Source organism: Aquirufa sp., assembly GCF_044239315.1.
Lineage (GTDB): Bacteria > Bacteroidota > Bacteroidia > Cytophagales > Spirosomataceae > Aquirufa.
On the sequence record NZ_JBIIBQ010000010.1, the window covers coordinates 1 to 57,671 of the forward strand.

Consider the following 57,671-nt stretch of genomic DNA (forward strand, 5'->3'; position numbering starts at 1 on the left):
CCACTACGGATGTTAATGGAGCCTTCTCCGTTAATGTAAAGAGCGGAAATGCCGAGTTAGTAATCACCTCGGTAGGTTATGTTTCCCAATCTATCGCGGTTGGAAATCGCTCAACTATCGCAATTACACTTGATGAGGATGTAAGTCAATTAAGTGAGGTTGTGGTAACTGGTTACACTTCTCAACGTAAAAAAGACATTACAGGTGCGGTAGCGGTAGTTAGTGCAAAAGAACTTACTGCATTACCAGCAGCATCTGTAACGCAAATGTTACAAGGACGTGCATCCGGTGTTACTGTTGGTAACGATAACTCTCCAGGTGGAGGAACGATGGTTCGTGTGCGTGGATTTGGATCTACTAACAATAACTCACCATTATATGTAATTGATGGAGTGCCTACACAGGGTACGCTAAACCAAATCAACCCGAATGATATTGAGTCGATGCAGGTATTGAAAGATGCTTCTGCGGCTTCTATCTATGGTGCACGTGCGGCGAATGGTGTTGTCATCATCACAACTAAGCGTGGTGGTGAAGGCGAGCCTAAAATTAGTTTTGACATGTACACAGGTACACAGCGAGTAGGCAAGCTTTTGGATTTATTGAATACCAAAGAATTGGGACAGTATTTCTATGAGTCGTCAATTGGTCAAGGTAGAGCACCGGGTTTTTCTCCATCAGCACAATACCGTTTTGCACCTGATGGAACGCAAACAATCGCTGATTACATTTATCCGAACGTATATGGTGCATTGCCAAGTAATTTTACGTACACAAATGATATAACTAATCCAAGATTCAATATTGACGCTTTTAACATTACGAAAGCTAATAAAGAGGGAACAGATTGGCAGAATGTAATCTTTGGCCCAGCTAAAATCTCTAACTATCAGATAGGAGCGACAGGTGGTTCTAAATATGGTAAGTATGCCATTTCTGCAAATTACTTTGATCAGGAAGGTATCTTAAGATACACAGGATATAAGCGTTACTCTGTTCGTGCTAATACAGAATTCAAGAAAGGTGCTATTACTTTCGGAGAGAATGTAACTGTTTCCATCGATGAGCGTAGAGGTGTTCCTAATGGTAACAATAGTGAATCGAATCCAATCATGTTTGCGATTCGTGTTCAGCCAATCATTCCTGTTTTTGATATAACTGGTGGACCTAAAGCTTTAGGTGGATCGAATTTATCAGATCTAAATGGTTTTGGAGGTTCACGTGGTTCGAATTTAGGTAATGCACCTAATCCACTAGCTCGTCAATGGAGAGAGAAAGATAATCCAGTAACTTCAACACGTATCTTCGGTAATGTGTTTGCTGAAGTTGAAATTTTGAAAGATTTAAAGGCTCGTACTAGCCTTGGTTTTGAATACAATAACTTTAATCAATCAGCTTATTTCAACCGTGATATTGAAGCAGTTGAAGCGCGTAATGCGAACAGCTTAACAGTTTCAAATAGCTTTGACCGTGCTATTACTTGGTACAATACCTTGAATTACGCTAAAAAGTGGGGAGATCATGATTTCAACATATTAGTTGGAACAGAATCAGTATCAACGTATGCATTTGGATTTAATGCAGCTAGATCAAATTTTGCTTTTGATGATTTATCGTATCGTTATTTGAACAACGGTTTCCCTGCAGGTCTTTCGAATGGAGGAGCAGGTGCTACCATCACAGCCTTATTTTCACAATTTGGGAAAGCAAATTATTCATACAAGGATTTCTTATTAGCTGACTTTACTTTACGTCGTGATGGCTCTTCAAGATTCGGTCCATCTTACCGTTATGGTGTGTTCCCTGCATTCTCTGTGGGAGCTCGTTTATCGGAATTAGCCTTCATGAAAGACATAACAGTCATTAACGACTTAAAAGTACGTGGAGGTTGGGGTAAAACGGGTAACCAGTTGATCCCATCAGTATACAATGCTTCCACATTGTTTACTCCAGATCCAAACAATAACATGTATGATATTACAGGTTCAGGAACTTCTCTAGCAGCTGGATTTGACTTAACTCAATTCGGTAATGGAAATGGTCGTTGGGAAACAAACACTTCCACTAACATTGGTTTAGATGCAAGTTTGTTTAATAATAAATTAGATGTTGCTTTTGACTGGTATACTCGTACTACATCCGATATGTTAACGCAAGTACCTATTCCAAGAACATCAGGAACAGGTAGTGTTGATTTTGTGAATATTGGAGAAGTTAATAATACGGGTGTAGATTTAAACATATCTTATAGAGATCAAATTGGTCAATTAAGATATGCTATTTCGGGACAAATTAGCCGCTACAAAAACAACGTAGTGAAGTTGAATGATGACCCTAAGGCTTCGATCTTTGGATTCACGACACGTCTACCGGCAATATCGTTAACAAGAGCTGGATTACCGATTGCTAGTTTCTTCGGTTATGTTATTGAAGGAGTTCTTAAGAATGATGCAGAGGCTGCTGCAGCCACGCAAATTCCAGGCTATACTCGCGCTGGTGTCTTCAAGTTCAAAGATGTCAGTGGTCCAGATGGTGTTCCTGATGGCAAAATTAATGCATCTGATAGAACGGTTATTGGTAATCCTCACCCAGACTTTACGTATGGTTTAAATCTTAATTTAGGTTATAAAAATTGGGATTTCACTGTTTTTGCTCAAGGTGTTCAAGGTAATGAAATCTTCAATTACTTGAAGTATTGGACAGACTTCAACACATTCCAAGGAAACCGATCAAAGGATATGTTGTATAATTCATGGAAGAAACAAGGAGATGTGGCTTTATTACCTCGTTTAAATGCGGGTGACACCTTTAGCCAGCAAATTTCAACTTACTTCGTTGAGGATGGTTCCTACATGCGTATCAAGAACGTTCAGTTAACCTACACGGTACCTACTAGTGTGTTAAAGAAAATCAAGTTAAGTTCGATGCAAATTTATGTTCAAGGACAAAACTTATTGACTTTAACTAAATACAAAGGTTTAGATCCTGATATCAACATTAGAAATTCAGGAGCTGATAATCAAGATACGCACATGGGTATTGATGAGGGAGCATTCCCGGTAGCTAAATCTTACAACATAGGATTAAGAGTAGGATTTTAATTAATTTAAAATAAATCAGATAAAAAAATGAAAAAGTTAATCATATTCGCATTAGTTGCGACAGTTGGAATAAACTTTTCTTGTTCAGAGTCGTTTCTCGAGGTAGAACCTCAAGGAGCTGCCTCTCTAAACTCGCTGGCTAATAAAAACGGAGTAAATGCCTTATTAATAGGTTCGTATTCTTTATTAGATGGAGTAGGTGCAGGAAACGTAGGACGGACATCTGCCGTCTCAAACTATGTATTTGGTGGAATTACATCCGGTGATGCAGTAAAAGGTACTGACGCTGGTGACCAGCCAGAGCAAAGTTTCATTGAGCAATACACTTGGTTTGCAGAGAACACCTATTTCCTAGGTAAGTGGCAACATACTTATGATGGCATTGCGCGAGCGAATGAGGCTATATTATTAGCTAAAAGCCAAGATGTTAAGGATATGTCCGATGCGGAGAGATTGCAAGTAACTGCTGAAGCTCGTTTCTTACGTGGTCATTACCATTTCGAAGGAAAGAAAATGTGGAACATGATTCCTTACATTGATGAAAACACGTACAAGCGTGATGATCGTAACTCTACAAAAGTGCCTAATGACAAAGATATTTGGCCAAACATAGAGGCAGATTTCGATTTTGCAATGAAAAATCTACCAGCAACGCAATCTCAAAAAGGTAGAGCAACCAAGTGGGCTGCTATGGCCTATCTTGCGAAAGCATATATGTTTCAAAAGAAATTTAGCTTAGCTAAGCCTCTCTTGGAAGATATCTTAAATAACTCTGGTAAAAAGCTTGTAAATGATTACCATGACAACTACAAAACTACGACTAACAATAACGCTGAATCGCTTTTTGAAGTACAATTCTCTGTTAACGATGGATCAACAGGAGGTAGTGGTAATCAAGGTGACAACTTGAACTGGCCATACACTACCGCTTCTCCAGGTCGTGGATGTTGTGGATTTTACCTACCTTCACAAAACCTAGTGAATGCATTTAAAACTACAGCTGAAGGACTTCCTATGATTGGTAAAAATAAAGCAGGATTGGAGGATACGTACAATAATGTAGATTTACCGAACGATCAAGGTATTGGTACTGCTGCAGCTTTCACGTTAGATGTTTCTCAAACGGTGGATCCTCGTTTAGATTGGACCGTAGGTCGTCGTGGTGTAAACTTCTTAGATTGGGGTAAAATGCCAGGTGCTTCTTGGATTCGTGACCAAAACTATTCTGGTCCGTATACAGGTAAAAAATGGATGTATTATTTAGCTGAAGAAGGAAGTACGACACACTCAACGAGCCGTCGTTCGGTTAATAACAACTACCGTCTTTTGAAGTTATCTATGGTTATTTTATGGTTGGCTGAGGTAGAGGCAGAAGCTGGTAATCTAGCGAAAGCTGAAGAATATGTAAATATGATTCGTAATCGTGCTAAGGGTAGTAAAGTACAAGATGCTTCAATAAAGAACGTTGTAAATCCATATCCTACAGGTACATTCGCAGCAAATGGTAAAGACTATGCACTAAATGCAGTATATATGGAAAACCGTTTGGAATTTGCTATGGAAGGCCATCGTTTCTTCGATTTAGTTCGTTGGGGAATTGCGGCTGACTTCTTGAACAGGATGTATATCCCTAAAGAGTCTGTATCAGGTACAGACTTAACTGGAAGAACATATAGCAAAAGAAGTTATTTGGCTGGTAAATCATTTGACCCGGCTAAGAATAATTACTTCCCTCTTCCTATTGATGAGATTTTAAACTCACAAAAAGATGGAAAACCTACCCTTAAGCAAAATAATGGATATTAATAGCTAGGGTTATTTTGAAAAAGTCAGGATCGCAAGGTCCTGACTTTTTTGTTTTAGCGGTTTTTTATCCGTGGTTGATTATCTTAGTGTTATTGTATGAATAGGGTAAGGATAAGTCTTTTAGTGTGGATAGTATGCTGCTCATGTACTAGTACGAGCCAGTTAGCTATTCCTTTTTCTGTGGATGCTTATCATTCTTCATCAGCCTATTTGCGTACTGTATCTCATGGTGAAAGTGAAAGTGAAAATGTAGCAGAACGAATGGCCATTCATACAGCTCAAATTGAATTAACTTCCCTCATTCAGACTTTAGTAAAAAATGTAAGTACTGAGTTTAATTCGGCCTTTCAGTCGGCTGAATTAGAAGGATGGAAAACCTATTTTCAGAAAGAGGAAATGTCGATAGCACAACAAACAATGACCCGATTAAGGGTGGTAGAAAAAAAAGTAATTTTGCGATCAGATCAGCGGTATGAAATTTGGGTGATAGTGGAATTGCCTAAAAAGGATTTCGTAGATGGATTTGAACGTATTTTTTCTGCTTCGAAAGCAAGTAGCCTAGTAGACAAAAAGAATCGTTTTCGGCAAGTTTTTGATAGGGAATGGGCTAAATTAGTACATTAAGTGGAAAGAATGAGAAAGTTAATAATCTTACTGTTTTTATTAAGTATTGGTCATTGGGCTTTTAGTCAGGTGAGTTTTGATTTGACTAAGTCAAAAGAAGTAGAATCGACTTTAGCTGAATCACACTATTTTCATTTAGCAAGTAGGCCTTATGTTCTTGGTGTGACGAATCTAGAAGAATTGAAGACTCAGTTGGAAGTAGACTTAAAAGCTTCTTTAGCTAAAAATATTATTTCTAAGGTTCGGTTAGAGGACAAATCTAAATCTGTTTCCTTAAGTGTCAAAGATCAAGGAAATAGGAAAAATAATAGTCTGCGCGAGGTTACAAATTTTGAATTTAACAGTAATATAGAATCGGAAATAACCTTTAGTGACTTGAAGCCTCTGTTTCAGGAGGATATGAGAAACAGACGATTATATGGTTTGATTTATATCAATAAGGAGAAGTTTTTAGTTCAAAATTTAGCAAAAATTCAATATGCCTTGAATAAATTATTGGAAGAAGTTTCCTCTTTTTCGGTTCAAAATGCAGCACATGCTCGGGTTATTCAGTTGAAATACAACGAATATTTGAAGCAGAAAAATGACATTTATTCTCTAATTGAAGTGCAGAATATGCTAGATCCTGGTCGATTAGCGAAAGAGGAAGCTATGTTAGGTCAGGTGGCTTCTTTGGAAAAGTATTTAACTGAATTGATGACCTTAGTGGAGTCTGGCGAGTTTCAGACAGATTTAGTTGCTGTAAAAGAGAAATTGCATGCAGAGGATTTTAAAGGAGCACTTTTGGATTTCGAAAAGATGGCAATAAAATATCCAGGTAATCCCACCTTGTTAACGGAGAAAGTAGCGGCACTAGATTTGATCGAAGATTATTTTCAACCTAAAGTTGCCTCTAATGATTATTTATTTGCGCTTCAAACAATAAAATATGTAGAGGGATTAGATCGAAGTTTTTCTACCCGTTATTTTGAGGTCAAAAAGATTTTAATCAAAAAGGCATTTGATTCCTATATCTCTAAAGTTGAATCAAGCGTGTCCAATAGGGATTACATCGATGCTAAACTATTATTAGGAAAAATTAGGGAATTCCGCTATTTCGATAGTGACCGATTCGATCAGTTAGAAAAACTAATTGAAGACTCTATGTATAGAGATAAGATTACGGAGATTGACCAAAAAGTAGCTGTTGGCAACCTAATGGATGCTTACATACTAATCGTATCAACGAAGCGGGCCTATCCATTGCGAAATATGAATGAAATCATATACCGGGAACAGGCGGTTATCGAAGGGTTGACAGAACAAAAGGTGAAAGAAATTAAGGCTCAACGCCCCATGACCTGGCAATTACAAGTAGGAGGGGGCCTTATTTCAAATTTCTATAGTTTACCTGCAGCCGATATTTCAAATTATACGATAGCTACCGCGTCCAGTGTAGGAGAGATAGGTTTGTATAAAAAGACTGGGATTAAAAGATTTGAAGGGTTTGATGGAGCTGCACCGATGTATACGGCAAATGCTGTAGGTTTTAGACTTGCTGTTTGGTATCCCAATAAAGTGTATAAATCCCCGATACCAGGTGCAGCGCAATACGATGCTGGTTTGTTTTTAAAATCAACCGTATTCGAGCCTCAGTTATCGTTCTATGTTTTACGGTTTTGTAATTTAAACGTCGGTAAAATGCTAGGTGAAATAGTTGATGCTAAATCAAATTCAGTTGTTAATACAAATTCAGATTATTATACCTTCACCCTTGGAATTAGACCTAGAATAGCTAATTTGATGTTGAACATCAACGGCAAATTAATTTCCGACATGGTTAGTAAAAATTATATTACCGTTCAAGCGACGTTAAATATAGCTTTGGATTTTGTTCGTCGATTTAAGGAATCGGAGAGATCTGATATTCGAAATGGAATTATTAAGTTAAAGGAAAAAATGTAAATAACTGATGATGCGGCCACTACGCTATTTAACGCCTTATTTCTTGTTTGTATTAGCTTTTCTAGCTTTTACTAAGAGTGGTTTTTATTGTTGGGGACCCTTAGCGTATCTGTTCTTTTTGATACCTATTTGTGAATTATTTATAGCCCCTAATTCGGATAATTTATCGGAGGAGCAAGAGCAGGCGGCTAAATCAAATATATTATTTGATTTGGTCTTATGGTTAACCGTGCCTATGCAATTAGTCGCCTTGTATTTGTTTTTAACTAGTTTAAATCAAGGACTTTCTATTTTTGATACGGCTGGTCGAGTGGTCACTATGGGATTGTTGTGTGGAACTTTTGGAATTAATGCGGCACATGAATTAGGTCATCGGGTGAATAAATTTGAGCAGTTTCTTGCCAAAATTCTTCTACTTACCAGCCTCTACATGCATTTCTTTATTGAGCATAATAAAGGACATCACAGGCATGTAGCAACTTCAGAGGATCCTAGTACGGCCTTTTATAAGCAGAACTTATATGCTTTTTGGATTCAGACTTTTGTAGGGACACAACAAAAGGCTTGGCAGATTGCGATTTCGGAATCAAAAAATAAAGTATTCAATGAAATGGCTTTATTTCAGCTGATTCAATTTAGCCTGTTAGGTTTGATTTATTATTTTTTCGGAGGCTTTGTGCTTGTCTGCTTCCTTGTCGCTGCTTTCATTGGAGCAGCCCTATTAGAAACGGTGAATTACATTGAACATTATGGATTGCAACGAAAACAAGCGAAGACTTCCTATGAGCGTGTGAAGCCAGCTCATAGCTGGAACAGTAACCATGCTCTAGGGCGATTAACTTTGTTCGAATTGAGCAGACATAGTGATCATCATTATTTGGCCTCTAGAAAATACCAAATTCTTCGTCATATGGACGATGCACCCCAAATGCCGACTGGATACCCCGGAATGATTTTACTCGCTCTAATTCCCCCGCTTTGGTTTAAGGTGATGCATAAACAAATGGAAGTTTATGCCATCATCCCTTAAATTTGAAAATTACTTTTTATTCATTTCTTGAATAAGAGCTTTCAACTCGTTCATTTCCTTGAAATTTACCTTCTGTGACTTGATAAAAGCAATCGCCTTTTCTGCGTCGGCACCAAAAGCCTCTTTCAGCACTTTTTCTTTATTTTTCAATAGATAAACTTTCCCATCAACTGCCACGAAAATATCTTGTTCGTCTTGAAAAACCTTTGCTGCTTGCGCACCATAGGTAGCGGATGGATCATCAGTCATCACCTTATACGGATGAAATAGCAAGGAATATTTCCCCTTTTCTAAAACTTGAACAAATCGCTTTTTCTTGACTGTAGGCACCTCATATTCTGAGGTAAATTCGATCAATTCTCCTGAGGAGGAGGTGTAAGTAAATTTAGATAACTTATCTGGTCCATAGGAAAATTGACCACCGTCTAATTTATACTCTAAATTATTTGAATAAGCATTCAATGCAATATTTAGACCCTCTACTTTTAGACCATTATTGAGATATAAAACTCCCTTTTTAAAGTCTTCTAAATAGGCAGAACCTTTAACTCCGATATACGGATTTGCAGTAATGGGCATTCCTGTTCCATTATCACGCAGAATGGCCAATTGTCCATTAGACACTATAGGAGATACTCCTAGAAGAATAAAGAAGAATATTTTTTTCATCATTTGTAGAAGATAAAAAGACCGGATAAATCCGGTCTTTTTACTAGTTGAAGTTTAACAAAACAAAATTATCGAGTAATTCTAAGTTGAACTTTGTTGTAATTAGTGTTGTAGCCGATCTCATCGTTTCCATCAATCTGGAGTAAAAGATCAACAGAACCACCAATTCTACCTGTGTTGACAACATTCACAGTTAATGTACCAAAACTACTGCCTTTAGGGATCGTTAATTTCCCAGTCATGGTGTAGTCTTTACCACTTACAGCTGTGGTAGCAGCACCAGTCACGGAAGAGTACATGATTATTTCATCAGATGCTCTATGTGCGCCTACAAGATTTACACGAAAGCTAACTGTACCTACAGTATTAGCTACTGTAATTCTAGGATATGTCTCACCTGCTAAAGGCGTACGTTCTACGGCGTCTTGAAACTCTAATACACTTCCTTCCCATTTAGGGTAGTTTTGCTCAATGCAAGAAGAGGATACAAGGACTAAGGCCATTAAGTATAATAAATATATTTTTTTCATGATTTCAAATTTTAGTAGCCTCTGTTTTGTTTAATATTAGGATTACCATCCACCTCACGTTGAGGAATTGGAGGCAGAATCTTGAAATCTTCAAACGATAAGTTTACCGCTGGGACTGTCTTCACGATTGCTCTTCCATAACGCTTTAAGTCAAAGAAACGGTGACCTTCAAAAGCAAATTCTTTGAATCTTTCTAAAAGAATTTCTTCTAAAAGCGCATTTCCTGATAAGTCTACCGCAGGTAAACCTCTTAAACCTTTGAATGCATTTAATTCCGTAAGGGCAGCAGATTCATTCTTTAATTGGTAATTAGCTTCTGCTCTATTCAAGTGCATCTCTGACTTACGAATCACAGGTACGTTGTCAGCATAGGCGAAACCAGATTTAGCCATAAACTTGGTACATTCGATTTGGCGACCTGCACCTCTAACCGTATTACCAGTAGTGTACAATTGTGCTCTAATGTCAGCATTTCTAGTTACATCCCAGTTGTTATTGTCTGAAGCTACTGTTCCAGCAGCCTGCAATGGAGCCAAACCAAAGAATCCTCTAACAGTAGCATTTGGAATGAAATCACCCCATCCACCTTGAGAGTTTTTATTTGCTAGGCTCAAGATAGCGGTGTAAGTTGATTGTAAAGACTCATTCACCCCAATCGATTCTTCTGCCAAGGCAAAACGTACCTCGAACATCGATTCAGGGTTTATAGCAGCTCGCCATCCACTCACATAGGCCGCACCAGAGGTAACAGCACCTACGTTACTTGCTAAGGCAAGAGTAGATTCTGAAACTACTTTAGTCCAGTCTCCTCTATATAACGCTACGCGAGATAACAAAGCTGAAGCAGCTGGTCCAGAACCGTATTGAACGCCTCTTCCTGCAGGTACTAATTTTTTAACATCCTCCAGATCTTTATATATTTGCTCATATACCGCATCAATTGTTGATCGTGGTGTTTTACGAGTTAAGGCTTCTCCAGAGGTGATTACACCTTCTAATACGACTGGTATACCTCCTTGACCAATTACACCAGGTTGGAATACAGCAGTAGGAATGTAAGAGTAGACTTTTATTAAGTCGAAATAGTATAAAGCTCTTAAGAACTTAGCTTCTCCTTCCCAACGAGCCTTTTGAGCATCCGTTGCACCTTGAACTTTGCTGATACCAGCTAAGATTAGGTTAGCCTCATTGATAGCAAAGTAACTATTTTGCCATGTACCGAAATGAGCTCCTGGTTGGTTATTGTTTTCACCAATCAAACGACCAGAGTTACTAGTTGTTTGACCTACATCTGCTAATGCATCGGATACGGCTAACAAATCACGGCCGTAGTTACGTGCAGATCTTAATTTAGAATATACTGAATTAAGTGCTGCATTCATCGCGTCAGGCGTATTTAAAGCTCCATTTGCATCAATTGATTGTTTAGGATCTACCTGAAGTAAACTATCACAAGAACTTAATAGGAGGGAACCTACTAAGGCAAGAGATAAGTAAAATTTAGTATGTAATTTCATATTTTTTTCCTTTTATAGATTAGAATCCGATTTGAACTCCTAGTGTATAGCTCTTAGTCAAAGGAATAGCACCTGTACCTGCTCCTGTAAACTCTGGATCATATCCAGGGTAATCTGCGTAGGTCCATAAGTTAACTCCTTGAAGGTAAATGCGTGCACGCGTCAGACCGATTTTATTGACTAAGCTAGGCTGGAAGCTGTAGGCTAATGTCAATTGTGAAAGTCGAATAAAGTCAGTCTTTAATATGGCTGCATCACCTGAGTTTCTGCTTGCACCTCTCACTTCATTACCGCCATTAGTTGTTAAATTTCTTGGAATATCCGTGATTTGACCTGGTGTTTTCCAAGATCTATCAACTACATCACGAAGCGCATTTAAAGTTAATCTAGTTCCGTTTTCTCTTAAGAAACCGTACTGTCCATCAGTCGTAAACCCACCATATTCATAGACAAAGAAGGTAGTTAATTCTAAACCTTTATAAGTGAAAGTATTGTTCATACCTCCAAATATCGTAGCAAGGGTAGAACCTCGGTAAACTCTATCTGCTGCTAATGGTAAATAAGTAATTCTACGATTGATATCATACCACATCGGACGGCCAGTAGCCGGGTTAACTCCTGCATATTGCGCTGCAAAGAAAGCCCCTTCACCACTTCTTCCTACTGGCTGACCTACTGCGATACCTGGGTTAGCAGGTAGGAATGATAAGCCATCATACAATTTTACAATCTGGTTCTTGATTTGGGAGAAGTTGAAACTACTATTCCAACGGAAACCAGCATTATCTACGTTAACTGTAGAGATTTCAACTTCGATTCCTTTGTTTTGAAGCTCACCTACGTTATTTGAAATACCACTGAAACCATTTGTCCAAAGGATAGGCTGGCTCAATAATAATTCTTTCGTTCTACGATCAAATAGGTCTACCGAACCTGTAATTCTATTATCAAAGAACCCGAAGTCTACACCAACGTTTGTGGTATTATTCGTTTCCCATCCAAGATTTAAGTTAGCTAGTGAGGAAGGTAAGATACCTGCACTTCCTGAATAGTTACCTCCACCACCGTAAAGGCCTCTTGCATCAAAGTTTCCGATTTGATCATTACCAGTCAAACCATAAGAAGCTCTTAACTTCATTTCTGAAATTAGTTTTGAATCCTTAAGGAAATTTTCTTCTGCCACACTCCATCCTACACGAATAGATGGAAATAAACCATATTGGTTGTTCGCTCCAAAACGGGAGGATCCATCATAACGAGCTGTGATAGTTGCTAAGTATTTCTTCTTGTAATCGTAATTAACAGAAGTAAATGCAGAAGCTCTTCTGTATCCAGTCCAGAAGCCAGTAATTGATTCCGGAGTAGCAGCCGATTGAATGGTTCTAAATTGGAAGGTAGGGAAACCAATACCTGCACCAGAAATACCTTCTCTCACTTCAGATAAATATTCTACACCTAATAGGGCAGAAACATTGTGAACTGCATTGAAAGATTTATTCCAGTTTAATGTTTGCGTTGTAATAAAACGAGTTCTCCAGTCAGACTGAACCGAACTTCTACCTATCACACCTGCTCCATCTGGAGTACGTGGATCACGGTAATTATCACCTTGAAGTAAACGATAATCTAAACCAAACAAAGAACGGAACGTTAAGTTGTTCGCAACTTTGTAGTTCGTAATTAAATTACCTACTACTGTATTTGTACGCTGTAAACCTGTATTATAGGCATTAACTAACACCACATTTTGTCCTAATACTCCGGCAATGGCTGTATTGTAAGTTCCATCCGCGTTGTAAATGGCATTGTGTGGTAATACAGCAGATGCAGAGAACGCTGGGTTACCTAAGAAAGAACCTTCCACTGCAAATGGGACATTTTGCGTAAATGTTGAAAGATTAATGTTAGTCTCTATATTCAAACGTTTTGTTGCTTGATGCGTCAAAGCAACTCTTACTGTTCCTCTTTCAAAGTCAACAGGCTTAAATGAGGACTCCTGGTAGTTATATGAACCAGATAATAAGAAGGTAGTTTTGTCATCTCCTCCAGAAACGTTCATCTCGTAGTTATTAAGTCTACCTGTTCCCATCACTGCACGTTGCCAGTCGTAATTAGGTAAAGCCAAGCCTATAGCGTCTAATGCCGGTCTTGTTTGAGAAGCCCAGTTAGATGGAAGACGACCCATATTGCTCAATGCATTTGCTTCAGGATTCGAAACGCCAGAATTAATAAATGCATCTCTACGCATTCCATACCATTCAGAACCCGAAAGTATATCTAGGTACTTCATTGGCTGAGTTTCTCCAGAAAAGGCATTTAATTCAAACTTAGCCTTTCCTTTCTTTCCTTTTTTAGTAGTGATGATAACAACACCATTAGCCGCTTGAGAACCATAGATGGCAGCAGAAGCAGCATCTTTTAAGATCTCCATTGACTCGATATCATTCGGGTTCAAGAAGGCAAGTGGGTTAGATTGGGTAAATGATGCGTTAGATGTATTGTTTAACTGTACACCATCTACGATAAATAAGGGTTCATTACCTGCAGTAATAGAGCCCACACCACGAATACGGATATTTACCGAACCACCTGGAAGACCGTTAGACGATCTAACTTGTACCCCTGACGCACGTCCTTGTAGGGCACGGTCAAAAGATTGTAATGGTAAGTTTTGAATAGAAGATCCTTTAACAGAAGATACTGCACCCGTCACTTCACGTTTCGTTTGCGTACCATAACCTGTTACGACCACCTCATTCAAGGCTGTGTTATCAGTTTCCAAACCTAGGTTTATGATGGTTCTGTTTCCAACATTCACCTCTTGAGCAACTAGTCCCACAGATCTGAATACTAACACACTTTTTCCAGTAGGAACGTTAATGGAATATTTACCATTCAAATCGGTGGTAGTACCCACAGTCGTACCTTTAACAAGAACTGATGCACCTGGTACACCCATTCGATTTTCTACAGAAGTAACTGTACCGGTAATCACACGCCCTTGGGCAAATGCTATCGCATTAACCATAAGCATTGTGAGACCTAGGAGTAAAATTTTCCTCATATTAGTTATTTGTTTGTTTATGGCCCGTTAAATACGAAATCTTGAAACACTTAACTCTCTAAACTTCGAGTCATTCATCTCAAATACACTAACTTGTTGAAGGATAATGCATTTAAATCGATACAACGGACTGTTGATTCAGTGCAAGTTAATTTTTTTTTTCTTTGATTTCTACAAAAATGTATAATTTTTTTATCAAAATTTAACTTATGCTTAACAGAGGTTATTGAGGTTAAACCATTAGATTAAAATTTCCATTTCTGAGTTTTTTTAAAAAAAAATAAAAAAAAAGGGCCATCCAAAATGCTTGGAAGGCCCTTTAATGGAAACTTTTATTGCTAATTAGTTCAAGAACTCATCAAAAGTTAAGCTCACATAGTACATGGAACCTACAGTAGGGTTACCCCATGCTTGTCTGTATCCATCACTGAACATGTTATTTCCACCAATTTTCAGGTTAGACTTCAATGACTTCATTTTTAAACTTACTTGAGCATCGAAAGTTCCGAATGCAGGCATCTTAGATAATTGGAAGGTAGATACATCTGCATTTACGAATGAAGACTGCCAAACAAATTCATCCTGCCATCTGTAAGACATAGAGAAACCAATGTTCTTTACAATCTCACGATTCGCGAAATTCAATACATAGCGGAACTCAGGAGTATTGAAAGAAGGCTGGAATCCAGATGCTCTCAATTTCTCTAAGTCCTGAAGTTTATTGTAAGATACGTTACCTCCAATAGTGTAGTTTTTAGGTAAACGGTAATCCAATCCTACTGCCCAACCATAAGATTTGATGATCTCTTTTCTATTAACAGGCAATGAATAGACACTTCTTGTACTAGAATTCAATAGGTTAAGACCTAAAGTTGATGCAGGGCTAGTAGCAACGTAGTTTCTGTCCTGAACCAATACTTGTCCTCCAATGAAGTTTTCAAAGTTATTGTAGTAACCATAAGCATCAACTAACAATTTGTTAGCAAACAATCCCTTGTAACCTAACTCATAAGATTGAACAATTTCTGGCTTGAATTCCTCCGCTTTGAATGGCACCAATAAAGCTTGATTAGCTGTTGCTGCATTAACAGGAACTAATTGAGCAGCAATTGTAGGTACGATAGTAGGTACCAAAGCTGCGATAGCTGCAGGAGCCTGAGCTGCAGGAAGTGTACCAGCTTGTACTTGTGCAGTTACGATGGCTGTAGCTTGAGTAATCGCTAGCTGAGTTGCCTGCTGAATTGAAGCTTGATAAACAGGTGAAGAAGGCTGAGTAGCAGATAAAACTGCTCCACCAAATTGCGTTACCGTAGCTAGTGTATAGGCTGGGTTAGTAGCGAACTTGTAACGATCTCTAAAGAAAGGTAAACCACCGATTAAACGTGCCTGAGGAGTTACCAAGTCGATGAACAGATCTTGTGTCGTAGGCATACGGAATCCAGTTTGGAAAGATGCTCTAAAGTTGTGCGTTCCTTCAGTATAAACTGCAGATACACGTGGAGATACTTGACCTTTAAATCTTTCTTTCTTATCGTAACGAGCAGAAGCCGTCAATCTAAGTTTATCATCGAATAAAGACTTGGCACCTTGAATGTAAGCACCATGCTCGTTGTTAGTAAACTCTTTGCCGTTATCATCAGTAGCAAATAGCGTCTTGTCAGAATTTAATTCAAAAACTCTAAAGTTAGCGCCGATTACAAAATCAGCCCATTTAATTTCTTTAAATTGATAAGAACCCTCTAGGTGATATAAGTTTGTTTTATCCACAAATTTAGCACCTACGCCAGAAGCATTCCCTGGAATTGGAAGATTTACAACATTATTTTTGGCAGCTTCAAATTCTGGAGTTCCAGGTATCAATCTACCTTGGTCAGCAAATTTTCTCGCTGCATCGTGAGCTAAAACCTCGCTCAACCCACCCGCTCTAGCTTGAGCAAATGCTCCTACGTACTGAGGGAACCAAAGAGTACTCGGTTTCCATGCTTCGTTGATACCTTGTGCGGCAATACCTACAGCAAACGCATCACCTGAACGCTCTTGTGTGGTGTAAGCTCTTAAGAACCAGTTAGCACCTTTCAATTCAGCTTTGAGTTGACTTAACTGGAAGTTAGCAATGGAGTAGCGATCAGCACCCGTGTAAACCGTAGTTCCGAAACCATAGTTACCTTGAATGATTGCCTCTACACGGTCATTAATACGGTAATGAAGGGCTGCATTGAATTTTAATGATTTCGTACCATAATCGGCTAAATCAGATTCTCTATAACCTGTTCTAGAAATAGATGTTTGTGGAATCAAAGGAAGGACTGCAGCAGGTAAAGCGCCTGCGGAAATCATACTTTGAGCAGTAGAGAACATATTAACGTTGGTTTCATCACCATATACGTTTACTCCGTTATACCCTGGATTGGTATCACGTCTACCATTTGAGATTCTAAAACCATTTAATAAGGACTGATCTCTGAAATCGTTTGCTTGCCAATCATCTGCTTTTAAATAAGAAAAGTTTACTTTAAAGGCAACCTTGTTGCTGAATGCCTTAGCGAATCTAGCACTGAAGTCATAGAAACCTGTTTGTGCAGTAGTTCTATCTTGTTGATCCATCAAACCTGATCTTACATTCACAGAAAGACCTTGGTATAAGAATGGACTTTTAGAGTTCATTAATAGGATACCATTGATTGCGTTAGGGCCATAAAGTGCTGAAGCTGCTCCTGGAAGCAATTCAACGCTTTCCAAATCCAATTCAGGAATACCAACAATGTTACCTACAGAGAAGTTTAAACCGGGAGCCTGGTTATCCATACCGTCGATCAGCTGAACCGTTCTCACGTTACCGTTAGCATTAAAGCCTCTTGTATTAAATGATTTAAAGGTCAAGGACTGTGTGCTCATTTCTACTCCCTTTAAATTATTTAAAGCATCATAGAAACTAGCTTGAGGGACATTGCGAATGGCAAGGATATTCATTTTTTCAACAGATACTGGAGATCTAAGGATACTTTCTTCCACTCTTGAGGCTGAAACTACTACATCTTGTCCTAAAACAGATGTTTCAGTTAATTCAACCGAAAGGGTAGACATTCCTCTATTGATTTCGACTTCTTTCGTTCCGAAACCAACCATAGAGAAAACCAAAGTAAATGGAGCCTCTTGATTGACTTTCAAGGAATACTTACCGGATAGGTCAGAAATTGTTCCAGTTACTTTTCCTTTAACCTGGATGTTCACCCCTAGCAAAGTTTCCTTCGTGTTTGCATCCGTGACTGTACCTGAGATGGTAGTCTGAGCAAGTGAAACAGTGGATCCTAATAAAAGGAATACAACCACCGAAAGCACTGAACTCCAGATTTTTCTGGTAAAATTTTTCATATTCTTAAATTTTGTAAAGAGTTAATATGTTGTTAATAAAGTTGAATACAACCCAATTTTTTCGAAATTTAAAGGAAAAAGACAACTTTCTATACTTTTTATGAAAAAATTCTCAAAAATTGAACTTTTACGAGGTAGGGTGATTTAGGCTAGTGGTTGTAAGACATAACCCCTGAGTAAGGGATTCTAAACCAGAAAAAACTAATATGAATAGTAAAAAGAAATCTAAATCCTAGATTATTTCAATCAAAAGAAGGTATAACTAAAGCTAGAATTTGGACCCACTAGTGAAATAAATTAAAAAAAAATATAAAAAATCCGTAGTAGCTATGTTATGTTTTCATTAAAAATTATAAAATTTGTTGTTTGAAAAATAATTTGACATTAAAGTATACCTATTAAAACATGTATACCTTTGGAAATTGTTTTTTAACTATAAATCAAACTTTATCAAATCAAAAATTATGAAGCTAAATTTACTAAAGAATTTGCTTGCCCTGTTTGTACTCTTAATGAGTGTAAGTACAGCGATGTCTCAGGGAGTTACAACCTCCGGTATCACCGGATCCATAACTGAAGCTAATGGACAACCACTTCTAGGTGCTAGTGTGGTCGTTACTCACCTTCCTTCAGGAACGCGCTATGGTGCGGTATCAAATTCAGAAGGGAAGTATTCAATTCCAGGTATGCGTGTGGGAGGGCCTTACAAGGTATCTGCTTCCTTCATCGGATTTTCTACAAAAGAAATCGACGGATTGAACCTTTCTCTTGGAACGTTCGCTAACCTGAACATTACACTTAAGGAGGATGGAAAAGTGCTTTCTGAAGTGGTAGTAAGTGCTAATCAAAACAGCCTATTCTCTAGTGAGCGTACGGGTGCGAGCACATCTATCGATAACAGAACGCTAAATAAGCTTCCAACGATCTCCAGAAGTATTAATGATTTCACGAGATTGTCTCCACAATCGAATGGCCAGTCTTTTGCAGGTCAGGATTCTAGATTGAACAATATCACTGTTGACGGTTCTTATTTCAACAACTCATTCGGATTAGGTTCTGGTTCTAACCCAGGTGGTAGAACAGGTGTTTCTCCTATCTCTTTAGATGCTATCGAGCAAATCTCTGTTAACGTGGCTCCATATGATGTGAGACAAGGTAACTTTACCGGTGCAGGTGTTAACACGGTAACTCGTTCTGGTACGAATGAATTCTCGGGATCTGCTTATTATTTCACAAGAAATAACGATAACGTAGGTAAAATTGCTGGTAACAATCGTTTTGATCCAGGTACGTTTAATTACAATCAAGTAGGATTCCGTGTAGGTGGTCCCATCATTAAAAACAAGTTATTCTTCTTTGCTTCATTCGAAGATGAGAAGGAAGCAAGACCAGGTACAACTTGGAAAGCGAATTCAGGATCGGATCCAATCACTGGTAACGTAACACGTGTTTTAGCTTCTGACCTGGATGGATTGAGCTCTTATCTAAGAAGTAAGTTTAATTATGAAACGGGTCCTTACCAAGGATATGACAACCTAACAGTAGGTACCAAGTTTTTGGTTAAGTTAGACTATAATATTAATGACAAGAACAAGTTAAGTTTGAGATACAATCACTTAAATTCTTCTACTGATGTGTTGATGTCTGGTTCTTCTTCTTTAGGTTTTGGTAATCGTAACTTTAGACCTGAAGCATTGAACTTCCAAAACTCCAACTACAGCATCATGGAGAACATCCGTTCTTTAGTGGCAGAATTAAATTCACGTATTGGTAATAACGTATCAAATAATTTAATTGTTGGTTATACTTACCAAGACGAAAGCCGTGGTGAGAAGGGAACTTTCTTCCCGATGGTGGATATCTTGAACGCTGGTTCTACATATACTTCTTTCGGATTTGAGCCTTTCACTCCTAACAACGAGTTGAGATACAAGACGTTCCAAATCCAAGATAACTTACAAATCTTCAAAGGAAACCATACGTTCACGGCAGGATTTAGCTATGAAAACTACCAGTCTGAGAACATTTTCTTCCCTGGTTCACAATCCGTATATGTATACAACTCTTTGGCTGATTTCTACAAGGATGCGGATAATTTCCTAGCTAATGGCAACAAAGTAGCTTCTGGCGTAACACAGAGAAGATTTCAGGTTCGTTGGAATAATATCCCAGGATCTGAAAAGCCAGTACAGCCTTTAGAAGTAAACTATGGTGGAGTATTCATCCAAGATGAGTGGCAAGCTAGACCTAATTTAAAGTTAACAGCAGGTTTAAGAGTAGATGTTCCTATCTTCGAACAGACTGCACTTAGAAATACAGAAATGGAGAGCATGTACTTCAGAAATCCAGCCGGAGCTTATGTAAACTTCAGAACAGATGCACTTCCAGAAGCTAATCTATTGTGGTCTCCACGTGTAGGCTTTAACTGGGATGTATTTAATAATCAAATGACACAAGTTAGAGGTGGTTCAGGAGTATTCACTGGTCGCCCTGCTTATGTTTGGATTTCTAACCAAGTGGGAAATAATGGTATCTTGACTGGTTTTGAACAACTTGACAACACGACCACTCGACCTTTCAACCCAGATCCTAATACGTACAAGCCTTCTGTAGTGACTGGTGCACCAGCAGCTTCTTACGAGCTTGCCTTGACTGAGACTGACTTTAAGTTTCCTCAAGTATGGAGATCTAATATCGCTATTGATCAGAAATTACCTGGTGGAATTATCGCAACAGGTGAATTTATCTACAACCAAGATGTGAACGGAGTAGCTTACTACAACGCTAACTTGCCGGTTGCATTCTCCCAATTTACTGGAAATGACAACCGTTACAGATGGAATGCGGCTACTAACCCTAACCGTATTAACGGCAAGATCCCGAATGCAGTGACTTTATCTAATCAAGCGGTTGGTAACTCATGGGTAGCTTCATTCTCTTTAGAAAGACCATTTACAAATGGATTATTCTTGAAGACTGCTTACAGTTATGGTGAATCTAAAAACACTGTGGATCCAGGATCTATTGCTGCAGGTACTTGGTTCGGAAACCCAATTTCGAATGATCCGAACAATCCAGCTTTAGCTAATTCAGCTAATTTCATGGGACACAGAGTTTTTGCTATTGCTTCTTACTCTAAAGACGTGTTTAAGATTGGAAATACATCGGTATCTCTTTTCTGGGAAGGTAGAACTCTGGGTAACGCTAGTTACGTAGTTGGAGGAGATTTGAATGGTGACGGTGGTACTTCTAATGATTTGATCTACATTCCAAAAACTAAAGCGGAAATGAACTTCCAATCATTTACGGCAAGTGGAAGAACTTTCACAGCTGCAGAGCAAGCGGATGCATGGGAAAGATATATTCTACAAGATGAGTACTTGAGCGCTAATAGAGGTAAATATGCCGAAAGAGGTGGAGTGATTATGCCGATGGTATTCCGTGCAGATCTTTCATTTGCTCAGCAATTGTTTACAAACATTGGTGGTAAGAGAAATACCTTAGAATTCCGTATGGATATTCTAAATGTAGGAAATCTAATAGATGCTGACTACGGTGTAGGTAAGACTTTCAATTCAACACAGCCTCTTGTAACTGGAACACCTTCTGTTAGTGCAGATGGTAGACCTCAATACAGATTCAGAAACCTTGGTTCAAGCTTGATTTCTGAAACGTACAGAGCTACAGCCGGTGTTGCTGACGTGTGGAGAATGCAGTTTGGCTTAAGATATATCTTCAACTAAGCTGAAGGTATTGAATAAAAAAGCGTCTCGGTGATTACCGAGACGCTTTTTTTATGTGCAGTAAGATATAAAACTTAACCGTTCCAAACTACTCTACGGTTACACTCTTCGCTAAATTTCTTGGCTTATCCACATCTAATCCTCTCATGACTCCGATATAGTACGAAAGGATCTGCGTTGGAATCACAGAGATTAGTGGAGCTAATAACTCGTCCACTTCTGGAACTACCATTACGTGATCAGCCATATCGCGGATCTGGGTATCGCCTTCAGAAATAACGGCAATCACCATTCCTTTGCGGGCTTTAATCTCTTGAATATTTGAAACTATTTTCTCGTAATAAGCATCTTTAGTAGCGATGAATAAAACCGGTAGGTTTTCGTCTACTAACGCGATAGGTCCGTGCTTCATTTCTGCCGCTGGGTAACCTTCCGCGTGGATATACGAGATTTCCTTTAGTTTTAGAGCGCCTTCAAGAGCCACTGGGAAATTGTATCCGCGACCTAAGAATAAGAAGTCACGTGCTTCTGCATAGTGCTTCGCTACTTCTTTGATGGACTCGTGTGTTTCTAATACAGCCTTTACTTTTTCTGGGATTAAGGCTAATTCAGCTAAATAGCGATTGTATTCGGATTCCGTAACAGTCTTTTTCTCACGACCAATTTTGATGGCCATCATCGCCAGGACGGTTAATTGTGCCGTAAATGCTTTTGTACTTGCTACGCCGATTTCTGGACCAGCGTGTGTGTAAGCACCTGAATGAGATAAACGAGCAATGGATGAGCCTACGGCGTTCACTACCCCAAAAATAAAGGCTCCCGCTTCTTTCGCTTTTTCGATCGCAACGAGGGTGTCGGCTGTTTCACCACTTTGGGAAATAGCAATTAATACATCTCCTTCGCCTACAACTGGATTTCTATAACGGAATTCTGATGCATATTCTACTTCCACCGGAATGCGGCAAAGAGTTTCAATCATGTATTCCGCGACTAAACCCGCATGCCAGCTCGTTCCGCACGCCACGATGATAATTCGTTTTGCCTGAGAGAACACGGACATGTGCTCCTCTACGCCAGCTAGTGTTAAGGTTAAGTTTTCCATGTCCAAACGGCCACGTAAACAATCCGTTAAACTGCCTGGTTGGTCAAAAATTTCTTTCAACATGAAATGGTCGAAACCGCCCTTTTCGATTTGGGCTAATTCCATGTCTAATTGTTGTATATAGGGTGTAATGTTTTCGTTACCTAAGTTCTTCAAGATGATTTCATCTGGAGAAATGATGGCTAATTCGTAGTCGTTTACGTAGATTACTTTCTTCGTGTATTCGATAATAGGGGAGGCGTCAGAGGCTAAGAAATGCTCGCCATCGCCTACACCGATTACTAAAGGAGAACCTTTACGGGCTGCGATTAAGCGATTCGGGAAGCCTTCTTCCATCACGATGATGACGTAAGCACCTACGACGCGCTTTAATGCGATGCGCATGGCTTCTTCCAGCGAAGAATTATTGTTGATTTGGATGTCTTCGATGAAGTTGACCAAAACCTCTGTATCCGTCTCACTCTTGAATGTATAGCCCTTCTGAACTAATTCTTGCTTTAATGAACCATAGTTTTCGATGATGCCATTATGCACCAAAGTCAAACGTCCACTGTTCGAGCTGTGTGGGTGCGCATTCGCATCAGAAGGTTCTCCGTGGGTTGCCCAACGCGTGTGACCGATACCCACTGTCGCCTCAGAAATGATTTCCTCATCCCAAGCTTCCAGCTCCGCTACGCGGCCTTTTTTCTTGAATGTGTTCACCATATCGCCGAATAATGCAATACCTGAACTATCATATCCACGGTATTCTAAACGCTTCAGACCCTTTAAAATAACGGGGTATGCTGCTTGTTTTCCGATGTACGCTACGATTCCACACATAAAAGAGGTAATTTATATTTGTATTATTTGAATAATTAGTAGTTTGGGATACTGAGGCTCATTTTCCTAGCAAATATCTCATATTTGAATAATAATACCAAATTTATCGGGCATATTTTACTTATCGGCGCATCTATTTTATAGGATTCTTCCGAGAATGTTCCTTCATTTCACTATTTTTTTCTATTTTCGTGATAGGTATATCAAAACCATTCAATCATTCACTATCAAATTATTTTATGAAAAAAGTCCTTTTCCTAGGCCTCCTTTTTTGTGCCTCATTCTCCCTTGTCTCTCAAGATTTACGTGTCGAACCATTGAATTGGTGGGTGGGAATGAAGAACCCGAATTTACAGTTATTGATTAAAGCCAAAGACTTAAAGGGTGGTGCAGTAACATCCACTAAAGCTGGTTTAACCGTTAAGAAAGTAACCAACGGCGACAGCCCCAACTATTTATTCGTTGATTTAGTAGTTGCACCTAATGCGCAAGCTGGAACGTATCCTTTGGTCATTAAAAAGAATGGTGCAGTGATTCACACCATCAATTATTCTTTAGAAGCTCGTGCTAAGAATTCAGCTAATCGTTCTTCATATTCCACGAAAGATGTGATTTACTTAATTACACCTGATCGCTTTGCAAACGGTAATCCGGCAAATGATAAAGCAGCCGGAATGCGGGACATGTCATTGAATCGCGGTGCACTATATGATCGCCATGGAGGTGATTTAAAAGGAATTATCGATCATTTGGACTACATTAAAAATATGGGATTCACCGCTATCTGGAATATGCCGGTGTTAGAGAATGATCAAACCTTAGAAAGTTACCATGGATACGGGATTACGGATCATTATAAGATTGACCGTCGTTTTGGGACAAATGAAGAATACCGTGAGTTAGGGAGAAAAATGGAGGCGAATGGGATGTATTTGATCAAGGATGTTGTTTTGAATCACTCTGGAAATGGCCACTGGTGGATGGATGATAAGCCATTTACCGATTGGATTAATTATGGAGGTAAATTTGTTTCCACTACACATCGCCGTGAAACAGTTCAAGATCCGCACGTGTCTAAGTACGATGCAAAATTACAGTCTGAAGGCTGGTTCGTGCCAGCGATGCCAGATTTGAATCAGAAGAATCCATTTATGCAGCAGTACATTATTCAAAATACGATTTGGTGGATTGAATATGCACATTTAGGCGGTATTCGAATCGATACATATCCCTACTCTACGAAGGAGTTTGCGACAATGTGGTCAGACGCAGTTCTAGATGAATACCCAAATCTGAACTTAGTAGGAGAGGAATGGTCGTCTAATCCGATCATCACATCCTATTGGCAACGTGGAAAAGTAAATCGCGATGGCTATAAATCATCGCTTCCAGCCTTAATGGATTTTCCGTTACAAAACGCGATTTCAGAGGCGATGAATGAAAATGATAAGGACTGGGGTAAAGGGTTGAACAAAATCTACAGCGTTATCTCAAGTGATTTAGTATATGCGAATCCAGATAATTTAGTCGTGTTTATGGATAACCATGATATGTCGCGTGTTTTTACACAGATGAAACATGATCAATCCTTATTGAAGATGGCCATGACCTATATTTTCACCACGCGCGGAATCCCACAGGTGTTTTATGGCACAGAAATTTTAATGGCTAATCCGAAGTCGTCTGAGCACGGCGAAATTCGCGGGGACTTCCCGGGCGGCTGGGCAGACGATGCGAAAAATGCATTTACAGGTGCGAACATGACAGCAGATGAGAAAGCGACTCAAGAGTTCTTCAAAAAGATTTTGACTTGGAGAAAAGGATCAGAGGCGATTCACAAGGGTAAATTGTTGCATTTTGGCCCGGAGAATGCTGGTGAAGGTAATGGCATTTATGTCTATTTCCGTTACACGGATAAGGCCAAAGTAATGGTGGTTCTAAATAAAAACGCAGAGTCTCGTAACCTTGATTTGAGTCATTACGAAGAGATTCTTCCAGCTGGTGCGAAGGCGCACAATGTGATGGAATCGACCGATGTTCTTTTCGGGAAAACTTTAAATGTCCCAGCAAAATCAGCTCAAATTTTTGAAATCCGATGAGGTATCTATTTTTCTTACTTTTATCATTTTCTACTTACGCCCAAGTTTCAACTGTTGAAATTTTCCCAACTGGAGATAAAGAGATTACCTTGATTTTTGATTTGAAGCTCGCGAAAGATTCGCGAGCTTCAGGTCTTTTAGGGAAAACAAACGATGTTTTTTTATGGTCAGGTGCAGGGGATTTAGCGACGGGGGATGCATTTAAATACCAGCCCGCAGGTCAAACTAATTTTAGTGTCCCCTTTGAAAAAGGACGGATGACCTCCTTAGGCAATGACAAATGGTCGATTAAACTTACCCCACGTACCTACTTTAATGTACCAGCTGCAAATCCGATTGTTAAATTAGGATTACTATTAAAAAGTGGGGATGGTAAAGCGCAAACGGAAGATTTTATTTTTCCGCTCTTTACAGGTTCGTATTCTTTGAAATGGTTATCCCCTACGGAGCCCTTTACTCTAGCGGATGCGGGGACATCTGTTTCCATCAGGGCTAAGTTTTCGGCCTCCTCATCGATTAGTTTAAAATCTGCAGGAACAGTGCTAGCCACCGCCTCAGCCTCCGATTCCATCAATTATACGTATGCATTAGGAACAGAAAAGGGCAAATTACATACGCTGATTTTAGAGGGAATAGCTGGGTCTTCGACAATAAAAGATTCCGTGCGTATTTTAACTAAGCCAACGGTTGTTACAGAAGCCTTGCCTGCAGGAATTAAAGATGGTATAAATTATGTTGGGAATCGAGTGATCCTCTGTTTTTATGCTCCATCTACCTCTTTCGTTTATGCGATAGGCGAGTTTTCTAATTGGTCTGCCTTACCCGGCTACTTAATGAAGCGTACTGCCGATGGCTTGCGTTATTGGATTGATTTAGGAGTTCAAGTGCCTGGCAAAGAGGTGGCCTATCAGTATTGGGTGGACGGCAATTTAGCGGTAGCGGACCCATTAACTGAAAAGATTTTGGACCCTAACAATGATAAATTCATCACATCTACCACCTACCCTGGCCTTAAAAGTTATCCAGTAGGGGCCAAGGGGATTGTGTCGGTTTTTGAGCCGGGATCCACACCATACGTTTGGAAATCGACTAATTTTACGCGTCCATCTCCTTCTAATTTACATGTTTACGAATTATTAGTTCGTGATTTCGTAGCTGATCGCCGTTATAAAACGGTGGCTGATTCTATCGGTTATTTGAAGAAGTTAGGGATTAATGCCTTGGAATTAATGCCGGTGGCAGAGTTTTCAGGAAATGATTCTTGGGGATATAATCCCATCTTTTATACGGCGCCAGATAAGGCTTATGGGACAAAGAATGACTTGAAATACTTGATTGATAAATGCCATGAAAATGGGATTGCGGTCATTATGGATATCGTTTTGAACCAGGCAGATTTTGAGAATCCTTATGTAAAGATGTACTGGGATGGGGCTAAACCTACGGCATCGAGTCCTTTCTTCAATCCTACTGCGACGCATCCCTTTAGTGTCTTCTTTGATTTTAATCATGAGAGCCTACATACGCAATGGCTGGTTGATCTGGTAACTAAGTTTTGGATAGAGGAATATAAGATAGACGGGTATCGTTTTGATTTGTCCAAAGGTTTCACACAAACGCCATCAGGTAGCAATGTAGGTCAATGGGGCCAATATGATGGATCACGTGTGCGCAATTGGAAACGAATTTATGATAAAATTCGTAGCTATGATGCGTCCGCATATGTCATATTAGAGCATTTTGCCGCAAATAATGAAGAGAATGAATTAGGAAATTATGGCATGCTTTTGTGGGGCAATAGCAAGTTTGACATGACGCGTGTAGTTCAAGGTTATACACAGGATTTAAGCCAAATATCTTACAAGACAAGAGGTTTTACGAACCCTAGCGTCATGAGTTACATCGAATCGCATGACGAGGAGCGATTGATGGTGGAAATAGCTTCTGGGGCTAAAAAGACATTTACAGCCCAAGAAAGAATAGAGCGAATGAAAATGGCAGCAGCCACTTTTTTCACCATTCCAGGGCCTAAACTGATATGGCAATTTGGCGAGTTGGGTTATGATGTGTCAATCAATGAGAATGGTCGAACTGGGGTAAAGCCCTTGAAGTGGAACTATGCTCAGGATTCTGAGCGTGCAAAATTATTAAAAGTATATCAACAGTTGGGAGCCTTAAAAACGTCGAAACCAATTTTTACAACGACTGATTTTACCGTAGGTTCGCTTTCTGTAGTGAAGCGAAATTTATTAACAAGAGGATCAGAACACTTGTTGGTCATCGCTAACCCGGATATCAATCCGCAAGTTATCTCTGCTAGCTTTCCTAAAACAGGTACATGGTACGATTATTTTAGTGGAAAATCGTTTGAAGTAAATGATGCGGAGGCAAAGATGAGTTTATTGCCAGGAGAGTTTCATTTACTGACTAATGTGGCATGGAATACAACAAATCTGGGTTTAGTACCTTGGTCCACTCCCGATTTTAATATCCTGGGCGTGGAGCAGGAATCTCAAAGTCTGAAGCTTTATCCAAACCCTGCTCGTGATTTAGTAAAACTAGACTGGGATTCCGCAGCAGCAGGTGAAACAATACTCAAATTGATGGATTCGATGGGTCGTGAGGTATTTCAGAAAAATTTACCTCAAACCAAGGGATTAAATTCAACGACTATTTCAGTAGAGCATATGTCCAAAGGGAATTATTTCATTCAAATAAATAAACAGCGTGCTAAACTATTTATCCAGTAATATGAAAAAAATCGCCTTCTTGCTGCTTTTTTCTAGCCCATTATTCTCACAGACAAAATCGGATTTATCTGGGGCTGCGTCCTTGTTTGATATTCAATTCACTACCCAGGAATTAGATACGCTGTATTCAGATGTGGTGGATAATCTAGCGAACTATAAGGCGATGCATGCGTTGTCATTAAATAACAATGTGCCCTTGAGTCTTTGGCAAAATCCAAAGCTTCCAGGAATGAAATTTGATCAGACGCAGCGACCGGTGGTTTGGCCTGCTGTTGGCTCAATCCTGCCGAAAAATCGCAATGATTTAGCTTTTTATTCCATCGATCAGCTCGCGCATTTAATCAAGTCAAAACAAATCACTTCGGTCGAATTAACGCAGTTCTTTATTGAACGAATCAAGAAACACGGAGAGACTTTGCAATGCGTCATTAGTATTCAGGAGGATTTGGCATTAGCACAGGCACGTCAGGCTGACAAGGAAATAGCGAGTGGTAAATACCGAGGTTTATTACATGGAATACCCTATGGTTTGAAGGATTTGTTCGCGGTGAAAGGCACAAAGACGACCTGGGGAGCTGCTCCTTATAAGGATCAGGTGATCGACGAGGATGCCTATGTTTATTCGAAATTGAAAGAATCAGGGGCCGTTTTAGTCGCCAAATTCACGTTAGGCGCTTTAGCGATGGGTGATTACTGGTATGGCGGTAGGACAAAAAATCCTTGGAACCTAAGCTATGGTTCTTCTGGTTCCTCGGCAGGTTCTGCCTCGGCTACGGTCGCCGGATTAGTTCCCTTTGCGATAGGTACCGAGACCTGGGGCAGCATCGTTTCGCCTTCTACCACTTGTGGTGCTACTGGTTTGCGACCTACCTTCGGAAGTATTAGTCGCTCGGGTGCGATGGCATTGAGTTATAGTTTAGATAAAGTAGGACCTATTTGCCGTTCCGCAAACGATGCGGCGATTGTGTTTCATTATTTACATGGGACGGATGGAAAGGATCTTGCGGCAGTTAATATGCCTTTTAATTACGTATCGAATAGGCCTCTGAAAGCGATGAAAATCGGATATGCGAAGAATTATTTTGACAAAATAAAAGACACCACACGCAGCGAATGGAAAGTCTTAGCTGATCTTAGAAAACAGGGTGTGGAACTAATTCCAGTAGAATTTCCAGATGAAAAAGCCTATACGTTTAACATCATGGATGTGGTGATCGGAGCAGAATGTGCCGCACAATTTGATGAGATGACGCGTAAAAATATCGATGATCAACTTACCCGCCAAACCAAATACGATTGGCCTAATCAATTCAGAACGGCTCGATTTGTGCCAGCTGTCGAGTACATTAATGCACAACGTCACCGGTATTTACTTATGCAAGAAGTAAACAAAGTTGTGTCACAATATGATGCGATTATCTGTCCTTCTCGCGGTGGCGGAAATCAATCAGCAATCACGAATTTAACCGGACATCCCGTTGTGTGTGTGCCCACTGGATTAGACGCTAAAAATAATTTGCCTACTGGTATTTCTTTTGTAGGAAAACTATACGATGAGGGTACTTTATTGCGTATTGCTCAGTTTTACCAAGATCACACCAAACACGAGGAGACTCATCCAGAAAAATTCTTGAATTGATTGATTTATAGTAGTTTATAAGTTTATTTTTTCTAATTTGGAACAAATAAACCTATAAAACGATTGAATCATGAGCATCTCCAGACGTGGCTTTTTGGAAAAAAGCGCCTTAGCATCCAGTTTTTTTATTGTTCCTCGCCACGTATTGGGCGGAAAAGGATTTTTAGCTCCCAGTGACAAATTACTCGTAGCGGGTATAGGTGTAGGAGGAAAGGGAAAGTCGGATTTGAAAAAATTCTATGAAAGCGGAAAGGCAGAAATTGCTTTTTTATGCGACGTAGATGACCGTCAAGCAAAGGATTCAGTAGCGGCTTATCCTAAAGCAAAATATTACAAGGATTGGAGAAAAATGATGGAGGTCGAGTCGAAAAATTTCGATGCGGTTTCTGTTTCAACTCCAGATCATAACCACGCCGTTCAGGCGATGGCTGCTATGCAATTAGGCAAGCACGTATATGTTCAAAAACCGATGACTCACGATATTTATGAGGCGCGCATGTTAACGGCGGCGGCTGATAAATACAAAGTCGTGACTCAAATGGGAAACCAAGGGTCTTCCGGAGATGGAGTTAGGCAGTTAGTTGAATGGTTTGATGCGGGAATTATTGGGGATGTGCATACGGTCCAAATTTGGACGAATCGACCTATTTGGCCACAAGGAATTCCTTGGTCTACTGCGAAGCCACCCGTTCCGGCAGGATTGGATTGGGATTTATGGTTAGGAACTGCACCTTATAAAGACTATGTGGACAATTTAATTCCGGGTTCTTGGAGAGGCTGGTGGGATTACGGTACAGGTGCTCTAGGTGATTTAGGTTGCCATTTAATGGAGGCTCCTTTCCGTGTTTTAGGACTTAAATATGCCTCTGATGTGCAGGCGAGTGTGGGTAGTGTGTTTACGGCTTTTGGCCAAAGAGGTGTATTCCCAGACAGCTGCCCTCCATCAAGTCACGCCACCTTAACCTTCCCTAAAACGTCGAAGACGAAGGGACCAGTGACCATGCATTGGATGGACGGTGGAATTAAGCCAGAACGTCCGGAGGAATTAGGACCTGACGAACTATTTGGCGATGGTAACTCAGGTATCTTGTTCATCGGTACAAAAGGAAAAATGATGGCCAGTGAATACGCTGCTAATCCGCGATTATTGCCTTTGACGCGAAATCAAGAAGTAAAAGTAAAGCAAAAATTAGAGCGCGTTCCGGGCAGCGCTGATGGACACTACGCTCAATGGGTGGAAGGTGCGATTGCCGGTTATGGCAACAAGCAATTAAGCTCTCCATTCGAATTAGCAGGGCCATTAACGGAAGCCATCTTGATGGCAAACTTAGCCATTCGAGTGGCAGATATGCCATTCCCTCGTCCGACCGGCAAAGGAAATCACTATCCAGGTTCGAACACGAAATTATTGTGGGATAATGAAAATATGCGCGTGACGAATTTTGACGCCGCGAATCAGTTCGTTAAGCGTACGTATCGCGAGGGCTGGAGTTTAGGCGTTTAAAAGTAAATAGATAAGGTCTCATAGAATTTGATTAATTTCAGGTTCTATGAGACTTCTTATTTTATTATTGATAAGCACTAGCTTATTCGCTCAAAAATCGGTGTCCGATTTAATTGCGTCATCTGAATCTATCAAGGGGAGCGCGGCCTATTTAGCTACTCCTTTCGTCACTGCTGGCGATAAATTATATCTCGTGGGTCACCAGGACGGGACATTTCCCCCTTTAGGATGGCATGTGAAGGATGAGATGGGAGGGATTTGGGCGCACCCAATAAAATTACTAGACGGATTCGAAGCATCTTATCTGGATCGAGGCAAGCTAATTCAACTTGATCAGGCCTCGCAGTTTATTAATTATCCGTTTGCAAATCAGCAAGTTTACGCGGGCTCAGAAATTCAAGTTAGACGATTTCAATTTGTTCCTGATGGTAAGCAGGCAGTCTATGTAGAATATGTTTTTACCAATAAAACACCAGTCAAAAAGTCCATTAAGTTTTCTTTAGTGACACGTTCGAACTTGAGACCTGTGTGGATAGGGGAAAGAACTGGAATGGTAGATTCGAAGGATGTAGCGCGATTTGTTAAAGGTAAAACGGTGGTGAAGGACTCTGCAAATAATTGGTTCACCGTGGTGGGTAGCTCCTTTTCTGCTACATCTGTGGCCTTACCTCGAAACCCATCAAAACCGAACGCCGCCGTTTCTAAATCCACTTATTCGTTGGAAATTCCAGCGAATGGAAGTTTATCGATTCCATTTGTCATTGCTGGTTCTGTCACTTCTGAGGCAGAAGCTTTAGCTACTTTTTCGAATGTATTGGAAAATGGCGCTCAACTAGCCCTCGCAAAAAAACAACGCTATCAAAAAATAGCCTCAAAATCTGAAATTCAACTATCAGATGCACGGTTAACCCAGGCGATGCGTTGGTTAAAGTACAATGCGGATTGGCTCACTACTGATGTAGATGGCATAGGTCGTGGAATAACGGCAGGCATGCCTGATTATCCTTGGTTTTTTGGTGGGGATATGACTTATTCATTGCAAGGATTAATTTCCTCTGGCAGAAAGGATATTGCTTACAGCACGATTGATTTGATAGCGAAACTATCTGAAAAAACGAATGGAAACGGTCGCATTGTGCATGAAGTCAGTACAAATGGAGCAGTCTATAATCCAGGAAATGTGAATGAGACACCGCAATTTGCCTCCTTGATTTACAAGGTGTATTGTTGGACGGGCGATCGGTCATTTTTAGCGAAGTATTTTCCCCTGGTTGAAAAAGGCTTCGAATGGCTAATGCAGCAGGATAAGGATCAAAACAGTATACCGGATGGGAATGGAATGATGGAGATTCACGGATTAGATTCTGAGATGATTGATGTGGCTGCTTACTCTGCTAAGGCCTTTTTAGATGCTTCCAAAATGGCTCTTGAACTAGGTCGCACAGACTTATCTCGTGATTATTATGCCAAATACGAAGCTATTCGATTAAAAATTAATAGCGATTTTTGGGTACCCTCCTCTAATTCGTATGCAGATTTCAGGGGCACTAAAGTCCAAGCATTGCAATTAACGAAAGATGCTATCGAACGGGCGAAAGGATTAAATAATAATTGGGCAGTCGAAGAATTACAGGCTTTGCAAAAACAGATCAGCGCGAACCCAGATACAACAAAACGGGGTTTTGTGCTTCACCATAATTGGGTAGTGAATACGCCCATGGAGACGGGATTGGCTGATGCTGAAAAAGCCTCTGAAGCCTTGAAAACCGCGGAGAAGTTTCGCAATAAATTTGGGATGTATGTAACCGGAATTGATCGTTCTGAGAATTCAGATAAAGCGGAATCGTATGCTGCCAAAGTAGGGAAATCCGAATTTACTTACACCGGAACCGTAATGACTTTGCCCACTGGAGTACAGGCGATTTCAGAGAATAAGTATGGTCATCCGAATGCTGCTTATGATTTAGTCCAAAGCATGTTGCGGACCTTCTCTTTTGCCTTACCTGGTTCCATCTATGAAGTTTCTCCCGATTATGGGATGATGACTCAGGCCTGGAACAGCTTTGCATTCGAAGTGCCCGTGATTCAACAATTTTTCGGGATTCAACCTTTGGCCTATAAAAAAGAAATACATTTACAGCCCTCCTGGCCGGATTCCTTACCTTCTGGGGTTATTAAAAACGTGGAAATAGGTGATAACCTAGTGACTGTTTCGTATGCTCGTTCAGCAAAAAGAAGTACCTATGATTTAAAGCAATCAAAACCTTGGACGATGCATTTTAGTCCCAGAACTGGTAGCTACAAACGTTGGTTATTAGATGGAAAACGAGTAGAGCCCACATTAGTGAATGGCTGGCCTACAGTTAAATTAAAGGGCTTGCGACACCATCTGGTTTTAATGGATTAGCTTACAAAATTCGGCGTATTGTTTGGGCGGTTACCCAGTTTGCGTCGATTTGATTCATAGCTACAAGCTATCAATTTTCGACTAGTATCCTATCTCTCCCGCACCCTTAAGTTCTAAATTGATAAATGACTGAATAACTCGAGTTCTTTCCGTCGGAAGATTTAACCCTAAAAAAGTACACCTTTCCAGTTTGTACTGGAACATCCATGCTGGTGGCTGTGATATTGGTGAACTGTGCGATAGGTGTTTGTTTTCCATCCACTAAGTCGACGAATAGGGTGTAGGTCAAAGGATCAGATTCCGGATCACTCCCTTTCCAACTGATCGTTACTTTACCATTGGTGATCGTGGCGAAAATAGAAGAGATGGGAGCTGTAATTTCAGCTGGGAAGGGAGCATAATTTACGATGGAAGAACCCGCTAAATAGAAATTCCAAGATTCACTCGTGGCCGTTGTTGTGGTTTTAGTAGTTTTTGAAATCACTCTCCAGGAATATGGAGTGGCTTTATTCAAGGTGACTTTCCGACTAGGGGCAGTTATGTTCGAAAAAGTCTGTACCGCGTTCGTGTTTAAATCCGTCACCAGTAAATCATAGCTTTCAGTATTTGTACCGGCGGCCCAAGTGAAGGTAACTTCCGATTGGTTTGTAGAGACAGAGACTCCTGTCTCACAGATTTTGTTTTTTTCTGGTAAAGATAAGCTCGCTGCCGTAGGAGGATTCACGGTAGGAGTAGGAGGAGTAGGCGGCGTGGGTGCAGGGGCAGGATCCCCTCCACCACCTGCACATGCAGCTAATCCCCATACTAATACCAAAGCAATGTATCGATTGAAGTTTGACATAATATTATTGCTTACTAATTTTTAGAGTCTTGTTAACATGTGATCCCGAAACCTGAATAACATAGGTGCCCGAATCCATTTTAGATAAATCATAAGTGATGGTTCTCGAATTATCGAGATCGCGCGACTCATCTAAGATTGTTTTTTCCAATGAATAAATCAATACTCGAACCGATGGATCAGAACCTGGAACATAAATGGATACCTTACCTGAAGTTGGATTCGGGTATGCTTGTGCTTGTTCAGAGATAAAGATCTCTTGGTCGAGCCTGCCTTGGCATCCTAAATCAGTAGATACGCTGATTTTATTCAATCCAGTCGAAAGAACTTTTGAATATGTAGCCCCAGTTACTTTTTCTGTAACCCCGTTAACTGAAATAGAATAGGATTCAGAACCTGATAAATTCAATACTAAGGTATTTGAACTCGGATTGAATACACTATTGGTTTTCAGCGCCGCAGGCTCTGTAATAATCACATCAAAACATTGTTCGTAGCCTTCTTTTCCTAATACTTGAATACAAACTGAATAGGTATCTTTTGCTAAACCAGTGATGTTTAAGGCTGCCGTTTCTGTCGTATTGTAAGTAAATTGTTTTGAGTAGCCAGAAGAGACTCCTACCGCTTTAATTAAGTAGTTGTAGTTTTTGTTTGCGAAGGCTATTTGGATAGATCCATTATTTGAACCTACGCAGGTAGCAGATCCCATCCCTATCGTATAATTCTTCGCAGGTAGATTAAAGATTTCGCAACCATTCGCATCGATGATGGCCCCAGCAGTAGTATTATTACATTTGTCTGCGTTATCCTTAATTCCATCCCCATCTGTATCAGCTAGCTCGTATTTCACTACTAAAGCAGATGAATTAGCGATACACCCGAACGGACTGACTACGTTCACGGTATAACTTCCATCGTTTTGTGGAATGTATTCAGCAGTTGTAGCCCCTGTAATGACAGTACCATCCTTAGACCATTGGTATTTCGCTCCTGTCACCACTGGTACCTTCAAAGTATAGGTTTTCGTGTCCGTCAGATTGAATACGAAAGTAGATCCCGTAGTCGTAATGGTTACGTCAGGTGAAGGATTCATGGTAACGGTAGTTGATTCAGAAGTCGAGATATCACCTATCGGATAGGTAACGGTAACGTTATAATTACCGCTAGTATTAACCGTGATAGATTGAGTCTTCGCCCCCGTTGACCACGTATAAGACAGTCCACCATCAGAGGCAGTTAACACCACACTTCCACCTGGACAGAATACTTTTTTGCCTGTATTTACAATCTCAACGATCGGCTTTGCTAAAGTAGGGGTGTAATAGTAGGCTTTACTATCTCCTAATTCTCCGAATACGTTTAAGCCCCATGACCAGAGAGAGCCATCTGTTTTCAAGGCTAAAGAATGGTTGCCCCCTGTTGAAATTTCCTTCCAATCGGTTTCAGTGCCTATCCTAGTAGGTGTATTTTTATCAATAATACTACCATCGCCAAGCTGACCATAGTAATTGCTTCCCCAAGCCCACATACTACCATCTGTTTTTAGAAGCATTTTATGATAGGATAAACCAGAAAGTGATAATTTATTGATGCTATTTATGTTAATTAGGGTAGGAATATTTTTATTTGTGTTTGTTCCATCTCCTAGTTGACCTCTTAAATTATAGCCCCATCCCCATAAAGTTCCATCTTTTTTAAGCGCATAGGATTGATCGCTTCCTGTTTCAATAGACACCCAATCGTTAGCATTACCTATTTGAATCGGAATAGTAGTATTTGTAGTGTTTCCACTTCCTAATTGGCCATTAAAATTGTACCCCCATGCCCAAATAGTGCCATTGGATTTTAATCCAATGGCATGACCCCAACCAGCAGAGATCGAAACCCAATCAGTATTATTTCCAATTTGAATCGGTATGCTAGAATTTGCGGTATTTCCATTTCCTAATTGACCATAAAAATTTGCTCCCCAAGCCCAAAGCGTCCCATTTTTCTTGATGCCGTATGAAGTTTGTTCAGCGGCATGCACATATGCCCAGTCCGATGTAGTTCCTATTTGTATGTGAATGTTTTTAGAAGTAGTAGTACCATCTCCTAATTGTCCAACATTATTTGCTCCCCATGCCCATAAAGTTCCATCCTTTTTTAAAGCAATTGAATGATTATAACCTAAAGACAAAGTTTGCCAATTAGCACTTGTGCCTATTTGAACGGGTACATCTAAATTTCTATCTGATCCATTTCCTAGCTGACCTTCGCTATTATTGCCCCATGCCCACAATGTTCCATCTTTTTTAATCGCTGCAGATCGGTAGGTAGTTGTATATATTTTATCCCAGGTCAAGTCAGTGCCTACTTGTCTAACATTGGTACTATAAGAAAAATTACCTTTTCCTAGTTGTCCTGAAAGATTATAACCCCATGAAAAGACATTATTTTGCTTATCAAGAGCCAAAACATGGTTAGAACCAACGGCGCCAGATCTCCAATTAGTGGCATTTCCAATTTGTGTCAAACCACTATAGTTTCCTGAATTACCCTGACCTAGCTGACCATAAGCATTGAATCCAATTGCCCATAGCGTTCCATTCGATTTGATAGCTAAACTTACAGATCCTGAAGGTGGAATATATAAATTAGACCAATTGGTTTCGGCACCTACTTGAGTAGGATTTAAAACAGTACTCGATGTTGTACTACCAAATCTATTATAAGAATTATTTCCCCAGCCCCAAAGTGTTCCATCCGTTCTTAAAGCGAAAACATAATTATTTCCACTATCGATTATTGCCCAGTCTGTTGAATTACCTATTTGAGTTGGAGTATTTTTATTGATAGTTGATCCATCTCCTAATTGGCTTTGGTTATTTTGACCCCAGGCAAAAAGTTGTCCATTGGATTTGATTGCATAAGAACTATTTCCACCGGCTGATATGGAAACCCAATCGGTATCTGTACCAATTTGTGTAGGAGATAGTAAGGTCGAAGAATTTCCATTACCTAATTGTCCGTTTAAATTATACCCCCATGCCCAAATGGTACCATTTGTTTTAAGCGCAACACTGTGGTTAAATCCGACAGATATGGATTCCCAATCAGTAGCGACTCCAATTCGAATTGGGACCAAGGATTCAGCTATAGTCGCATCTCCAAGACCTAAGTATCCATTGGATCCATTTTGTCCCCAACCCCATAAGCTGCCATCTTTTTTAAGAGCAATGGTGAAACTACTCGTTGTAGCCACCATTTTCCAATCATTCGCTGTTCCCACTTGAACGGCAATACTTTGATTTATTTTATTGCCTATTCCTAGTTGTCCTAAGCTATTATTTCCCCAGGCCCATAAGGTACCATTTGGTTTAATTAAGAAACTGCTATTAGATCCGGCGAAAACTTTTGCAGGCGTGAGCGTATCTGATAAGGCATAGGTAATCGTTTGCGAAACAGATGAAGAAACGCAGCCAAACGTATTTGTGACATTTACCGAATAAACGCCATTCTTTTTAGGCACGTAATTATTTATGATAGCACCAGGAATGGCAACCCCATTGTTCAGCCATTGGTAAGAAACACCTGTTGCAGAAGGCACCGTTAGCTTATAGGTTTTTAAATCCTCTAAACGATTAACTGTCATCGAACCAGTGGTGCTTATAGTCGTGCTAGGTAAGACTGGAACAATATAAGGATCAGAAGTGCTGACATCACCAATAGGGTAGGTAACTGTGACACTATAAGAACCACCCGTAGTAACGGTGATGGATCGTGTAGTGGCACCAGTAGACCAGGTATAAGAAAGTCCACCCCCTGAAGCTGTTAATATACCACCAGTGCTACCAGGACAGAATGTTTTTCTTTCCGAGGAAGTGATATCGACGATAGGTTTTGCCAAAGTAGGGGAGTAGAAAATTGATTTACCATCCCCAAGTTGTGCATAGTATTTATCACCCCAAGCCCAAAGACTTCCATCTGATTTGATTGCAAGCGAATGATCTCTCCCCGCAGCTATATCTGTCCAGTCTGAATCTGTTCCTAATCTTTGAGGTATATTTTTATTAGTTGTAGAACCATCACCTAGTTGTCCATTTGCATTATTTCCCCATAGCCACAGGCTACCATCTGACTTTAAGGTCATCAAATGATTTGAAAGTGTTGAAGCCGGCCATTTAATCGAATTATTTAGGGCTAGTAATTGAGTGGGCGCATTTTTGTTAGTATTTGTCCCGTCACCAAGTCCACCCTCAACATTATTTCCCCAAAGCCAAACAGTTCCATTTTTTTTGACAGCCAGTGAGCTATTATATCCAGCTTGAATATAGTCCCAGTCAGTAGCAGTTCCCACTTGAGTAGGCGTACTCATATTTGTTGTGTTTCCTAATCCTAGTTGACTAAAATTATTTAATCCCCATGCCCATAGGGTTCCATTCGATTTTAATGCTAAAACATGGTTTGAACCTGCAGATATGGCAGTCCAATCAGAAGCGGATCCTATTTGAATTGGAATTGATGAAGTAATCGAGAATGTACCAGAGGCAATATTTCCCCAATACCAGATAGTTCCATTTGTTTTCACTCCAACAGAATGAGTTAGTGCGGTTGAAACCGTTTTCCAATCGGTAGCAGTACCTATTTGTACAGGAGTAGTCCGTTGGATAATTGTACCATCACCTAGTTGTCCGGAAGAATTAAATCCCCAACCCCATAGACTTCCATTGGCTTTTATGGCAAGAGTCTGGTATCCACCTAAGGATACATATTTCCAATCTTTTCCTGTTCCCACTTGTTTGGGAATATCAACATTGGTTGCAGATAAACCATCTCCTAATTGCCCATATCTATTCCTTCCCCACATCCAAAGGCTTCCATCTTTTTTGATTGCGGCTGAATGAACAAGTCCAGCAAATACTTTTTCCCAGCTAAAATCATTACCGACTTGTCTAGGAACGGCAATGTAAGTATTCCCTTTTCCTAGTTGTCCACTAAAATTATCACCCCAAGAATATAGGTTGTTTAGATTGTCTAGTGCTAAAGAATAGGTAGTTCCTAAAGCTAAAGAATTGGAAGTTCCTAGAGCTAAAGATCTCCAAGAATTACTGGTTCCTATTTGCGTGAATGAAGTAGAGTTATTTGTATTTCCTTGTCCAAGTTGACCTGAAAAGTTGTTTCCAGAAGACCAAATGGTACCATTTGCCTTCAGGGCAAATCCATGATTAATTGATAAGCCAATGTTAGTCCAATTTAAATCTGTACCTATTTGTGTAGGTTCTGAAATATTTTCTAAGGTCCCATTCCCTAATTGGCCATCGGAATTTAATCCCCAAGCCCATAAACTTCCATTTGTTTTAAGTGCAAGAACACTATAATTACTGCCTTTAATCATCCCCCAGTCAGTTGAATTACCAATTAAAGTAGGGATGTTTTTTGAAACAGTAGTTCCATCCCCTAGCTGCCTCGATGAATTTTGCCCCCAAGCGTATAGACTTCCATTATTTTTAATGGCATAGGAACTATATCCTCCTGCTGAAATAGAAGCCCAATCTGTATCTGTACCAATTTGTGTAGGACTTAATAAGGTTGTGGAATTTCCATTACCAAGTTGTCCATCAAAATTATATCCCCAAGACCAAATAGTTCCATTTGTTTTGAGCGCAATGATATGGTTAAATCCCACAGAAATAGATTCCCAATCAGTTGCCACCCCAATTCGTATCGGAACTAATGATTCTGCTATAGTAGCATCTCCTAATCCTAAATATCCAGAGCTTCCATTAAAACCCCAAGCCCATAAACTACCATCTTTTTTGATAGCGATAGTGTATAAATTTGAAGAAGCTACCATTTTCCAATCACTCGCTGTTCCCACTTGAACCGCAATGCTTTGGTTGATTTTATTTCCTATTCCTAGTTGGCCATTGATATTGCTACCCCATGCCCATAAGGTCCCATTTGGTTTAATTATGAAACTGCTATTTCCTCCAGCGAAAACAGCAGAAGGCGTGAGCGTTTCCGATAAGGCATAGGTAACGGTTTGTGAAACAGATGAAGAAACGCAGCCAAAAGTATTCGTGATATTTACCGAATAAGTGCCATTCTTTTTAGGGACGTAATTATTCGAGATAGCTCCAGGAATGGCAACCCCATTGTTAAGCCATTGGTAAGAAACACCTGTTGCAGAAGGCACGGTTAGCTTATAGGTTTTTAGATCTTCTAAACGATTAACCTTCATCGAACCAGTGGTACTTAGCGTCGTGCTAGGTATAGCTGGAATAACTACGGTTTCAGTAGAAGTGCTAACATCACCAATTGGGTAGGTGACTGTGACACTGTAAGATCCACTCGTCGTAATGGTGATGGATCGTGTAGTGGCACCAGTGGACCAGGTATAAGATAGTCCTCCTTCGGTAGCGGTAAGCACTATGGTGCCACTTGTACAGTAGGTTGATTTACTTGATTGGGTAATTTCTACGATTGGTTTTGCAAGAGTGGGAGTGTAGAATTGTGAATTAGAATTCCCTAATTGGCCATAGATATTACTCCCCCAAGACCATAAACTACCATCGGATTTTGTCGCAAGTGTATGGCTGGCTCCTACCGCAAATTCTTTCCAGTCAGTATCTATACTAATTTTAGTGGGTGTAGGATTTGGATTATTTGAAGCCGTTCCATTACCTAATTGTCCAGCAATATTAGCACCCCATGACCAAAGAGTACCATCTGATTTTTGTATTAAGTTATGGTCTGCTGCTGATGAATTTGAAAACTTAGTTACATTGTTTAAACTAATTTGAGTAGGTGATGTTTTGTTTATTGTCGTACCATCAGCTAATTCACCATCAATATTGGATCCCCACGTCCAGATTGTCCCATCTCTTTTTTGAGCAATAGAATATTCACCACCTGCTTGGATAGCAATCCAATCAGCACTAGTACCTATTTGAATGGGCGTATTTATTTGTGTTAAAGTCCCATTTCCCAATTGGCCTAATTGATTTCTTCCCCAAGCCCATAGTGTTCCATTGGATTTTAATCCTAAAGTGTGAGTATTCCCAGCAGATATTGAAACCCAATCCGAATTATTGCCTATTTGGATCGGAATATTTGAACTTGTGTTATTCCCATTTCCTAATTGTCCATTCGCATTATTTCCCCAAGCCCATAAAGTACCATTATTTTTTAAAGCGAAGGAACTTGAACCTCCTGCAGCAGTCAATTTCCAGTCAGTCGATATTCCTAATTGGATAGGGCTATTTTTTTGAATAGTTGTCCCATCCCCTAATTGGCCACTAGAATTTAATCCCCAAGCCCAAAGTGTACCATCTGTTTTTAAGGCTAATCCATGATAAAAGCCAAGTGAAACCGATTTCCAATTAGTAGAATTAGTAATTAAAGTTGGATTCTCTTTATTTATGACCGTACCATCACCTAACTGACCAAATTGATTTCTTCCCCAATTCCAAAGAGTGCCATCTTTTTTTATGGCCCCTGAAAATGAAATACTAGCATAAGCTTTATCCCAGACTAAATCAGTGCCCACTTGTTTAATATTAGTGTTAAAATATGTCTTTTTTCCTAATTGAGAATAGCCATTATATCCCCAAGAATAAAGTTTATTTTGATTATCTAATGCTAATGTATGCTCTGATCCCATTGCGACAGATGACCAATTCGTACTATTACCTACCTGGGTAAACAAACTGTTATCTGTGGCATTTCCTAATCCTAATTGACCAAAGGTATTCAATCCTGCCGACCACAAGGTTCCATTAGCCTTTAATGCAAAGCTGAAAGATCCTTGTGCTGACAAAGAAATATCTATCCAATCTGTATCAGTTCCAATTTGTATAGGATTGACATATGTGGTAGAGTTACCTAATTGACCATATTGACTATATCCCCAACCCCATAAAGTTCCATTTGCTTTTAACGCCATGGCATATGCATATCCACTCGCTATTTTTATCCAATCGTTCGAGGAGCCTACTCTAGTCGGTGAATTTCTGTTATTTCCACTAGTTCCATCACCTATCTCTCCCGAGAAGTTATTACCCCAAGCAAATAAATTTCCATTGTTTTTTATTGCATATGAGGTACTATTACTACTTGCTATTTCGGACCAATCTGAATCTGATCCAATTTGAACTGGAGAAATTCTCGTAGTGCTTGTCCCATCGCCTAATTGTCCATTACCATTAAATCCCCATGCCCATATGGTACCATTAGACTTAAGTGCAATACTGTGGTTCCCACCAACAGAAATTGATTTCCAATCATTTGATGTTCCAATTCGTATGGGGACTAATGATTCAGTTGTATTGGCATCGGCGATTCCTAATAAACCATTGACTCCATTTTGCCCCCATCCCCAAAGGGTACCATCTTTCTTTAGACCAATAGTAAATGTACTTGCTGTTGCAACCATTAACCAATCTGTTGATGTACCAACTTGTGTGGCATAAGTTTGATTAATCTTGTTGCCAATTCCTAATTGTCCTCGATCGTTTCTACCCCAAGCCCACAGAGTTCCGTCTGCTTTAATTTGAAAACTAGAATTTGCACTGGCAAAAATCTTAGGTTTAGGGGTAGTAGTTGCGGCAAATAATTGGGTAGGGGTTGATATATATCCAAATTCTCCAATGCCTAAGTCGCCATCCAAGTTATTTCCCCATGACCATAGGCTGCCATCTGATTTAATTGCAAAAGTACTGGATGAGGGTCCGACATAAATTTTATCCCAATTGGTTTCTGTTCCTACTCTGGTCCCAGTAAAATTATTGGTAACAGTCCCGTTCCCTAAATTTCCAAAATCATTTTTTCCCCAAGTATAAAGTGAACCATCTGTTTTGATAGCACCAGAATGGTTATATGATGATGCAACAGTCCTTATATTGTTTAAACTTGAAATTTGAGTAGGCAACAAAATTTGCCTTGTTGTCGATGGGTCAAAACCTAGATTTCCTTGGGAATTTGTCCCCCATGACAATAGATTCCCACTCGAATTTAAGGCAATTGTTCCCTCATAGCTAGTTGAGATTGCTGTCCAGTTTGACAGATTCCCTATTCTTTGAGGAGTACTGTAATTTGTGTAGGAGTTCAAACCTAATTGGCCGGCCCAATTTTCTCCCCAGCTCCATAATGTTCCATCTGTTTTTAAACCAATTGTGTTAATAAAATTGGCTCCAATGCTTTTCCAATTTAAATCAGTTCCAATTTGGATTGGTGAAAGAATATTATCAGTTGTAGTATTAGAAATTGAATTACCCCAATTGGCTCCCCAGGCCCATAAACTGCCATTGGTTTTAATTGCATAAACATTACTAGCAATAGCAAAAATTTTATCCCAGTCGGTAGCAATTCCAGTTTGAGCGATGGTCAACCTTGAAATAGTGTTTCCCGTACCTAAATAGCCATTTGTATTATCTCCCCAAGTCCAGAGCGTACCATCTGTTTTTATGGCAGCAAAGCTACCCCAGGTAGCTACTATCGATTTCCAATTTGTTCCAGTGCCGATTTGAATAGGTGTGTTAGTGCTTGCCTTTGTGTTATTCCCAAAAATCCCGGAACTATTATTGCCCCAGGCCCACAAGGTTCCATCTAACTTTATTCCGAAAGTGGTCCCATTACTGTTAGGGCATATCTCTTTCCATCCAATAGTACTTTCAACTCTTACTGGTGTTTTTTTGAAAGAATCAATTCCCAAACCAAGGAGCCCACTTTGATTTGATCCCCAAATCCAAATGCTTTTGTCTGATTTTATACCAATAGAGGAATTAAAACCAAGATAAATATTTTCCCAGTTAAGTTCATTGCCGATTTGAGTCGGTACCGTTGTAATTTCCCCCGGTAGTCTCCCACTTACACCTTGATTGTTGATACCCCATGACCAAATGGAACCATTAGATTTAATTGCCATTGAGCTTAGATACCCTGCTGAAATTCTTTTCCAATTATTGTCAGTTCCAATTCTTAGAGGCGTAAGTTGGGAAGATATGTTATACGTACCTATTCCAATTATTGTTATGTTAATACCTCCCCAAGTCCATAAGCTTCCATCTTGTTTGATTGCTAAAACATGGTTGCTACCAGCCTCTACTATTTTCCAATTTGTATCTGAATTAACTTGAATGGGTACATTAGAATTGTTTGTAGAATTATTTCCAAAAGTACCACCATTAAAACCCCAAGCCCATAGAGTTCCATTTTGTTTGATAGCGATAGTAGAATTATTTGATAATGTTACGCTAGACCAATTAGATTCAGTTCCGAGTTTAGTAGGAACACCTTTATTCACAGTCGTACCATCTCCTAATTCTCCGTTTCCATTGCTGCCCCAATTCCAAAGTGTCCCGTCTGTTTTTAACCCAACAACAATATTTCCATTAGTGGTGATAAATTTCCAATTATTGTCAGTGCCTACTTGCCCAGGCACTAATCTTTGTATCTCTGATGAATTATTATTCCCGAATTTATTTGAATTGTTTAGTCCCCAAGCCCATAAGGTTCCATCTCTTTTAATCCCAAATGATGTATTATTACTTGTTGCTACAGAAATCCATTGTGAGTTAGGCACTATATTTACCGGAATATTCCGATTTGTTGTAGTTCCATCTCCTAATTGTCCACTCGAATTATTTCCCCATGCCCAAAGGCTACCATCTTCTTTAATAAACAAGGTGGTATTACTCTCTGAGGAAGCAATTTGGCCGTTGGAAAGGTAGCTCAGAAATAATATTATGTTTATTAAAAGGAATAAAGCTTTTTTCATAGTCAAGCAGAATAGGTTTTGACTTTCAAAATAAGAATATCATATATAAAGGAAAAGAATTATTTATTTAACGGTAATTTTGTTAAGCGCTGAAAGCTTGATAGTTACCAAATAAAAAAGGCTTCCTATCACTAGAAAGCCTTTGATTTTAATGGAGTAGCCCCGGAAGGAATCGAACCTTCATCTTAGGTACCGGAAACCTACATTCTATCCATTGAACTACGGAGCCAGGGCTGTAAAATTACGAATACTTCTCTAAAGTCTTGACCAGCACATTGAAATCTTTTGGATACGGCGCCTCTACAGTGATAGGGTCGCCATTCAGCAGATTAAAAGATAAGCTATGAGCATGAAGCGCTACGCGGCGCATCACAGACAGTTCTTCGGTGTCCTTTTTTAAGTGGAAATTGCGTTTTAAATCAGATAGGTAGATCTCGGGTCCTCCATACATCGCGTCTGAAACGATGGGCGCTTTGAGGCAGGTGAGGTGAATGCGGATTTGGTGCATACGTCCAGTGATAGGCATGCATTCGACCAAAGTATAGCCACGGAATACTTTCAATGTGCGGAACCAGGTTTCGGCGTGCTTTCCTTTGGCCCGATCAATCACCACCTTTCCATCTTTCAATGGAAGTATGGGCAAATTCACTAAAAATCCATCCCAATCCTGCATTCCCTCTACGACCGCATGGTAGCGCTTTGCCGTTTCGCGGTGCTCGAATTGCATGGATATGTGGCGGTATGCCTCTGGGTTTTTGGCAATCACCAAAGCCCCGGAAGTCTCCTTATCTAAACGGTGACCCACCTGTGCATCCGACGAATATTCCTTTGCTAAACGCAGTATCGCCGGTGCCAAATCATCCTTCCGCTCATCCAGCGTCGAAATGCCAGAGGGCTTGTTAATCACGATAAAATCAGCATCCTCGAAAAGGATGGAATCGGTAAATTTGTATTTCATATGTTTCGCCGCTGTGCGGCGCAGTAATCAGTATCCGGTAATCAGTAGTCAGTAGTCGGTAGTCAGTGGTCAGTAGCCAGTGGTCAGTCACTAGTCGAAAGTACGGAGGACAATATTTACCATTCACCAGTTATCATTTAAATTCATTCATCATTCACCACTTACCATTCACCATTTTATAAAAATCTCCGATTTTTATAAAGAAATTTTTCCAAAATTTACCCACGGCGAATCCCCCAACCTCTCCGAACTTGGCGAATCCGCTAACGTCTCATTTGCTAATAAAGCAAATAAAACAGCCTCCTTCGCTGCCGAAGGCATGCCTAACTCATCACTTTCGCAAACGCGGAAGGGAAGAAGCTCGGCTAAACGCGCCATGATGACCGGGTTTTTGCTTCCGCCACCACTCACATAAACCGTACCCTCCACAGAAGAGGGAATGTAAGTTTTCATAGCGAGGGCGATGCTTTGGGCGGTGAATTCAGTCAAGGTCGCGATTAAATCAGCTGGGCTGATGGAGCCGTGGACGATGTCTAAATTAAAATATTCTGGGCCGGTGCTTTTTGGGAAAGAATCCTTGAAAAAGCTCAGGCTCATGAGTTCTGCTAAAATGCCTGTATCGATTTTTCCGGAGCGAGCGATGGCGCCATCTTCGTCGTATGCTTGATTGAAATAGCGGCGAACGGCTGCGTCGATCAAGGTATTTCCAGGGCCGGTATCGGTTACTAAGATGCCAGCTGGATCGCCAGAGGCAGGTAAATAAGTAAAGTTACCGATGCCTCCAATGTTTAATAAGATACGGTTTGCACCTTTTTTCGAGAACAAGAAATAGTCGCCAAACATCGCTAAAGGCGCTCCTTCACCGCCGGCTGCTACGTGTTTTTGGCGGAAGTCAGAAAGGGTAATGATGCCGGTTAGGTGGGCAATATGATCTCCGTCGCCTATTTGCAAGGTCGAGTGTGGGAGTTTTCCGGTTCTATCTGGGCGATGCATGACGGTTTGACCGTGGGAGGCAACTGCGTCTACATCAGATGGATTAACACCCCAGCCAGCTAAAACCTCTAAAATAAGTGAGGCATGCAAACGTCCAATTTGGGCGTTAAGTGTGGACAGGGTGGGGAAATGAATGTTTTCTTTGGCAAAAACCGAACGAATGGACTCCTTAAAATCTGCTGGATAGGGGCGGGTGTCGTAATGCAAAATCTCGTAAGACGTGTCCAGCCCGAAACCCGTGAAACGAACCAGTGCTAAGTCCAATCCGTCCAAAGACGTACCCGACATCAAACCTAAAATGGTGCGAGTCGGGGCTTTGGCAATCTGATACAAACGTTCTATCCTGGGATTCATCCTTCAAAGCTACGAATAATTCTTTTTACCACCGTTTAGCCCTATATTTGTTCTTCAAATTTCATTTTATGGCATTAGACGTAATCATCGTAGGCGGCGGCATCGTAGGCCTCGCAACGGCGCATCGCTTATTAGAGGCACGCCCAGATCTTCACATCGCTTTGTTTGAGAAAGAAAGCATGGTTTCGATGCACCAAACAGGTAATAATTCCGGCGTTATCCACTCCGGATTGTATTATAAGCCGGGTTCGTTAAAGGCCAAAAACTGCATCGAAGGCTACCACCAATTAATTGATTATTGTACTCAGGAGAACATCCCGTTCGAATTAACGGGTAAAGTGGTAGTAGCTTCCACACAGGAGCAGCGTCCGCAATTGGACACTTTGTTCCAACGAGGTCAAGAAAATGGTTTGGCAGGTATTCGGAAATTGAATTTGGAGGAAATGCGTGAATACGAACCGCACGTGACGGGAGTAGAAGGGATGTTTGTTCCCCAAACGGGTATTGTGGATTACCGTGCCATGGCAGCAAAATTAGCTGTCGGGGCTCAAATCAAGGGTTGCGAAATTCACCTAGGAGAACAAGTACTCGATATTAAAAAAGGCTTGACTTTCTCTATCGTAGAAACGACGAAGTCAGTATATGAGGCGAAATTAATTATTAATTGCGCGGGTCTTTACTCAGATAAAGTGGCCCAAATGACGCAAAGAGATCCATTAGACGTGCGCATCATACCGTTCCGTGGGGAATATTTCAAATTAAGAAAAGACAAAGAATACTTAGTCAAGAACCTGATATATCCGGTTCCAGATCCCAACTTCCCTTTCTTAGGCGTTCACTTTACCCGCATGATGAAAGGTGGCGTGGAGGCGGGACCTAATGCGGTTTTGGCGTTCAAGAAAGAGGGTTACAAGAAATTAGGGGTTGATGCCAAGGAGCTTTGGGAAACATTAACCTGGCCAGGCTTCCAAAAAGTAGCCTTGAAATACTGGGAAACGGGTTTAGGCGAAATGTATCGCAGCTTCTCAAAAGAGGCCTTTACGAAGGCTTTGCAAGTATTAATTCCGGAGATTCAAATCAACGATTTAGTTGAAGGTGGGGCAGGTGTGAGAGCTCAGGCTTGCGACAGAGAAGGCGGATTATTAGACGATTTCTCGATTGTGGAGGACGCGAAAGTGATCAATGTGTTGAACGCGCCAAGTCCTGCGGCGACGTCCTCTTTAGCGATTGGAAAAACGATTGCGGAGATGGCTCTGTCACGATTTTAAAAAACTTACATGAAATTATTACTGAATTATTTGAGTGTGTACCGCTGGCGCGTGCTAGGGGCATTAGCCCTGGCAGCTACGAACCAGATCTTCTCTTTGATGGATCCCTATATTTTCAGGAAGATCATCGACGATGTGGCGGCGGTGTATCGCTCAGATACCCACACGATGGACCAATTCGTCGCGGCGATTTGGCCTTTAGCCTTAGCGTCCGTGGGCGTGGCGTTCGTGAGCCGGGTGGCGAAAAACTTTCAGGATTATTTCATTAACACGGTAACCCAAAAAGTAGGTGCAAACCTCTATTCCGATGGAATCCGTCATTCCTTAGAACTGCCTTACGAAACCTTTGAAGACCAAAGATCCGGCGAGACCCTAGGTAAACTCCAAAAAGTCCGTACCGACGTCGAGAAACTGATCACTTTAGGAATTAACATTTTATTCCAATCTGTCATTGCCTTGATTTTCATCTCGGTCTACGCCTTTTCCGTGCATTGGATGGTGATGCCCTTATTCTTAATCACGGGTCCACTCATCGGTTATGTATCTTCCGTATTAAGTAAGAAGATTAAAGTGATTCAGATTGAAATCGTCAAAGAATCGACCGGCCTAGCGGGATCTACCACGGAATCTTTGCGCAATATCGAGTTAGTAAAATCCCTTGGTTTGGCAGAGCAAGAAATCGCCCACTTAAATGCGACTACGGAGAAAATTCTGAAACTTGAATTGAAGAAAGTGCGTTACGTTCGCTCCATGGCCTTTGTTCAAGGAACCTGCGTGAACTTGTTGCGCATGTTGATGGTGGTCGTTTTGATTTACTTGATCTACGAAGGAAAGATTACGATCGGTCAATTCTATTCGTTAAACATCTATTCGTTCTTCCTCTTTAATCCATTGCAAGAGATTGGTAATGTGGTGAATACCTACCGCGAGGCGGAGGTTTCATTGCAGAATTTCGAGCAGGTATTAAGCATTCCATCGGAGAAGAAACCAGCGAATCCGAAAACGATTTCGTCTATTCAGGAATTGAAATTTGATCACGTTTCATTCAAACACCAGTCCGCGACGACCGAAGCATTGAATGGAATTACGTTCTCGGTTAAAGGAGGCGAGACGATTGCTTTCGTAGGTCCATCGGGTGCAGGAAAATCGACTTTGGTAAAATTATTAGTGGGTCTTTACAGACCTAAGAAGGGTCAAGTATATTATAATGGCGAGCCGAGCGATGCAATCGATTTCGATCAATTACGTAAAAAGATTGGTTTCGTGACTCAGGATACACAATTGTTCTCCGGATCGATTCGCGAGAATTTGTTATTCGTAAACCCAAATGCAACGGACGCCCAGTGCATGGAGGTGTTAGAAAAGGCCGCTTGCCAAAGCCTCTTAGCCAGAGCCGACAAAGGTCTTGATTCCCTAATCGGAGAAGGTGGAGTAAAAGTATCCGGAGGAGAGAAGCAACGTTTAAGTATTGCGCGTGCACTTTTACGTGATCCGAACTTATTGGTTTTCGATGAGGCGACGTCTGCACTAGACTCTTTAACCGAAGAAGAAATTTCCGAAACGATTCGTTCTTTATCCGTTGATACGGAACACCTTACGATCTTGATCGCCCACCGTTTATCGACAGTGATGCATGCGACGAGGATCTATGTGTTAGAAAAAGGACAGATCGTGGAAGAGGGCTCTCACGACGATTTAGTGGCGAGCAAAGGACTGTATTTTGCGATGTGGAGACAGCAGGTAGGAGAAAACAAATAATTTATTTTGCTTTTTCTATAATTGCCAAAGATTCTTTGGCATAAACTATCACTCTACAAATCGAATTGCGTATATTTAACGTTTGAAAAAATTTATTAAACCCTATGTCATTAAATAAGTATTCACGGACATTAACTCAGGAGGTTTCTAATCCCGCTGCGAAAGCGATGCTTTACGGTATCGGTTTAACCAGCGAGGATATGAACAAAGCTCAAATCGGCATCGCCAGCACAGGCTACGAAGGGAATACCTGCAATATGCACTTAAATGGACTATCAGTCCACGTGAAAAAAGGAATCCAAGAGAATGGAATGGTCGGTTTGATCTTCCACACCATCGGGGTTTCGGATGGAATGACGAATGGAAATGACGGGATGAGTTATTCATTACCTTCACGAGATATTATCGCAGATTCTATTGAAAATGTGGTAGCAGCACAGTGGTATGATGGCGTAATTGCCGTCGTAGGTTGTGATAAGAATATGCCAGGTGCTATGATAGCCATGGCTCGTTTAAATCGTCCAGGTATTTTAGTGTACGGCGGAACGATTCGTAGCGGATCTTACAAAGGCGAAAAATTAGACATTGTTTCGGCGTTCGAAGCTTTGGGAAAAAAATATGCAGGAACCATCTCTGACGAGGATTATGAAGGCGTAATACGCAATTCAATCCCGGGAGCAGGTGCTTGTGGTGGTATGTATACCGCAAACACAATGGCTTCTTCGATGGAAGCGATGGGCTTAGTACTACCTAATTCATCCTCGTATCCAGCAACCCATGAAGGGAAGAAAGAGGAGTGCTTAGCGATAGGCGCGGCGATGAAAGTGTTGTTAGAGAAAAACATTTGCACACGTGACATCATGACGCGTAAAGCGTTCGAAAATGCCATGACGGTGGTAATTGCGTTAGGTGGATCGACGAATGCAGTGCTTCATTATTTAGCCATTGCGCATGCGGCTGGCATCTCATTTACATTAAAAGACATTCAAGATATCTCGGATCGCACACCGCTGATAGCGGACTTAAAACCTAGTGGTAAATACTACATGGAAGACGTGTTAGCGATCGGGGGAATGCCTGCGATTTTGAAATATTTACTTTCTGTGGGTTTATTGCACGGAGAGTGTTTGACAGTGACAGGAAAGACAATGGCGGAGAATCTAGCGGAGGCTCCGGACTTGAATTTTGACACACAAAAAATCATTTTCCCTATCACTCAGCCGTTAAAACCGACGGGTCACTTACAAATTATCTACGGTAATTTAGCTCCAGGCGGTGCAGTGGCTAAGATTACAGGAAAAGAAGGCGAGCGTTTTGAAGGATTAGCTAAGGTGTGTAACAGTGAGGAAGAAGTGATTGAATACATTTCCAAAGGCGATATTAAGCCGGGTCACGTCATTGTAATTCGCAACGAAGGCCCTAAAGGCGGACCTGGGATGCCAGAAATGTTAAAACCAACCTCTGCCGTAATTGGTGCTGGTTTAGGAAACTCCGTAGCCATGATTACGGATGGCCGTTTCTCTGGAGGAACGCACGGTTTTGTTGTGGGTCATGTGACTCCTGAAGCATTTGAAGGAGGTCCTATCGCACTAGTAAAGGATGGAGATAAAATTACGATTGATGCCGTGAATAACACGTTGGTATTGCACGTATCGGATGAAGAATTAGCAGAACGCAAGAAGAATTGGAAGCCAATTGAGTCTCCATTTAAGCAAGGCGTTCTTCGTAAATATATTAAAAACGTTTCCTCTGCGAGTCAGGGTTGCGTAACGGATTTATAAGAAAATTATTTTTTTATCTATTCAGAAGGCTTAAATTGGGCTTTCTATTGCGTTGAGACAAATTTTTGAATACACGTTAACCATGGGACAAACCCAAACTCAAACCGAAGCAGCTAATCAACCTGACCAAAAGAAATTTTTGTCAGGCGCCCAAGCTATCATGCAATCATTGGTAGAGCAGGGTGTGGACACCATTTTTGGTTACCCAGGTGGTGCCATTATGCCCACCTATGATGCACTTTACGATTACCAAGATCACCTAAAACATATTTTAGTTCGCCACGAACAAGGGGCAGGCCATGCAGCGCAAGGCTATGCACGTATGTTAAACAAGGCGGGCGTTTGTTTGGTGACATCTGGTCCTGGTGCTACGAATTTGATTACTCCTATCGCTGATGCGATGTTGGATTCAACTCCTATGGTGTGTATTGTAGGTCAGGTTAAGGCAAATTTATTAGGTACGGATGCGTTCCAAGAGTGCGATTTAATCGGTATTTCGATGCCTGTGACGAAGTGGAATTACCAAGTGGTGGATGCTGATGAGATCCCAGAGATCATGGCGAAAGCCTTCTATATCGCGGAAACAGGTCGTCCTGGCCCCGTTTTAATTGATATTACGCGCACGGCTCAAACGGATTTAATGACCAAGCCATTCGAATACATTCCTTGTAAATCGATTATTTCCTACAAACCTCGTGTAGAGCCTAAGGCAGAGCACGTGGAGGCTGCGGCTAAATTAATTAATGGTGCAAAACGTCCTTATATCTTAGCCGGTCATGGTATAATCATTTCTGGTGCGGAGAAAGAATTGAATGATTTCGTAGACAAAACAGGAATTCCAGTCGCGACCACTTTATTAGGAATGTCTTCTATGGACGCTGATCATCCTCTTTATGTGGGTTGGCCAGGTATGCACGGCAATTATGGTGCGAATGTGTTAACGAATTCTTGCGACGTTTTAATTGCCATCGGAATGCGTTTCGATGACCGGATTACGGGTGATTTATCTACTTATGCAAAGCAAGCAAAAGTAGTTCATATTGAAATTGACCCAAGTGAAGTAGATAAAAATGTGAAAGCGGATGCGCCGGTAGTGGGTGATGCTAAGGCTGCATTAAAGGCTTTATTGCCATTAGTGAACAAGGCTGATCACAGTGAATGGAGAGCGGAGTTTAAGAAATACGACGACGAAGAGTACGATAAAATCACGAAAAAAGACTTATTCCACGAAGGGGATAAGATCAAGATGGGTGAGGCCGTTAATCTTTTGTCAGTTAAAACCAAAGGCGAAGCTGTTGTGGTGACTGACGTAGGTCAACACCAAATGATTACGAATCGCTATTATCGTTTCAAAAAACGTAATTCTATCGTCACTTCTGGTGGAGCTGGAACGATGGGCTTTGCCTTGCCAGCCGCTTTTGGCGCCAAGGTAGCGGTACCACAACGCGAAGTGGTAGCGGTAATCGGTGATGGTGGGTTCCAAATGACCTTACAAGAATTAGGTACCATCGCTCAAAGCGGTCTGCCAGTCAAAATAATCATCTTGAATAACAACTTCTTAGGTATGGTGCGCCAGTGGCAGCAATTGTTCTTTGATAACCGTTATTCCTTTGTTGAATTGCAAAATCCTGATTTCATTACCATTGCGAAAGGTTTTGGCATCGCGGGTCACACCGTGTCGGATCGGGCAGAATTAAGCGATTCATTAGATACTTTATTAAAATCAGATAAGCCTTATCTGTTAGAAATTATTTGTGAAAAAGAGGAAAACGTATTCCCCATGGTACCTGCAGGTGGCTGTGTAACCAGTGTGAGGCTAGAATAAGTATGTTAACGAATTACACCATTTCCGTTTTTACGACTAATACGGTCGGTTTATTGAATCGCATCACGATCATTTTTACGCGTCGAAGAGTAAATATTGAGAGTTTGACGGTTTCAGAAACTGAGCGTAAAGGCGTATCTCGTTTTACGATCGTGATTAAACACGAAAACCGGGAATTCGTAGAAAAATTAGTTCGCCAAATCCGTAAAGTAACCGACGTTCTCGCGGTGTTTGGCTACCTAGATGACGAAATTGTGTTTAATGAAATCGGTTTATTCAAAATAGCTACTCCGCTGGGAGGTCTTCCAGTAGATGTGAAATCTATTAATTTGGATTGGAATGCGAAGATTGTGCATTTTGGCCTAGATTATGTGGTGGTGGAAAAGAACGGATCAGAAGAAGAGATTCAAGAGTTTTATACCTATTTGAAGAAATGGGAAATATTAGAGTACGTTAAGTCGGGTCGTGTTGCCGTAGGTAAAACGGAGAAAGGCTTAGTCGAATTTTTGCCGGAAGAAGGCAATTGGGAAATTGTGTAATCGAAAAACGAATATAAATTAAATAACAGAAAAATGGCAAAGATTAATTTCGGTGGAGTTGTTGAAGACATCGTAACAAGAGAAGAGTTTCCATTAGAGAAAGCTAGACAAGTATTAGCTGATCAAACGATTGCAGTAATCGGATATGGAGTTCAAGGTCCTGGGCAAGCGTTAAACATGAAAGACAATGGCCTGAATGTAATCGTAGGTCAACGTAAAGGAAAAACTTATGACAAAGCTGTCGCTGACGGTTGGGTTCCAGGTGTAACTTTATTTGAAATCGAAGAAGCTTTGGAAAAAGGAACCATCATTTGTTACCTACTTTCGGATGCCGCTCAAATCGAATTATGGCCTACAGTGAAGAAATATTTAACGGCTGGAAAGTCACTTTATTTCTCTCACGGTTTTGGTATTACCTACAAAGAGAAAACAGGTATCATTCCTCCAGCGGATGTGGACGTATTCTTAGCTGCACCTAAAGGTTCAGGTACTTCATTACGTCGTTTATTCGTGGCAGGTAAAGGTTTGAACTCTTCGTTCGCTGTTTACCAAGATGCAACAGGAAAAGCTCGTGAGAAATGTATCGCGATGGCCATCGGTGTAGGTTCTGGCTATTTATTTGAAACAGATTTCTACAAAGAAGTAACGTCTGATTTAACAGGTGAGCGTGGAACTTTAATGGGAGCTATCCAAGGTATTTTCGCTGCACAATACGATGTATTACGCGCGAACGGTCACTCTCCATCTGAAGCATTCAACGAGACTGTGGAGGAATTAACGCAATCGTTAATGCCTTTAGTAGCGGAGAACGGAATGGACTGGATGTATGCAAACTGTTCTACTACGGCGCAACGTGGTGCTTTGGATTGGTGGAAACCATTCCGTGATGCGACTAAGCCTGTATTTGAGCAATTATATAACTCAGTGAAAACGCAAGCAGAAGCAGAGCGTTCTATTACATTGAATTCTCAACCAGATTACCGCGTGAAATTAGATGCTGAATTGAAAGAAATGGCAGATATGGAAATGTGGAGAGCTGGTGCTGCAGTACGTAGCTTGCGTCCAGAGAATAACTAATTTTCCTTTTTGGGATTGAAAGAGGGTAGATGCTTTACGTGTCTGCCCTTTTTTTATTGTCCAAAGGCAGAAAGAGCAGCACCCCTTAAAAAAATGCAAATTTTTATATTCTACCTATGTTTCGTATTATAGACTAAGTATCTTATTTATTGTATTTTTTTAGATTATTAATAGTTTTTTAATCTAAATAAAATACAAATGAAGATTATTAATCTATACTCTATACTCTCTACTCTCTCATCTCCTTGTTTCCAACTTGGAATTCTTGTAATTTCACATCGAAATAAAACACCCAAAATCAGATGAGTAACCGCATTCAAATTTTTGATACCACCTTACGTGACGGCGAACAAGTTCCCGGCTGCCAATTAAACCGAGAAGAAAAAGTAGAAGTTGCTTTACAACTCGAGTTGCTAGGGGTGGATATCATTGAAGCAGGTTTTCCTATCTCGTCGCCAGGTGATTTTGCCTCGGTTCAAGCCATTTGCGATGCGGTTAAAGAGCCTACAATTTGCGCCTTAACGCGTGCCAAAAAAGAAGATATCGACGCCGCCGTGGCTGCCCTTAAAACAGCTCGAAAGCCACGTATTCATACGGGTATCGGTTCGTCTGATGTTCACATCAAGCATAAATTCAATTCAACACGCGAAGAAATAATCGAACGCGGGGTTTGGGCTGTTAAGTATGCCAAATCCTTCGTAGAAGATGTCGAGTTTTTTGCAGAAGATGCAGGTAGAGCGGATTTGGCTTTTTTAGCCCAATTGACACGCGAAGTCATCAAAGCTGGAGCAACAGTCGTTAACCTTCCAGATACCACTGGATATTTATTACCTCATGTGATGCACGATCGCATTAAGTATTTATACGAAAATGTTGATAACATCCATCAGGCAACAATTTCTATGCACAATCACAATGATTTAGGATTAGCCACTGCGAACACGATTGCTGGAATTCAGGCTGGTGCACGTCAAGTCGAAGTAACGATAAATGGAATAGGAGAACGCGCTGGAAATACGTCTTTGGAAGAAATTGCCATGATTCTAAACGTACATAAGGATTTAGGATTCAATACGGGCATCAAGCCAAAATATCTGTACCCAACTAGTACGCTCGTTTCTAATTTAATGGGAATGAACGTCCAGCCAAACAAAGCAGTCGTAGGAGCAAATGCTTTTGCGCACTCATCAGGCATTCATCAAGATGGCTTCTTGAAGCATGCGCAAAACTATGAAATTATGAACCCAGAAGATGTGGGAGTTTCATCCTCAGCCATTTTATTAACCTCCCGTTCAGGTCGCGCCGCATTGCGTCACCGCTTAACGTTATTAGGTTATGATTTTGAAAAACCAGAATTGGATAAAATATATACTCGCTTTTTGTTGATGGCGGATGATAGGAAGATGATTCATGATGAAGATCTTAAGGAGCTTGTCGGCTAAAATTTAAAGAATAGAGCACAAAGCACAAAGAATAAAGTTGGCATTAAAAAAGGGAACCTCGGTTCCCTTTTTTAATTATCGTATGAAATGTGAATGAGTCCGTCGGTAGCCGGTAGTCAGTATCCAGTAGTCGGTAGTCAGTAATCGGTAGTCAGTCTAGAATGTAAAACTCTACTCTCTACTCTCTACTCTCTACTCTCTACTCTCTACTCTCTAATCTCTACTCTATAATCTCTACTCTCTACTCTACTGACCACTGACGACTGACTACTGTCGGAGCGAAGCTACGACCTAGCCATCACAATCTTCTCCTTCTCCAACACCTTCAAAATGCCCAAGTTAATTGCCTGTTT

General features: G+C 40.6%; 29 protein-coding genes and 1 tRNA gene (1 of these 30 running past the window's edge). 18 read left to right on the top strand and 12 right to left on the bottom strand.

The window, feature by feature from the left end; translation table 11 throughout:
• From ACILP5_RS05145 to ACILP5_RS05165, 5 genes are all read left to right on the top strand, one after another.
• The coding region (locus ACILP5_RS05145; protein WP_395617585.1) for a SusC/RagA family TonB-linked outer membrane protein at nt 1-3,101 on the top strand (3,101 nt) is incomplete at its 5' end.
• A gap of 27 nt (nt 3,102-3,128) precedes the next feature.
• Nucleotides 3,129-4,907, top strand: coding sequence for a RagB/SusD family nutrient uptake outer membrane protein (locus tag ACILP5_RS05150; protein WP_395617586.1), 1,779 nt, complete (start codon nt 3,129-3,131; stop codon nt 4,905-4,907).
• 96 nt (nt 4,908-5,003) lie between these two features.
• Nucleotides 5,004-5,531 (top strand): hypothetical protein, encoded by a 528-nt coding sequence (locus ACILP5_RS05155; RefSeq protein WP_395617587.1) that lies wholly within the window; start codon nt 5,004-5,006, stop codon nt 5,529-5,531.
• A gap of 9 nt (nt 5,532-5,540) precedes the next feature.
• Nucleotides 5,541-7,475 (top strand): hypothetical protein, encoded by a 1,935-nt coding sequence (locus ACILP5_RS05160; RefSeq protein ID WP_395617588.1) that lies wholly within the window; start codon nt 5,541-5,543, stop codon nt 7,473-7,475.
• 7 nt (nt 7,476-7,482) lie between these two features.
• Nucleotides 7,483-8,505, top strand: a complete 1,023-nt coding sequence (locus ACILP5_RS05165; protein ID WP_395617589.1) for an alkane 1-monooxygenase — start codon at nt 7,483-7,485, stop codon at nt 8,503-8,505.
• A 9-nt stretch (nt 8,506-8,514) separates the two neighbouring features.
• On the opposite strand, the gene ACILP5_RS05170 is transcribed toward ACILP5_RS05165, so the two are convergent.
• The 5 genes from ACILP5_RS05170 to ACILP5_RS05190 all read right to left on the bottom strand — a co-directional run bounded on the left by ACILP5_RS05170 (nt 8,515) and on the right by ACILP5_RS05190 (nt 17,657).
• Nucleotides 8,515-9,177 carry a hypothetical protein gene (locus tag ACILP5_RS05170; protein ID WP_395617590.1) on the bottom strand — a complete coding sequence of 221 codons (663 nt, stop codon included), beginning with the start codon at nt 9,175-9,177 and terminating at the stop codon, nt 8,515-8,517.
• A gap of 65 nt (nt 9,178-9,242) precedes the next feature.
• A complete protein-coding gene (locus tag ACILP5_RS05175) occupies nt 9,243-9,677 on the bottom strand; it encodes a DUF4843 domain-containing protein (protein ID WP_395617591.1) in 435 nt (144 codons plus the stop codon).
• Between the two features lie 38 nt (nt 9,678-9,715).
• A complete protein-coding gene (locus ACILP5_RS05180) occupies nt 9,716-11,221 on the bottom strand; it encodes a RagB/SusD family nutrient uptake outer membrane protein (protein WP_395617592.1) in 1,506 nt (501 codons plus the stop codon).
• 19 nt (nt 11,222-11,240) lie between these two features.
• Nucleotides 11,241-14,249 (bottom strand): SusC/RagA family TonB-linked outer membrane protein, encoded by a 3,009-nt coding sequence (locus tag ACILP5_RS05185; RefSeq protein ID WP_395617593.1) that lies wholly within the window; start codon nt 14,247-14,249, stop codon nt 11,241-11,243.
• A gap of 378 nt (nt 14,250-14,627) precedes the next feature.
• Nucleotides 14,628-17,657 carry a carboxypeptidase-like regulatory domain-containing protein gene (locus ACILP5_RS05190; protein WP_395617594.1) on the bottom strand — a complete coding sequence of 1,010 codons (3,030 nt, stop codon included), beginning with the start codon at nt 17,655-17,657 and terminating at the stop codon, nt 14,628-14,630.
• Between the two features lie 464 nt (nt 17,658-18,121).
• Between ACILP5_RS05190 and ACILP5_RS05195 the strand changes: the two genes are divergently transcribed.
• The gene (locus ACILP5_RS05195) at nt 18,122-21,400 is read left to right on the top strand and encodes a carboxypeptidase regulatory-like domain-containing protein (RefSeq protein ID WP_395617595.1); all 3,279 of its coding nucleotides are present in this window, start codon (nt 18,122-18,124) and stop codon (nt 21,398-21,400) included.
• Nucleotides 21,401-21,488: 88 nt separating this feature from the next.
• Here the strand turns inward: ACILP5_RS05195 and glmS are convergent, their stop codons facing one another.
• Nucleotides 21,489-23,324 (bottom strand): glutamine--fructose-6-phosphate transaminase (isomerizing), encoded by a 1,836-nt coding sequence (gene glmS / locus ACILP5_RS05200; protein WP_395617596.1) that lies wholly within the window; start codon nt 23,322-23,324, stop codon nt 21,489-21,491.
• A 239-nt stretch (nt 23,325-23,563) separates the two neighbouring features.
• Here glmS and ACILP5_RS05205 point away from each other — a divergent pair, with 239 nt between their 5' ends.
• From ACILP5_RS05205 to ACILP5_RS05225, 5 genes are all read left to right on the top strand, one after another.
• A complete protein-coding gene (locus ACILP5_RS05205) occupies nt 23,564-25,423 on the top strand; it encodes a glycoside hydrolase family 13 protein (protein ID WP_395617597.1) in 1,860 nt (619 codons plus the stop codon).
• Nucleotides 25,420-28,173, top strand: a complete 2,754-nt coding sequence (locus ACILP5_RS05210; RefSeq protein ID WP_395617598.1) for an alpha-amylase family glycosyl hydrolase — start codon at nt 25,420-25,422, stop codon at nt 28,171-28,173. The genes ACILP5_RS05205 and ACILP5_RS05210 overlap by 4 nt, the downstream gene beginning before the upstream one ends.
• A 1-nt stretch (nt 28,174) precedes the next feature.
• Nucleotides 28,175-29,812, top strand: a complete 1,638-nt coding sequence (locus tag ACILP5_RS05215; RefSeq protein ID WP_395617599.1) for an amidase — start codon at nt 28,175-28,177, stop codon at nt 29,810-29,812.
• Nucleotides 29,813-29,882: 70 nt separating this feature from the next.
• Complete coding sequence (locus ACILP5_RS05220) at nt 29,883-31,316, top strand: Gfo/Idh/MocA family protein (protein WP_395617600.1); 1,434 nt, start codon at nt 29,883-29,885, stop codon at nt 31,314-31,316.
• A 46-nt stretch (nt 31,317-31,362) separates the two neighbouring features.
• Complete coding sequence (locus ACILP5_RS05225) at nt 31,363-33,723, top strand: glycogen debranching protein (RefSeq protein ID WP_395617601.1); 2,361 nt, start codon at nt 31,363-31,365, stop codon at nt 33,721-33,723.
• A gap of 106 nt (nt 33,724-33,829) precedes the next feature.
• On the opposite strand, the gene ACILP5_RS05230 is transcribed toward ACILP5_RS05225, so the two are convergent.
• The 5 genes from ACILP5_RS05230 to ACILP5_RS05250 form a co-directional block, all read right to left on the bottom strand.
• Nucleotides 33,830-34,564 carry a hypothetical protein gene (locus ACILP5_RS05230; RefSeq protein WP_395617602.1) on the bottom strand — a complete coding sequence of 245 codons (735 nt, stop codon included), beginning with the start codon at nt 34,562-34,564 and terminating at the stop codon, nt 33,830-33,832.
• A 4-nt stretch (nt 34,565-34,568) separates the two neighbouring features.
• Nucleotides 34,569-45,323: a T9SS type A sorting domain-containing protein gene (locus ACILP5_RS05235; RefSeq protein ID WP_395617603.1), complete on the bottom strand. Its 10,755-nt coding sequence runs from the start codon at nt 45,321-45,323 to the stop codon at nt 34,569-34,571.
• A 157-nt stretch (nt 45,324-45,480) separates the two neighbouring features.
• Nucleotides 45,481-45,552 (bottom strand) — tRNA-Arg (locus ACILP5_RS05240).
• 12 nt (nt 45,553-45,564) lie between these two features.
• A complete protein-coding gene (locus ACILP5_RS05245; RefSeq protein WP_395617604.1) occupies nt 45,565-46,281 on the bottom strand; it encodes an RluA family pseudouridine synthase in 717 nt (238 codons plus the stop codon).
• Nucleotides 46,282-46,476: 195 nt separating this feature from the next.
• The gene (locus ACILP5_RS05250) at nt 46,477-47,628 is read right to left on the bottom strand and encodes an anhydro-N-acetylmuramic acid kinase (RefSeq protein ID WP_395617605.1); all 1,152 of its coding nucleotides are present in this window, start codon (nt 47,626-47,628) and stop codon (nt 46,477-46,479) included.
• Nucleotides 47,629-47,696: 68 nt separating this feature from the next.
• Here ACILP5_RS05250 and lhgO point away from each other — a divergent pair, with 68 nt between their 5' ends.
• The 7 genes from lhgO (at nt 47,697) to ACILP5_RS05285 (ending at nt 57,318) form a co-directional block, all read left to right on the top strand.
• On the top strand, nt 47,697-48,896 hold the full coding sequence (gene lhgO, locus ACILP5_RS05255) for an L-2-hydroxyglutarate oxidase (RefSeq protein ID WP_395617606.1): 1,200 nt from the start codon (nt 47,697-47,699) through the stop codon (nt 48,894-48,896).
• A 9-nt stretch (nt 48,897-48,905) separates the two neighbouring features.
• Entirely contained in the window at nt 48,906-50,654 is a 1,749-nt protein-coding gene (locus tag ACILP5_RS05260) for an ABC transporter ATP-binding protein (protein ID WP_395617607.1), read from the top strand.
• 104 nt (nt 50,655-50,758) lie between these two features.
• Nucleotides 50,759-52,435 carry a dihydroxy-acid dehydratase gene (gene ilvD / locus ACILP5_RS05265; RefSeq protein WP_395617608.1) on the top strand — a complete coding sequence of 559 codons (1,677 nt, stop codon included), beginning with the start codon at nt 50,759-50,761 and terminating at the stop codon, nt 52,433-52,435.
• A gap of 82 nt (nt 52,436-52,517) precedes the next feature.
• Entirely contained in the window at nt 52,518-54,260 is a 1,743-nt protein-coding gene (gene ilvB / locus ACILP5_RS05270) for a biosynthetic-type acetolactate synthase large subunit (protein WP_395617609.1), read from the top strand.
• A gap of 2 nt (nt 54,261-54,262) precedes the next feature.
• A complete protein-coding gene (ilvN, locus tag ACILP5_RS05275) occupies nt 54,263-54,799 on the top strand; it encodes an acetolactate synthase small subunit (RefSeq protein WP_395617610.1) in 537 nt (178 codons plus the stop codon).
• A gap of 33 nt (nt 54,800-54,832) precedes the next feature.
• Nucleotides 54,833-55,876, top strand: coding sequence for a ketol-acid reductoisomerase (gene ilvC / locus ACILP5_RS05280; protein ID WP_395617611.1), 1,044 nt, complete (start codon nt 54,833-54,835; stop codon nt 55,874-55,876).
• 302 nt (nt 55,877-56,178) lie between these two features.
• The gene (locus ACILP5_RS05285; protein ID WP_395617612.1) at nt 56,179-57,318 is read left to right on the top strand and encodes a 2-isopropylmalate synthase; all 1,140 of its coding nucleotides are present in this window, start codon (nt 56,179-56,181) and stop codon (nt 57,316-57,318) included.
• A 284-nt stretch (nt 57,319-57,602) separates the two neighbouring features.
• Here the strand turns inward: ACILP5_RS05285 and ACILP5_RS05290 are convergent, their stop codons facing one another.
• Nucleotides 57,603-57,671, bottom strand: the end of a protein-coding gene (locus ACILP5_RS05290; RefSeq protein WP_395617613.1) for a mechanosensitive ion channel family protein. Its footprint extends 999 nt past the window's final position; 69 of the gene's 1,068 nt are visible here — the last part of the coding sequence; its start codon lies off the right edge, out of view — the gene reads right to left on this strand; its stop codon occupies nt 57,603-57,605.

Coding starts and splice junctions, on each gene's coding strand:
- ACILP5_RS05250 (WP_395617605.1), bottom strand. CDS start 47,628: ATGAATCCCAGGATAGAACGTTTGTATCAGATTGCCAAAGCCCCGACT.
- ACILP5_RS05210 (WP_395617598.1), top strand. CDS start 25,420: ATGAGGTATCTATTTTTCTTACTTTTATCATTTTCTACTTACGCCCAA.
- ACILP5_RS05165 (WP_395617589.1), top strand. CDS start 7,483: ATGATGCGGCCACTACGCTATTTAACGCCTTATTTCTTGTTTGTATTA.
- glmS (WP_395617596.1), bottom strand. CDS start 23,324: ATGTGTGGAATCGTAGCGTACATCGGAAAACAAGCAGCATACCCCGTT.
- ACILP5_RS05160 (WP_395617588.1), top strand. CDS start 5,541: ATGAGAAAGTTAATAATCTTACTGTTTTTATTAAGTATTGGTCATTGG.
- ACILP5_RS05175 (WP_395617591.1), bottom strand. CDS start 9,677: ATGGCCTTAGTCCTTGTATCCTCTTCTTGCATTGAGCAAAACTACCCT.
- ACILP5_RS05235 (WP_395617603.1), bottom strand. CDS start 45,323: ATGAAAAAAGCTTTATTCCTTTTAATAAACATAATATTATTTCTGAGC.
- ACILP5_RS05220 (WP_395617600.1), top strand. CDS start 29,883: ATGAGCATCTCCAGACGTGGCTTTTTGGAAAAAAGCGCCTTAGCATCC.
- ilvC (WP_395617611.1), top strand. CDS start 54,833: ATGGCAAAGATTAATTTCGGTGGAGTTGTTGAAGACATCGTAACAAGA.
- ACILP5_RS05205 (WP_395617597.1), top strand. CDS start 23,564: ATGAAAAAAGTCCTTTTCCTAGGCCTCCTTTTTTGTGCCTCATTCTCC.
- ACILP5_RS05170 (WP_395617590.1), bottom strand. CDS start 9,177: ATGATGAAAAAAATATTCTTCTTTATTCTTCTAGGAGTATCTCCTATA.
- ACILP5_RS05150 (WP_395617586.1), top strand. CDS start 3,129: ATGAAAAAGTTAATCATATTCGCATTAGTTGCGACAGTTGGAATAAAC.
- ilvB (WP_395617609.1), top strand. CDS start 52,518: ATGGGACAAACCCAAACTCAAACCGAAGCAGCTAATCAACCTGACCAA.
- ilvD (WP_395617608.1), top strand. CDS start 50,759: ATGTCATTAAATAAGTATTCACGGACATTAACTCAGGAGGTTTCTAAT.
- ACILP5_RS05155 (WP_395617587.1), top strand. CDS start 5,004: ATGAATAGGGTAAGGATAAGTCTTTTAGTGTGGATAGTATGCTGCTCA.
- ACILP5_RS05180 (WP_395617592.1), bottom strand. CDS start 11,221: ATGAAATTACATACTAAATTTTACTTATCTCTTGCCTTAGTAGGTTCC.
- ACILP5_RS05260 (WP_395617607.1), top strand. CDS start 48,906: ATGAAATTATTACTGAATTATTTGAGTGTGTACCGCTGGCGCGTGCTA.
- lhgO (WP_395617606.1), top strand. CDS start 47,697: ATGGCATTAGACGTAATCATCGTAGGCGGCGGCATCGTAGGCCTCGCA.
- ACILP5_RS05225 (WP_395617601.1), top strand. CDS start 31,363: ATGAGACTTCTTATTTTATTATTGATAAGCACTAGCTTATTCGCTCAA.
- ACILP5_RS05285 (WP_395617612.1), top strand. CDS start 56,179: ATGAGTAACCGCATTCAAATTTTTGATACCACCTTACGTGACGGCGAA.
- ACILP5_RS05185 (WP_395617593.1), bottom strand. CDS start 14,249: ATGGTTAATGCGATAGCATTTGCCCAAGGGCGTGTGATTACCGGTACA.
- ACILP5_RS05245 (WP_395617604.1), bottom strand. CDS start 46,281: ATGAAATACAAATTTACCGATTCCATCCTTTTCGAGGATGCTGATTTT.
- ACILP5_RS05190 (WP_395617594.1), bottom strand. CDS start 17,657: ATGAAAAATTTTACCAGAAAAATCTGGAGTTCAGTGCTTTCGGTGGTT.
- ACILP5_RS05195 (WP_395617595.1), top strand. CDS start 18,122: ATGAAGCTAAATTTACTAAAGAATTTGCTTGCCCTGTTTGTACTCTTA.
- ACILP5_RS05215 (WP_395617599.1), top strand. CDS start 28,175: ATGAAAAAAATCGCCTTCTTGCTGCTTTTTTCTAGCCCATTATTCTCA.
- ACILP5_RS05230 (WP_395617602.1), bottom strand. CDS start 34,564: ATGTCAAACTTCAATCGATACATTGCTTTGGTATTAGTATGGGGATTA.
- ilvN (WP_395617610.1), top strand. CDS start 54,263: ATGTTAACGAATTACACCATTTCCGTTTTTACGACTAATACGGTCGGT.